This is a genomic window from Sphingomonas hengshuiensis, from assembly GCF_000935025.1.
Taxonomy (GTDB): Bacteria; Pseudomonadota; Alphaproteobacteria; order Sphingomonadales; family Sphingomonadaceae; genus Sphingomonas; species Sphingomonas hengshuiensis.
On record NZ_CP010836.1, the window covers coordinates 1 to 57,671 of the forward strand.

Annotated in this window: 52 protein-coding genes, 3 tRNA genes, 2 rRNA genes, 2 pseudogenes and 1 other annotated feature (1 of these 60 running past the window's edge); of the genes and pseudogenes, 25 read left to right on the forward strand and 34 right to left on the reverse strand. The window is 60.6% G+C overall.

Annotated elements, in window-relative coordinates; translation table 11 throughout:
* Positions 1–591, forward strand: a sequence feature (16S ribosomal RNA rRNA prediction is too short).
* Between the two features lie 265 nt (positions 592–856).
* From TS85_RS00010 to TS85_RS00040, 8 genes are all read left to right on the forward strand, one after another.
* Positions 857–933, forward strand: a tRNA-Ile gene (locus tag TS85_RS00010).
* Positions 934–948: 15 nt separating this feature from the next.
* Positions 949–1,024: transfer RNA gene (locus TS85_RS00015), tRNA-Ala, on the forward strand.
* Positions 1,025–1,441: 417 nt separating this feature from the next.
* Positions 1,442–4,235: ribosomal RNA gene (locus tag TS85_RS00020) — 23S ribosomal RNA — on the forward strand.
* Positions 4,236–4,359: 124 nt separating this feature from the next.
* Positions 4,360–4,474, forward strand: a 5S ribosomal RNA gene (gene rrf / locus TS85_RS00025).
* Positions 4,475–4,608: 134 nt separating this feature from the next.
* Positions 4,609–4,684 (forward strand) — tRNA-Met (locus TS85_RS00030).
* 186 nt (positions 4,685–4,870) lie between these two features.
* Positions 4,871–5,437, forward strand: a complete 567-nt coding sequence (locus TS85_RS25935; protein ID WP_227698603.1) for a tyrosine-type recombinase/integrase — start codon at positions 4,871–4,873, stop codon at positions 5,435–5,437.
* A 22-nt stretch (positions 5,438–5,459) separates the two neighbouring features.
* Positions 5,460–6,056, forward strand: a complete 597-nt coding sequence (locus tag TS85_RS25940) for a tyrosine-type recombinase/integrase (RefSeq protein ID WP_227698604.1) — start codon at positions 5,460–5,462, stop codon at positions 6,054–6,056.
* A gap of 215 nt (positions 6,057–6,271) precedes the next feature.
* Entirely contained in the window at positions 6,272–6,706 is a 435-nt protein-coding gene (locus TS85_RS00040) for a hypothetical protein (protein ID WP_044329646.1), read from the forward strand.
* 289 nt (positions 6,707–6,995) lie between these two features.
* On the opposite strand, the gene TS85_RS00045 is transcribed toward TS85_RS00040, so the two are convergent.
* Positions 6,996–8,021 (reverse strand): IS110 family RNA-guided transposase, encoded by a 1,026-nt coding sequence (locus tag TS85_RS00045; RefSeq protein WP_044329648.1) that lies wholly within the window; start codon positions 8,019–8,021, stop codon positions 6,996–6,998.
* A gap of 109 nt (positions 8,022–8,130) precedes the next feature.
* Here TS85_RS00045 and TS85_RS25070 point away from each other — a divergent pair, with 109 nt between their 5' ends.
* Positions 8,131–8,523 (forward strand): hypothetical protein, encoded by a 393-nt coding sequence (locus TS85_RS25070; protein ID WP_155006240.1) that lies wholly within the window; start codon positions 8,131–8,133, stop codon positions 8,521–8,523.
* A 125-nt stretch (positions 8,524–8,648) separates the two neighbouring features.
* Positions 8,649–9,233, forward strand: a complete 585-nt coding sequence (locus TS85_RS00050) for a hypothetical protein (protein WP_155006241.1) — start codon at positions 8,649–8,651, stop codon at positions 9,231–9,233.
* A 196-nt stretch (positions 9,234–9,429) separates the two neighbouring features.
* Here the strand turns inward: TS85_RS00050 and TS85_RS00055 are convergent, their stop codons facing one another.
* Entirely contained in the window at positions 9,430–10,326 is an 897-nt protein-coding gene (locus TS85_RS00055; RefSeq protein ID WP_155006242.1) for a class I SAM-dependent methyltransferase, read from the reverse strand.
* A gap of 31 nt (positions 10,327–10,357) precedes the next feature.
* Here TS85_RS00055 and TS85_RS00060 point away from each other — a divergent pair, with 31 nt between their 5' ends.
* The 3 genes from TS85_RS00060 (at position 10,358) to TS85_RS00070 (ending at position 12,604) form a co-directional block, all read left to right on the forward strand.
* Positions 10,358–10,768, forward strand: coding sequence for a helix-turn-helix domain-containing protein (locus tag TS85_RS00060; RefSeq protein ID WP_044329651.1), 411 nt, complete (start codon positions 10,358–10,360; stop codon positions 10,766–10,768).
* 454 nt (positions 10,769–11,222) lie between these two features.
* Positions 11,223–11,825 carry a hypothetical protein gene (locus TS85_RS00065; protein WP_044329655.1) on the forward strand — a complete coding sequence of 201 codons (603 nt, stop codon included), beginning with the start codon at positions 11,223–11,225 and terminating at the stop codon, positions 11,823–11,825.
* A 116-nt stretch (positions 11,826–11,941) separates the two neighbouring features.
* Entirely contained in the window at positions 11,942–12,604 is a 663-nt protein-coding gene (locus TS85_RS00070; protein WP_155006243.1) for a hypothetical protein, read from the forward strand.
* Positions 12,605–12,884: 280 nt separating this feature from the next.
* On the opposite strand, the gene TS85_RS00075 is transcribed toward TS85_RS00070, so the two are convergent.
* Positions 12,885–13,100, reverse strand: coding sequence for a helix-turn-helix transcriptional regulator (locus tag TS85_RS00075; RefSeq protein WP_044335557.1), 216 nt, complete (start codon positions 13,098–13,100; stop codon positions 12,885–12,887).
* Between the two features lie 980 nt (positions 13,101–14,080).
* Positions 14,081–15,247, reverse strand: a pseudogene (locus TS85_RS00080) (IS110 family RNA-guided transposase).
* Between the two features lie 365 nt (positions 15,248–15,612).
* Between TS85_RS00080 and TS85_RS00085 the strand changes: the two are divergent.
* From TS85_RS00085 to TS85_RS00095, 3 genes are all read left to right on the forward strand, one after another.
* A complete protein-coding gene (locus TS85_RS00085; RefSeq protein ID WP_044329657.1) occupies positions 15,613–17,355 on the forward strand; it encodes a ParB/RepB/Spo0J family partition protein in 1,743 nt (580 codons plus the stop codon).
* 57 nt (positions 17,356–17,412) lie between these two features.
* Positions 17,413–17,646, forward strand: coding sequence for a sigma factor-like helix-turn-helix DNA-binding protein (locus TS85_RS00090; protein ID WP_044335559.1), 234 nt, complete (start codon positions 17,413–17,415; stop codon positions 17,644–17,646).
* Positions 17,647–17,714: 68 nt separating this feature from the next.
* On the forward strand, positions 17,715–18,473 hold the full coding sequence (locus TS85_RS00095) for a nucleotidyltransferase domain-containing protein (RefSeq protein ID WP_052507643.1): 759 nt from the start codon (positions 17,715–17,717) through the stop codon (positions 18,471–18,473).
* A gap of 159 nt (positions 18,474–18,632) precedes the next feature.
* Here TS85_RS00095 and TS85_RS00100 read toward each other — a convergent pair whose 3' ends face one another.
* Entirely contained in the window at positions 18,633–19,559 is a 927-nt protein-coding gene (locus TS85_RS00100) for a HEPN domain-containing protein (protein WP_044329658.1), read from the reverse strand.
* Between the two features lie 268 nt (positions 19,560–19,827).
* Between TS85_RS00100 and TS85_RS00105 the strand changes: the two genes are divergently transcribed.
* Positions 19,828–19,995, forward strand: a complete 168-nt coding sequence (locus tag TS85_RS00105) for a HEPN domain-containing protein (RefSeq protein ID WP_227698605.1) — start codon at positions 19,828–19,830, stop codon at positions 19,993–19,995.
* Positions 19,996–20,015: 20 nt separating this feature from the next.
* Here TS85_RS00105 and TS85_RS00110 read toward each other — a convergent pair whose 3' ends face one another.
* The 3 genes from TS85_RS00110 to TS85_RS00120 all read right to left on the reverse strand — a co-directional run bounded on the left by TS85_RS00110 (position 20,016) and on the right by TS85_RS00120 (position 21,186).
* Positions 20,016–20,522, reverse strand: a complete 507-nt coding sequence (locus tag TS85_RS00110) for a MucR family transcriptional regulator (protein WP_044329660.1) — start codon at positions 20,520–20,522, stop codon at positions 20,016–20,018.
* Positions 20,523–20,633: 111 nt separating this feature from the next.
* A complete protein-coding gene (locus tag TS85_RS00115; RefSeq protein ID WP_044329661.1) occupies positions 20,634–20,846 on the reverse strand; it encodes a conjugal transfer protein TraD in 213 nt (70 codons plus the stop codon).
* Between the two features lie 19 nt (positions 20,847–20,865).
* Positions 20,866–21,186, reverse strand: a complete 321-nt coding sequence (locus TS85_RS00120) for a conjugal transfer protein TraD (protein ID WP_044329662.1) — start codon at positions 21,184–21,186, stop codon at positions 20,866–20,868.
* A gap of 171 nt (positions 21,187–21,357) precedes the next feature.
* On the opposite strand from TS85_RS00120, the gene traA reads away from it, so the two are divergent.
* Complete coding sequence (traA, locus tag TS85_RS00125) at positions 21,358–24,114, forward strand: Ti-type conjugative transfer relaxase TraA (RefSeq protein ID WP_227698606.1); 2,757 nt, start codon at positions 21,358–21,360, stop codon at positions 24,112–24,114.
* A gap of 5 nt (positions 24,115–24,119) precedes the next feature.
* A complete protein-coding gene (locus TS85_RS25945) occupies positions 24,120–24,278 on the forward strand; it encodes a hypothetical protein (RefSeq protein WP_227698607.1) in 159 nt (52 codons plus the stop codon).
* 365 nt (positions 24,279–24,643) lie between these two features.
* Here the strand turns inward: TS85_RS25945 and TS85_RS00130 are convergent.
* Positions 24,644–25,959: pseudogene (locus TS85_RS00130) on the reverse strand (IS701 family transposase).
* A gap of 87 nt (positions 25,960–26,046) precedes the next feature.
* Positions 26,047–26,813 (reverse strand): IS5 family transposase gene (locus TS85_RS24365; protein WP_155006244.1). Its coding sequence is split into 2 segments (ribosomal slippage): positions 26,047–26,501 and positions 26,501–26,813, totalling 768 coding nucleotides; the frame shifts between segments, so codons are not numbered across the junction.
* 87 nt (positions 26,814–26,900) lie between these two features.
* On the opposite strand from TS85_RS24365, the gene TS85_RS00145 reads away from it, so the two are divergent.
* Both TS85_RS00145 and TS85_RS25735 read left to right on the forward strand, forming a co-directional pair.
* Positions 26,901–27,923: an IS110 family RNA-guided transposase gene (locus tag TS85_RS00145; RefSeq protein WP_044329667.1), complete on the forward strand. Its 1,023-nt coding sequence runs from the start codon at positions 26,901–26,903 to the stop codon at positions 27,921–27,923.
* Between the two features lie 896 nt (positions 27,924–28,819).
* Entirely contained in the window at positions 28,820–28,999 is a 180-nt protein-coding gene (locus TS85_RS25735) for a hypothetical protein (RefSeq protein WP_044329669.1), read from the forward strand.
* An 84-nt stretch (positions 29,000–29,083) separates the two neighbouring features.
* Here the strand turns inward: TS85_RS25735 and TS85_RS00155 are convergent, their stop codons facing one another.
* The gene (locus TS85_RS00155) at positions 29,084–29,377 is read right to left on the reverse strand and encodes a hypothetical protein (RefSeq protein WP_044329671.1); all 294 of its coding nucleotides are present in this window, start codon (positions 29,375–29,377) and stop codon (positions 29,084–29,086) included.
* 1,231 nt (positions 29,378–30,608) lie between these two features.
* Here TS85_RS00155 and TS85_RS24375 point away from each other — a divergent pair.
* The 3 genes from TS85_RS24375 to TS85_RS26220 all read left to right on the forward strand — a co-directional run bounded on the left by TS85_RS24375 (position 30,609) and on the right by TS85_RS26220 (position 34,495).
* Positions 30,609–33,857, forward strand: coding sequence for an RHS repeat domain-containing protein (locus tag TS85_RS24375; protein ID WP_162184672.1), 3,249 nt, complete (start codon positions 30,609–30,611; stop codon positions 33,855–33,857).
* Between the two features lie 244 nt (positions 33,858–34,101).
* Positions 34,102–34,272 (forward strand): RHS repeat-associated core domain-containing protein, encoded by a 171-nt coding sequence (locus tag TS85_RS24380; RefSeq protein ID WP_227698765.1) that lies wholly within the window; start codon positions 34,102–34,104, stop codon positions 34,270–34,272.
* A gap of 88 nt (positions 34,273–34,360) precedes the next feature.
* Positions 34,361–34,495 carry a hypothetical protein gene (locus TS85_RS26220; RefSeq protein WP_265102105.1) on the forward strand — a complete coding sequence of 45 codons (135 nt, stop codon included), beginning with the start codon at positions 34,361–34,363 and terminating at the stop codon, positions 34,493–34,495.
* 72 nt (positions 34,496–34,567) lie between these two features.
* Here the strand turns inward: TS85_RS26220 and TS85_RS00165 are convergent, their stop codons facing one another.
* Positions 34,568–35,134 (reverse strand): transposase, encoded by a 567-nt coding sequence (locus TS85_RS00165; protein ID WP_227698608.1) that lies wholly within the window; start codon positions 35,132–35,134, stop codon positions 34,568–34,570.
* Between TS85_RS00165 and TS85_RS00170 the strand changes: the two genes are divergently transcribed.
* Positions 35,048–36,271: an IS256 family transposase gene (locus tag TS85_RS00170; protein ID WP_044329672.1), complete on the forward strand. Its 1,224-nt coding sequence runs from the start codon at positions 35,048–35,050 to the stop codon at positions 36,269–36,271. The genes TS85_RS00165 and TS85_RS00170 overlap by 87 nt on opposite strands.
* Here TS85_RS00170 and TS85_RS00175 read toward each other — a convergent pair.
* From TS85_RS00175 to TS85_RS00270, 22 genes are all read right to left on the reverse strand, one after another.
* Complete coding sequence (locus tag TS85_RS00175) at positions 36,252–36,833, reverse strand: transposase (RefSeq protein ID WP_227698609.1); 582 nt, start codon at positions 36,831–36,833, stop codon at positions 36,252–36,254. The two genes, TS85_RS00170 and TS85_RS00175, sit on opposite strands and share 20 nt — an antisense overlap.
* A gap of 126 nt (positions 36,834–36,959) precedes the next feature.
* On the reverse strand, positions 36,960–37,118 hold the full coding sequence (locus tag TS85_RS25075) for a hypothetical protein (protein WP_155006245.1): 159 nt from the start codon (positions 37,116–37,118) through the stop codon (positions 36,960–36,962).
* A gap of 529 nt (positions 37,119–37,647) precedes the next feature.
* A complete protein-coding gene (locus tag TS85_RS00190; RefSeq protein WP_155006246.1) occupies positions 37,648–37,953 on the reverse strand; it encodes a hypothetical protein in 306 nt (101 codons plus the stop codon).
* A gap of 127 nt (positions 37,954–38,080) precedes the next feature.
* Positions 38,081–38,437, reverse strand: coding sequence for a hypothetical protein (locus TS85_RS25080; RefSeq protein ID WP_155006247.1), 357 nt, complete (start codon positions 38,435–38,437; stop codon positions 38,081–38,083).
* Between the two features lie 72 nt (positions 38,438–38,509).
* Positions 38,510–38,833, reverse strand: coding sequence for a hypothetical protein (locus TS85_RS25085; protein ID WP_155006248.1), 324 nt, complete (start codon positions 38,831–38,833; stop codon positions 38,510–38,512).
* A 194-nt stretch (positions 38,834–39,027) separates the two neighbouring features.
* The gene (locus tag TS85_RS00195; RefSeq protein WP_044329675.1) at positions 39,028–39,351 is read right to left on the reverse strand and encodes a hypothetical protein; all 324 of its coding nucleotides are present in this window, start codon (positions 39,349–39,351) and stop codon (positions 39,028–39,030) included.
* Between the two features lie 174 nt (positions 39,352–39,525).
* The gene (locus TS85_RS00200; protein ID WP_044329676.1) at positions 39,526–39,813 is read right to left on the reverse strand and encodes an RHS repeat domain-containing protein; all 288 of its coding nucleotides are present in this window, start codon (positions 39,811–39,813) and stop codon (positions 39,526–39,528) included.
* Positions 39,814–39,843: 30 nt separating this feature from the next.
* Positions 39,844–40,245 carry a hypothetical protein gene (locus tag TS85_RS00205; protein ID WP_155006249.1) on the reverse strand — a complete coding sequence of 134 codons (402 nt, stop codon included), beginning with the start codon at positions 40,243–40,245 and terminating at the stop codon, positions 39,844–39,846.
* A gap of 11 nt (positions 40,246–40,256) precedes the next feature.
* The gene (locus TS85_RS23865) at positions 40,257–40,667 is read right to left on the reverse strand and encodes a TrbC/VirB2 family protein (protein WP_077228370.1); all 411 of its coding nucleotides are present in this window, start codon (positions 40,665–40,667) and stop codon (positions 40,257–40,259) included.
* A complete protein-coding gene (gene virB11, locus TS85_RS00215) occupies positions 40,664–41,587 on the reverse strand; it encodes a P-type DNA transfer ATPase VirB11 (RefSeq protein WP_044335573.1) in 924 nt (307 codons plus the stop codon). Before virB11 ends, TS85_RS23865 begins: the two co-directional genes overlap by 4 nt.
* 65 nt (positions 41,588–41,652) lie before the next feature.
* Positions 41,653–42,327, reverse strand: coding sequence for a TrbI/VirB10 family protein (locus tag TS85_RS00220; RefSeq protein ID WP_044335575.1), 675 nt, complete (start codon positions 42,325–42,327; stop codon positions 41,653–41,655).
* Positions 42,328–42,746: 419 nt separating this feature from the next.
* Entirely contained in the window at positions 42,747–43,442 is a 696-nt protein-coding gene (locus tag TS85_RS00225) for a TrbG/VirB9 family P-type conjugative transfer protein (protein WP_044329678.1), read from the reverse strand.
* An 8-nt stretch (positions 43,443–43,450) separates the two neighbouring features.
* Positions 43,451–44,233: a virB8 family protein gene (locus tag TS85_RS00230; RefSeq protein WP_044329679.1), complete on the reverse strand. Its 783-nt coding sequence runs from the start codon at positions 44,231–44,233 to the stop codon at positions 43,451–43,453.
* Positions 44,230–45,474 (reverse strand): type IV secretion system protein, encoded by a 1,245-nt coding sequence (locus TS85_RS00235; protein WP_044329680.1) that lies wholly within the window; start codon positions 45,472–45,474, stop codon positions 44,230–44,232. Before TS85_RS00235 ends, TS85_RS00230 begins: the two co-directional genes overlap by 4 nt.
* Positions 45,471–47,825: a VirB4 family type IV secretion/conjugal transfer ATPase gene (locus TS85_RS00240; RefSeq protein WP_044329682.1), complete on the reverse strand. Its 2,355-nt coding sequence runs from the start codon at positions 47,823–47,825 to the stop codon at positions 45,471–45,473. Before TS85_RS00240 ends, TS85_RS00235 begins: the two co-directional genes overlap by 4 nt.
* Positions 47,804–48,037, reverse strand: a complete 234-nt coding sequence (locus tag TS85_RS00245; protein ID WP_044335577.1) for a type IV secretion system protein VirB3 — start codon at positions 48,035–48,037, stop codon at positions 47,804–47,806. The genes TS85_RS00240 and TS85_RS00245 overlap by 22 nt, the downstream gene beginning before the upstream one ends.
* Positions 48,038–48,089: 52 nt before the next feature.
* The gene (locus TS85_RS00250; RefSeq protein WP_044329683.1) at positions 48,090–48,410 is read right to left on the reverse strand and encodes a TrbC/VirB2 family protein; all 321 of its coding nucleotides are present in this window, start codon (positions 48,408–48,410) and stop codon (positions 48,090–48,092) included.
* 333 nt (positions 48,411–48,743) lie between these two features.
* The gene (locus tag TS85_RS00255; protein WP_077228371.1) at positions 48,744–51,437 is read right to left on the reverse strand and encodes an RHS repeat domain-containing protein; all 2,694 of its coding nucleotides are present in this window, start codon (positions 51,435–51,437) and stop codon (positions 48,744–48,746) included.
* A gap of 181 nt (positions 51,438–51,618) precedes the next feature.
* A complete protein-coding gene (locus TS85_RS24385; protein ID WP_162184673.1) occupies positions 51,619–53,145 on the reverse strand; it encodes an RHS repeat domain-containing protein in 1,527 nt (508 codons plus the stop codon).
* Positions 53,146–55,296: 2,151 nt separating this feature from the next.
* On the reverse strand, positions 55,297–55,830 hold the full coding sequence (locus tag TS85_RS00260) for a response regulator transcription factor (RefSeq protein ID WP_044329684.1): 534 nt from the start codon (positions 55,828–55,830) through the stop codon (positions 55,297–55,299).
* On the reverse strand, positions 55,827–57,164 hold the full coding sequence (locus tag TS85_RS00265; RefSeq protein WP_173426205.1) for an ATP-binding protein: 1,338 nt from the start codon (positions 57,162–57,164) through the stop codon (positions 55,827–55,829). Before TS85_RS00265 ends, TS85_RS00260 begins: the two co-directional genes overlap by 4 nt.
* On the reverse strand, positions 57,125–57,671 hold the 3' portion of the coding sequence (locus TS85_RS00270; RefSeq protein ID WP_052507647.1) for an SURF1 family protein. The gene runs 173 nt beyond the window's last position; the window shows 547 of its 720 coding nt (coding positions 174–720); its start codon lies beyond the right edge, outside the window; its stop codon occupies positions 57,125–57,127. The genes TS85_RS00265 and TS85_RS00270 overlap by 40 nt, the downstream gene beginning before the upstream one ends.

Consider the following 57,671-nt stretch of genomic DNA (forward strand, 5'->3'; position numbering starts at 1 on the left):
TTTAATTCGAAGCAACGCGCAGAACCTTACCAGCGTTTGACATGTCCGGACGACTTCGAGAGATCGATTTCTTCCCTTCGGGGACTGGAACACAGGTGCTGCATGGCTGTCGTCAGCTCGTGTCGTGAGATGTTGGGTTAAGTCCCGCAACGAGCGCAACCCTCGACTTTAGTTACCATCATTTAGTTGGGTACTCTAAAGTAACCGCCGGTGATAAGCCGGAGGAAGGTGGGGATGACGTCAAGTCCTCATGGCCCTTACGCGCTGGGCTACACACGTGCTACAATGGCGACTACAGTGGGCTGCAAACTCGCGAGGGTGAGCTAATCTCCAAAAGTCGTCTCAGTTCGGATTGCACTCTGCAACTCGAGTGCATGAAGGCGGAATCGCTAGTAATCGTGGATCAGCATGCCACGGTGAATACGTTCCCAGGCCTTGTACACACCGCCCGTCACACCATGGGAGTTGGATTCACCCGAAGGCGTTGCGCTAACTCGCAAGAGAGGCAGGCGACCACGGTGGGTTTAGCGACTGGGGTGAAGTCGTAACAAGGTAGCCGTAGGGGAACCTGCGGGCTGGATCACCTCCTTTCTAAGGAACAAGGCGGAAAGCGCCATCGTCCCCATGCTTCGGCATCGCGGCGGTGGAAGAGCTTCCTCCATGTCCTATGAACATTTCGCCGCCGTCCTCATGTCCCTTCATCACTGGATACCAACTTTGGTTGGCCAGATCGCACCGCCGCGCAAGCGCGGCTGTGGTCCAGCTATCAAGATTGGTTAGCCTGAGCTGGCTCACGCCGCCTGCGGCCGCGCTTTTCTCTTTTTTGGAGAATTGGGGCCAGCCGGGCATGGCAAATGGGCCGGTAGCTCAGGTGGTTAGAGCGCACGCCTGATAAGCGTGAGGTCGTAGGTTCAACTCCTACTCGGCCCACCATTTGCGAATTGGTAGGGGGCCTTAGCTCAGCTGGGAGAGCGGTTGCTTTGCAAGCATCAGGTCATCGGTTCGATCCCGATAGGCTCCACCAACCCGCGGTTTGCGAGAGAATTTAGCGACGCTAAATTCCACGCAAACAAGGGCGGACAGCGCTGCAAAGCGCGCCACAAGGCGAGGCCCGTATCAAGTACGGGGCGCGACTGACGGCGCAGCGTGCGCACTCCCTAGCCAAGATATCCAGTTGATGAAGAAACGAGTTCCGTTGCTACGGCAACGGCAAGGCTCGCCCCAAGGGGTGAGCGAGCGGTCTTTGACATTGTGAATGGGTTTTTCAAATCGATGCCGTGAGGGCGTTGGTTTCGGATCTGGTCTTCTGACCGGCAACGAGGCTTTCGCCCGAACAAGTAAAGGCTGAGATTATTATCCACATCATACAGGCAGCGTTTGCCGAGTGGTCGCCGATCTGTTGATCGGTGTTCCCAGCGCTGTCGTTGGTGGTGTGGACTCTCAAGCGTGAGGTAAGGGCAATTCGTGGATGCCTTGGCGCATACAGGCGATGAAGGACGTGGCACGCTGCGATAAGCGTCGGTGAGCTGTGAGCAAGCTTTGACCCGACGATTTCCGAATGGGGAAACCCACCTTCACCAATTAATTCAGGTGCTGCAGCAATGCATCATCCGAGTTAATTGAGGGAGGTATCACTAAGCTGAATAAAATAGGCTTTGGTGAAGCGAACCCGGCGAACTGAAACATCTCAGTAGCTGGAGGAAAAGACATCAACCGAGATTCCGTTAGTAGTGGCGAGCGAACGCGGACCAGGCCAGTGCCTGACATTCAACTAGCAGAACAGTTTGGAAAAGCTGACCATAGGGTGACAGTCCCGTATGCGAAAGTGATGTGTCAGGACTTGAGTAGGGCGGGACACGTGTAATCCTGTCTGAACATAGGGGGACCACCCTCTAAGCCTAAATACTCGTATGCGACCGATAGTGAACTAGTACCGTGAGGGAAAGGTGAAAAGCACCCCGATGAGGGGAGTGAAACAGTACCTGAAACGGATTGCCTACAAGCAGTGGGAGCCTCTTTATGGGGTGACCGCGTACCTCTTGCATAATGGGTCTGTGACTTAATGTTTCAAGCAAGCTTAAGCCGATAGGTGTAGGCGCAGCGAAAGCGAGTCTGAATAGGGCGACTTAGTTTGAAGTATTAGACCCGAAACCCGGCGATCTAGGCATGACCAGGATGAAGGTGCGGTAACACGCACTGGAGGTCCGAACCGATTAACGTTGAAAAGTTACCGGATGAGTTGTGTTTAGGGGTGAAAGGCCAATCAAGCCGGGAAATAGCTGGTTCTCCGCGAAAACTATTGAGGTAGTGCCTCGAGCGAATACCGTAGGGGGTAGAGCACTGGATGGGCTAGGGGGTCGCGAGATCTACCAAACCTAACCAAACTCCGAATACCTATGAGTACTACTCGGGAGACAGACGGCGGGTGCTAAGGTCCGTCGTCAAAAGGGAAACAGCCTGACCTACAGCTAAGGTCCCCAAGTCGTGTCTAAGTGGGAAAGCATGTGGGAATCCCAAAACAACCAGGAGGTTGGCTTAGAAGCAGCCATCCTTTAAAGAAAGCGTAACAGCTCACTGGTCTAATTAAGGGTTCCTGCGGCGAAGATGTAACGGGGCTCAAGACACGCACCGAAGCTTAGGGTGTGATCGTTTACGATCACGCGGTAGCGGAGCGTTCCGTAAGCCTGTGAAGCGGTCTGGTAATGGCCCGTGGAGGTATCGGAAGTGCGAATGCAGACATGAGTAGCGATAAAAAGGTGAGATGCCCTTTCGCCGAAAGACCAAGGGTTCCTGCGCAAGGCTAATCCGCGCAGGGTGAGCCGGCCCCTAAGACGAGCCCGAAGGGGTAGTCGATGGAAACCACGTTAATATTCGTGGGCCTGGTGGTGTGTGACGGATCCGTGTGTGTACGTCCTTATTGGATGGACGTGCTTCAGAAGGGGTCCCAGGAAATAGCCCCACCGTATAGACCGTACCCGAAACCGACACAGGTGGTCAGGTAGAGTATAACCAAGGCGCTTGAGAGAAGTGTCCTGAAGGAACTCGGCAAATTGCCTCCGTACCTTCGGAAGAAGGAGGCCCTCACTGGAGCGCAAGCTTTTTGAGGGGGCACAGGCCAGGGGGTAGCGACTGTTTAGCAAAAACACAGGGCTCTGCTAAGTCGGCTTCAAGACGACGTATAGGGCCTGACGCCTGCCCGGTGCCTGAAGGTTAAGTGGAGGGGTGCAAGCCTCCGAAATGAAGCCCAGGTAAACGGCGGCCGTAACTATAACGGTCCTAAGGTAGCGAAATTCCTTGTCGGTAAGTTCCGACCTGCACGCAATGGCGTAACGACTTCCCCACTGTCTCCAGGACATGCTCAGCGAAATTGAATTCTCCGTGAAGATGCGGAGTACCCGCGGTTAGACGGAAAGACCCCGTGCACCTTTACTGCAGCTCAGAGTGGCATTAGGAAAGAACTGTGTAGAATAGGTGGGAGGCTTTGAAGCATGGGCGCCAGCCCGTGTGGAGCCACAATGTGAAATACCACCCTGTTGTTTTCTGATGTCTAACCACGCACCGTTATCCGGTGCTGGACCCTCTGTGGCGGGTAGTTTTGACTGGGGCGGTCGCCTCCTAAAGAGTAACGGAGGCGCGCGAAGGTTGGCTCAGGCGGTTGGAAACCGGCTGTTAGAGTGCAATGGCATAAGCCAGCCTGACTGCGAGACTGACAAGTCGAGCAGAGACGAAAGTCGGTCATAGTGATCCGGTGGTCCCTCGTGGAAAGGGCCATCGCTCAACGGATAAAAGGTACGCCGGGATAACAGGCTGATAACCCCCAAGAGCTCATATCGACGGGGTTGTTTGGCACCTCGATGTCGGCTCATCACATCCTGGGGCTGGAGCAGGTCCCAAGGGTTTGGCTGTTCGCCAATTAAAGTGGTACGTGAGCTGGGTTCAGAAACGTCGCGAGACAGTTTGGTCCCTATCTGCCGGTGGCGTCGAAATTTGAGAGGAGTTGACCCTAGTACGAGAGGACCGGGTTGAACATACCTCTGGTGTACCTGTCGTTCCGCCAGGAGCGCAGCAGGGTAGCTATGTATGGACGGGATAACCGCTGAAAGCATCTAAGCGGGAAGCCTCCCTCGAGATAAGATTTCATAGGACGGTCGGAGACCACGACCTTGATAGATCGGATGTGGAAGTGCAGTAATGCATGGAGCTAACCGATACTAATTGTCCTATTCGCGCTTGATGAGTCCCACCATCAACGACAGCCCTGGGCTGATCGTTGTGGATGATGATCCTCACCTTCGCTTGTTACACACCGTGCACGGTATCGATTTGAAACCCCCCCTTTGCGCCTCACCCGCTTCATTGCTTGGTGACCATAGCGTCTGTGCCCCACCCGATCCCATCCCGAACTCGGCCGTGAAACCAGTCTGCGCCGATGGTACTATCGCTTAAGCGATGGAAGAGTAGGTCGTCGCCAGGCATTGAAGCCGGTGAAGCGCAAAGCAGGAGGTCCTGGTACCCACCAAGAACCCATTCACAACGCCAAAACCCAACGCTCCCGACGGCGCAACACGCTCCCCGGAAGCACCAAGGCAGGCACAAAACCTGCCGTGTCGCGGGTGGAGCAGCCCGGTAGCTCGTCAGGCTCATAACCTGAAGGTCACAGGTTCAAATCCTGTCCCCGCAACCAACACCAAATATGCCAAACCGCTTCAGGACATCCTGGGGCGGTTTTTTTGTACCTGTTTTCCGTGGTTTACACCCGAGTCGCGTCGTCCCAGATGGCCCCTTTTGGCGCCACTGACCGCCAGGACGTCGATTTGCTTTTGGGGTATTTTCTGGGGTACTCTCCGCAACCCCATCGGAGTACCCCCAGATGCCCCTCAAGGAACTCGAAGCCCGCTACGCCACCAAGCGCGCGCAAGACTATAAGCTCGCCGATGGCGCGGGCCTGTATCTGCTCGTTCGGCCCAATGGCTCCAAACTCTGGAGGATGAAGTACCGGTTCGACGGCAAGGAGAAGCTGCTGTCGCTCGGCCGCTATCCCGATCTCAGCCTTGCAGAGGCGCGGCTCCGCCGCGCCGAGGCCAAGGTCGCGCTTGGCCAGGGAAGGGACCCAGGCGCCAGTAACAAGACGCCCGCCGGCAAGACCTTTGAGGAAGCGGCACGTGCCTGGCATGAAAACCGCCTGTCTAACCTCGACGACGGCCACGCTGCCCGGCTGATGACTCGGCTCGAACGCGATGCGTTTCCGGTGCTCGGCAGTCGCCCTCTTCGCGCCATCACCAGCGCCGATGTGCTCGCGATGGTGCGGACCGTCGAAGCGCGCGGCGCGCTGGATGTCAGCCGGCGGATCAAGCAGCACGTCAGCCAGATCTACCGCTTTGCGATCCCGCAAGGCTGGCCGATCAGGACCCGGCTGCTTACCTCTCAGACCTGCTAAAGCCCAAGCCGCGGTACGGCATATGGCGCGCGTGGGTTTGCAGGAGCTGCCCGCGCTGGTCCGAGCGATAGACAGCTACGATGGTGACGAAAACCCGCGGCGGCGCGCCGTTACCCGTGCCGCGCTGCTCTTTACGCTGCTCACCTGGGCACGGACCAACGAAACGCGCCTTGCCCGATGGGACGAGTTCGAGGGACTCGATGGGTTGGAGCCGCTTTGGCGCGTGCCGGCAGATCGCATGAAGATGGAGCGCGAACACCTCGTGCCGCTCTCTCGCCAGGTCGTTTCGCTGCTCGAAGGCGTCCGCACCTATTCGACAGGCGCGTACGTCTTTGGCGGTGACAAGCTCGGCCAGCCCATTTCCCAGAACACCATGATCTATGGTTGCTACCGCATGGGCTATCGCGGTCGGCAGACTGTCCACGGCTTCCGTGGTCTGGCCTCGACCTGGGCCAACGAAGCCGAGTGCTATCAGGCCGACTGGATCGAGATGGCGCTCGCCCATGTCGATCGCGACGACGTCCGCAGCGCGTATAACAGCGCGCTGTACCTTTCGCCGCGCCGACGCATGCTGCAGGACTGGGCGGATTGTGTTTCGGGCTCTCTTCAAGCGCGATAGGAGGGATGCTCTCGACCAGCTGAAGTCATTCCTGCCACCAGGTAGGAACGGCCGCTCCTGCCGAAAGCAGCCATAGGCGGCTCTAGTCGCTCCATCAGCGGTAGCGCCTGAAATCTATATTCCGTACCGGCAGCTCCCGCCCCACTTGTTGCCGTTCCCGGCGTAGCAACATTCACCCGGTTGCGGACACTCACCGGGCCGTGCCACCATCGGGAATGAACAGCACGTTGGTCTTGGAATATGAGTTCAGCCGCGACGGCGATGATTTTGGGTGGCTGATCGCGAAGGTGCAGACCCCGCATTTCAGTGGGCGTAACGGCATGTGGGTTCAATGGCAGGATGTGGGGGATTTCGCCGCCTCGCTTTCCACCTATCCTATCAACGCTGATAACCCGGTGCTCGGCGAGTGGGGCTTTGGCGAGCAAGGGCAATATACGGAAATCACGAAGGTCGGTATCGGCCCAAAAGGTGCGACCGGAGCACTCGTCGCGAATGTCTCGCTCGCAAATTACTATGAGCCAGAGAACCGATGCAGCACCTGCTTCGAAACAGACTATCCATCTCTCAGCGACTTCCGGGAAGAGATTGAGCGCATGCTGCACGATCGGACCGGGAGCGCTGTTCTAAATGGTTCGGTGGAGATCCGATAACCCACCAGTTCGAGCCGTTTGCTGCCGCCCATGTGTGGACGGCTCTCCGTTGGCAAGGGTTTGCGAGCGGATGCACTTGGTGGTCGGTGCGGCCATGTGTCCGGCCTTTGATGCGGCTGTCGTTGCCGCTGGCCATAATGCCTTCCGCGGACCGGATCCCTGATCAATTGCTCGCACTCGGGGTGCGGGGGCGTAGTAGGGTGGTCTGATCCGGCGGTGTCGACCGGCTTTCGTGCAATAGCTCCTTTGCCCTTTCCAACCTCGCAGCGCAGCCTTCAGCCGCGCAGTCTCATGCGGCGACGGCCATCGGCTCGCGATAGCGTTCTCCGTGCATCATCATGGCCCATGCAATCCGGGCGTTCTTGTTCGCCAGTGCGATAGCAGCAACCTTTGGCTTGCGGCGCTCGATCAGGCGGACGAGCCAGGTCCGGCGCGTGCTCTGCATTGCGCGTCGGATCACGGCCATGGCGCCTGCGAACAGCATCTGCCGCAGATAGCGATTGCCGGCCTTGGTGATGGACCCCAGCCGCTCCTTGCCGCCGGATGAGTTTTGCCGTGGCACCAAGCCCATCCACGCTGCCATGTTGCGGCCGCACCGGAAGACCGACGGGTCGGGCACGCATGCTATCAGTGCTGACGCCACCAGCGGCCCGATGCCGGGTACTTCCATGAGACGACGACCAAGCTCCGTCGAACGGGCCAGGCCGAGGACCTGGCGATCATTCTCGAGGATCTGCTGCTTCACCAGCTTCCATTGGGCAACGAGCATCTGCAGACACTGACGCGCTGCTGCAGGGAGACGCGCATCGGCCGCATCGTCGATGACCTCGAGCAGCCGGTCGACGCCACGGCGCCCAACCGGTGCGACGATCCCGAACTCCGCCATGTGCGCACGAATGGCATTGGTGAGCATCACCAGCTGACGGTTGAGCATCAGGCGCACCTTGTGCAGCATCATCGCGCTTTGCTCCTCGGGCGCTTTCGGCGCAACGAAACGCATGGTGGGGCGAGTCACTGCCTCTGCGATCGCCTCGGCATCGGCCATGTCGTTCTTCTGGCGCTTCACATAGGGCTTCACATATTGGGCAGGCATCAGCCGCACCTCATGGCCAAATTTGGCGATCTCGCGAGCCCAATAATGTGACGTCGCGCAGGCCTCGATCCCGACCAGACAGGGCGGCAGCTTTTCGAAGAACGGCAGCAACCGCGCCCGCGTCAGCCGCTTCTGCAGAATGGTTGTGCCGGCTTCATCCAGCCCATGCAGCTGGAAGACCGACTTCGCGATGTCCAATCCGATCACATGTACGTTCGCCATGGCACTTCTCCTCCATTCGACCGGAGCAGATTAGATCGACTCCGCGGTGATGGAGAGCCGTCCACGGCATCAATTGCGGAAGTTCACATTGTCAGGGACGGTAACGCTCATGACGGCTGCCGACCACGAATGGGAACTATGCAATCCGGGGCCGGACGTGCTTCTCGTTTGGCTTGAGCCGTGGTGTGACGAGTTCGAGGTTCCGGTCCGATCTACCATTACCCTAAAAACGTCAGGCGCTGCGGAGCGCGGACTGGGCGAGATAGAATGGAGCCCGGACAATCTTATCGTTTGGGCAGCTGGGCCGACGGTGACCGTATACATCGATGACATGCTTCAGGAGTCAGGTTCGGCAAATATCCCAATTCCTGACGGCCTGACCAAGGGTATGCTCAACGTGATTTTTGCCGATCAACCCACTGCACGCCTCGGCGGCAGGCTGTCAAATGCAGTAGGTCCAACCTCTTGGCGACAGCGATTAATGGGATTGTTCCGTCGGTGATGCACAATCGGCGGAGGGGTAGATCTGTCTCAGCAGATAGTCGCTATCTCCGTTTCCGACCCATTCCCGGTCGTTCACTGTGCCGAGCGCAGTGCCCGATAGCGGATATGGTGCCAAATTGATATGTGATCGGGATGCTTCCTGCTGGCTACCTTCTAAAGCGCGTTGTGCCACCGGCCGGATGGCTCGTCGAAGCCCCGAACCAAGTCAAAGACGTTTGTAGCGTTGCAAATTGCGTCAACGACAATGTGGTCGATGTGCAGGAAGCGTGGAAACACAACACCTTCGGCGTCGCGAACAGTCCCGCGGTGCTTTGGGCACTGGCGGAGGAAGTGGGCGTCGACTCGAGCGGCGCCCAGCTATTTTATTACGCCGCCTACGAACGTGAACTTGAGTCAGATGGTTGGAAGTTTGACGCGACTTCCTGGCGTCCGAGATCGCCTGTCCGTTCGGCGGGAGTGGAAGATGCTGTCGAATCCCCAGCAGACGAGGGTGCTCTTTCGCTGGTCGGATATGACGTAGTGGTATTCGGAGACTACCTCGAACACTCTCCGCTTTCCTGCAACTCCGCAGCCAGCGAGGCGCAGGTCAACGAGCACTGCCTGTTTCCCAGCCTAGAAAGGGCAGTCGAGGCGATCAACTCTGGCACGTTTGGGGGCGGCTGCGAGGAAGGCGCCTATACTGTCTTTGCGGTGTACATGGTGAACTGATTTCTCGAATGGCAGCAGCGCGTTTGCTTCGCCCAAGAACTGCCGTTCCGCTTCCCACCCAGCATGCGAAATTCGGCACCGATGGCTGCCGACCATAATACGCCGCTGAGCGAGAGGGCACGGAGTGCCGGCGTGTTCCAAAACGCGCCGTTCGCCAGACACATGCTCCTCTCGACAGCAAGGTTTCTTTCAAGGGCTACTCCGATGAGCCGGCCTTTGCCCGGATTATCCAGCACGCAGCGTTAAAAGCCGCCTGGCCTTCAACGATAAAGTCGGCAAACGCCGCATCGAGCTTCGCGATAACGTCTTCACGGAGCGCATCTTCGAGGTCGGGCAGGATCGCGCCAACGCGTCCCGTGCGCCGACTGTAGGTAATGAGATCGCCTTCCGTGAGACTGCATGCCACATCCGTGGGCGTGATATCGACATCGCGCCACCCCGCGGCGGCCAGGATTCGTGAGACGTGGGTGGCATTGGCGAAGGCAAACTGACCAGGTGCTTCGGAGTTGGCCTCGGGCTCATCCTTCCACCCGAGCAGCGGCCCCGCCGCGCGTTCCGCCGCCGTCATGAAGGGGTTTTCCTCCCGGCTCCGCCATACCACGCAGGTCATCGTGCCGCCGGTGCGCATTGCGGCGCCGATATTCGCGAAGGCGGCAATAGGATCATCAAAGAACATGACCCCGAAGCGCGACACCACGGCGTCGAAGGTACCGGGTGAGAACCGATGGCGCTGCGCATCTCCAGCGATAAAGCGCACGTTATGCGCACCTGTCGCAAGGGCTCGCTGGCGTGCGCGGTCCAGCATCGCCTCTGACACATCGACGCCAGTGCAATACGCCGACGGCCCCAGCGTGTCAGCCAGCGAAAGCGTAATGGCTCCGGTGCCGCAGCCGATATCGAGCACCGCCTGTGCAGGCCCGGCCCTTACGTTATCGACCAGCATCCGCGCGAACGGCAGGAACAACCGATCGAGCATCGGCTGAAGGTCCACCCAGACGTTTCCACGCTGCTTGTTCCAGCCAAGCCCGCCGCTGTCCTGATCGTGATCGTGGTTCAATGGCTTATCCTTGATACGGTTGATGATTCGCTGCACGGTGCCATCTCAAGTCAGCTTGAGGTCAAGGATGGGATTGATCGATATTGCCGAGGTCGCGCGCCGTTCCGGCCTCCCGGCCTCGACCTTGCGCTATTACGAACAACGGGGACTGATTGAGTCACTTGGCCGCCGGGGCCTGCGGCGTACGTTCGCAGCCGATGTGATCGACCGGCTTTCGCTGATCGCGTTGGGCCGGTCCGCCGGCTTGTCGCTTAGCGAGATTGGCGGGATGCTGAGCCCCGATGGCGAAATTCGGATCGATCGTGGGCTACTCGCCGCGAAGGCGGATGAGATCGATCGCACTATCAGGAAGTTGGAGACGGTTCGCGACGGTCTTCGAAGTGCAGCGCGTTGCCCAGCGCCGAGCCATGCCGAATGTCCTACCTTTCGCAGCCTGCAAGGAGCCGCCCTGCGTAGCCGCCGCGGTCACAGACAATAGCTCGGCAGGATCAAAGTGGCGCACGCCTTCGCGAACTTCCGCCGGAAGCCGTCATTCGAACACTCTGCCTCTGATGACCACCTCGTCCACGATCCGGCATTAGTCGACCAGAATGCGCCGTTCGTCGGCTGCGCCTCCAGCGGCAACTTTCGCCAGAACCTGCCTCTTCGTCGGTGTGAAACCGCTTGGCAGTTGCGCGCCCAATTTTGTGCTCTCAGCTCAACATCTTAATCGGTCGAAATCTGCCATTCTCATCGGTGCTGCAACCGAAGCCTTGGTAAGGCTGAGGTCGTGCGTTCAATACTCACCGGCAGCACCAGCGTTTCAATGACTTGGCGACATTTCCCCGGCAGGAGGCCGTCCGGGGTAGCACCGGGGCAGCACGCGCGGCGATGTGATGCCCAAGGTCGCCCGGTTAGATAGACGTAGCGATCGTAGCGTCGTAAGATGCGGCATGAGCCCGCAAGACGCTGTGACATGGTGGACCGCATTCGGCGCGATTGCGCAGGCAATTGGCGCGTTCGCGACATTCGCCGCAGTTGCCATGTCTTTATGGGTTGTTATGTCCGAACGGGCGATGAAGGCGCAGGGCAGCGCGGGTATTCGAGTGAGGTTCATCGGCGATGGGACACCCGGCACTTACTTAGTTGGCATCGAAGTTCTGAACATCGGCGTGCGGCCATTCCATGTCGGCAGCGTAGGATGGCGCACCGGATGGATATCGCGCGGCCCGCAGGCTTTTGCATTTCGCTACGCAATCCAGAACACCGCGATCATGCTGAACCCTCAACCGGGGCCGACGATCGTAGAGCCGGGCCGCAACCAAGGCTTCTACACGCCGATCGCAGACATGAAGGCGGCAAACCGTGAAGCCTCACGTGTCGAGATGTTCGGCCGCAAGTTCCCGATCATCGGCAGGGCGCCAATTCGCGCGATGATCCATATCACGGGCCGCAACCCGCTCATGGTGAAGGTGTCAAAAGAATTGGCCGAATTCCTCAGAACCGGCGATCACATATCAACGACAGCGGAATTGCCTCAACAGGACGATGCATGACAGGCCGGTCTATCACCTTGCATACGCTCCAATACTCGAAAGCCGACCTAGACGCGGTTCCCGAAGACGATCGCTACTTCTTCCTAATGAGTACCGGGCTCGCAAACGAGTTGCAGATGCTGAACAAGATGGTCGCTGTCATCATTGATAGCGCCCCCCCTAACGCGCCGCGGATCGTCAATCAGGGCAATTCGGCTTACGCCATGCTCGTTATGCGGATGCTCGCCGGTCGCATGTGCGAGGGGTGGAAGGTGCTATCGGGCTTCTCGAAGAAGCTGAAGGCCGACTATGAGCCCCATATGAGCGAGGACGGGCGCGTCGCTCTTCGCAACCTGCGCGCCTACTTCAATCCGGGCAAAGGGAAGCAATCGCTCATAACTGACGTGCGCAACAATGTCGCATTTCATAGCCTGCGAGAAATCGTCGCAGCCGCCTACGACGCTCTTCCGCCTATGGACGACCTAGGCGACTATCTTCATCGCCATATCGGCAACACGCTCTATTACACGACGGAAATCCTGCAATATGAAGCGCTCAAGCAACTAGCAGGCGTAGGCGACGGGGCCGAAGCTCTCCGGCTTATGCAGCGCGATGCACACGCGCAGACGAATAACTTCAACACCGCGATATATTCCTTCGTCGTCGCATTCTGCGAACGCTATCTAAAGGGCGCACTTGCGACGCTACCGGACGAAACCGAGACGTTTGAAGTCCGATCGTTTGATGACATGCGCCTTAGTTTCTTCAGCGAATTGCCCACGCCGCAGGCGGCGTCCTAGGCAATTCGCCGAAAAGCGAGGAATTTATGCCGGTCTATTTCATATCCCAAGTTGAGCGCGATTGGATTGTCACGAAGATAGGTAAGGCGAAGGATGCCAGCCTGCTCACTGCTCATTTGCGGGCGCACTCCGATGATCGGTCGGGGAAGTGCCGGACGTCGGCTCTTGGCGAGAGCTGCCGTTAGACACGTCACGCGGGAACGGCAGGAAAGTCCCAATGCTCGTCATTCATAGCATCCGGCGCCCCGGCGAGCTCCGGTGGGCCGGAGCAACTCAATCGTCATTTTCGGGAGTGCTCGTCGTCGGAATAGAATAGCCGGTTGTGCAGCCAGGTGTTGACCGCCGCCTCGCGCCAGCCTGCGCATCGCAGGCTGATCCGGACACTCTTGGGGAAACTGCCGTCCTGCATCTTTCGGTATAGCGTCGAGCGGCTGAGTCCGGTGCGTTCGAGCACCGTTTTGATCCGGATGATGCGTTCTTGGGTTTCTGTAGTCATCGGATGTGCCTGCATTTCCTGCGTTGGTTTGTGCTCCCTTGGAGCAGACGAGACCCGCTTGTTATGCTGGGATCAAGGGGGCTGGCGCGCTCTGCTTACTGTGGGCGAGAAATAGAAAGCGTAGCGTAGGCTGAGAATTGGAGAGCCGTTCCCAAGGCGTCTCACGCCTGCAGCGTGACCGCGCTTCTCACGCCGCTGCGCGTCGCCGAGTCGCTCTTCGGCGTCTCGGTCCATTCGGATGATGATCGCATGACGCAGTTTGCCGGACTGTGCCGGTAATCGGAACGCGGTTCAGATGAGCGTGCACTTGCGCCTCTGACGAGGCTGCCAGAGACCGCATGTCCTGGTTCGCGGCGTGGCACGCTCGATCCGACCGGAGGGCGCGGCAGCGGCTGACGCACGGGCGCGCGCGCACGCCGCCGCGACGGCCGGCCGGATTTCGAGAGTGCTTGTCTGATGGGCTCTGGTGGAGCCGCGCAACGCTTTGCGCTGCGAGAGATCTGCGGTCACCGCGCATCGCGCGGCGGCGTTGCGCCTCCGGCGACGATCTGGCGGGTGGGCGTCGCTACCCTATGGTCCCGCCGCGGCGTGCCGCAACCCGGGCGATGCCCGGGTCCTCCATTTCATTTCGGCCCTGCGGGTGCAGCCCGCCTCTGCCGGCGGGACCGTCGGTTCGCTCCTGCCGCCCACCCGCCCACATGGAGAGGGGGTTGTGGTCAAGTCGATATTGCCATGCGTGCTCCTTCTTCGATCAGATCCAGGTTGAGCCCCGTTCTCAGGCCAGACGAGATTCTCGCCAGTCCAGGCTCACATGCGGTCGCTGCGCGGTAGGCAGCTGCACCAAGTCCCCGTATTCGTCGGGCGGGCTCAGGCGGACGAGACCATTCTATTCCACGGCATTTGAGGCCAGGCGGGTGGTGCGGTTCGTCCACCTGGATCTGCCGGGGTTGATCAGCCCCGGCGGACAGGTGTTGCGTTGCTCAGATGCGTTTCATTACCGCTCCTTCGATGACGACGCCGTGGTGGACGAACTTCCACAGGGCGATAAGCAGCTTGCGAGCCATGGCGATGATCGTCGATTTGCTTCGGCCGCCCGCCTTGGTGCGTTCGCGGAACCAGCGCGTCAGCGCCGAGTCAGGCTGGTGCAGTAGTCAGAACCACGAGAGCTGGACCATGATCGTTCGAAGGCGGGGATTCCCCGATTGCGACACGCCTTGCTCTCGACTGACATTGCCGCTTTGCCAGGGTGTCGGGGCCAGGCCGGCATAGGCGGCGAGCTGGCGCCGGTTGTCGAAGTGCCGATAGAGCCCCTCCGACCACAAGATCTGCGCGAAGTCGGGGCCGACGCCCTTCAGCACCATCAGGTTGGCCGCACCCCCAGCCGGTGCGGGCGGACATGGCGCAGCGGCGATCATCGCATCGCGCGTCGCTTCGTTCGCCTTCATCTGCTCGAGAAGCAGTTCGACCCGGTCGAGCATGCGTTCCAGCTCGGCGCTCAGATGGCAAGGCAGCGGCAGATCATCGGCCGTCCGCAAGGCATCGAAGCGCTCGCGCCGATCCTTATGCAGCGGCTGGAAGTCAACGATGCCGTGACAGAACAGCAGCCCCTTGATCCGGTTGACGAGCCGGACCCGCTCTCCGATCAGCACACGCCGCTCGCGACAGTTGCGGCGGCGGTCCTCTTCTTCGGGGCTCGGCGGGCGCACCATCGCGCAGATCCGCGGGTCGCCGCGCTTATAGGCCAGCAGGGTGCGAAGCAGCGTCTCGCCATCGAGCTTGTCGGTCTTCGCACGCCGGCGCCGCCGCGACGTCGTGACCGACGCCGGGTCGACGACATGACTGTCGATGCCTTCGCGCTCGAGCATGCGATGGATCCAGAAGCCGTCGAGCCCGGCCTCCTGGATCGAGACGAACGGGTAGCTTTCGCCGGTTCGCAACCGGGCCTTCTCCTTGATCTGGCCAAGCAGCGCCATCAGACCCGCCATGTCGCCAGCCGGCAGGGCGCGCTTCGACATCTTCTCGCCGCCACCGGGCGACAGCGAGGTGACGAGCCAGCTCGATTTGCTCAGCTCCATCGAGAAGAAGATCGCTGCAAGCGTCGTTTGAACAGGCGCTGCAGGCGCCGCGTCACGATCGTCGATGTTCATGGTCTACCTCCTCACTATGTTCGAAAGGCGCGCTGCCGCGGCGCGACTTTGATTCAATGGGATCGGACAAAGGCCATCGCTGGTCGCGATGGCGTTGTTTTGCCTGACCCAGGTCGAGGGTGAGCGGCGCTCCTTTCTAGGCCCGCTGCGGCATGCCGCAACGCGCGCTGCGCGCACGTCCTGCACTTCGTTACGGCCCTTCGGGTGCGCCCTGCCTCCTTCAGCGCGCCTCTTCACTCGCTCTTCGCCGCCCACCCCCGGCCTGGGTCACGCTGGTGTGATTCAGGTGCGGGGACGGCCCGGTCGGTGCCCTCACCATGGGGTCTATTCCGGCGCCGGTTGCGGTGTTTGAAGGAGTGAGGAAGATGGAACTCAAGCACATCGATTTGGCCAGTCTCTGCATCTCGGCTGCGAACATGCGCGCCAGGGGCAAGCCGGATACTTCGAACATTCTGCCTTCGATCCGGGCGCGCGGTGTTCTCGTGCCGCTGATCGTGCGGCCTGCGGAGGGCGAGGGCCGGTTCGAGATCGTGGCGGGCAAGCGGCGCTACCATGCGGCGCTGACGGTTGCCGATGAGAGCGGTGACCGGGAAGCGTTGCCGTGCGCAGTGATCGCGGCGGGTGACGACGCGGCGGCGCTGGAGGCATCGCTGATCGAGAATGTCGCGCGGCTGGACCCCGACGAGGTCACAAGGTGGGAGAGCTTTACGCGGCTGGTGCGCGAGGGGCGCTCGCCCGAGGATATCGCACTCACCTTCGGGCTTACGAACGTGCAGGTGAAACGAACGCTGGCGCTGGGAAATCTGCTGCCGCGCATCCGGGGACTCTATCGCAAGGGTGAAATCGACGTCGCGACCGTGCGGCACCTGACCCTCGCGTCCAAGGCAAGGCAACGGGATTGGCTGGCGTTGCTGGACGACCCCGAGGTCTATTGCCCGACCGGTTATCAGTTGAAGGCATGGCTGTTCGGCGGCGCATCGATCCCGGTCAGCGCGGCGCTGTTCGAGCTGGCCAGCTACCAAGGCGAGATCGTCTCCGACCTGTTCGGCGAGGAACGCTGGTTCGGTGACACCGCGAGCTTCTGGACTGCGCAGGCCGCTGCCGTCGAGGCCAAGGCCGAGAGCTTCCGCAAGGCAGGATGGCGCGAGGTTGTCGTGCTGCCGACCGGTGAGCCATTCCACGGCTGGGAGCATGAGCGTTGCCCCAAGCGCAAGGGCGGAAAGGTGTTCATCAGCGTCGGCGCTGGCGGCGACGTCGCGGTCCATGAGGGCTATGTTTCGCTCAGGGAAGCACGCGGTGCTCGGAGGGGTGCGCTAGGCGAGGCAGTCGAGAAGCCTGTCCGGCCCGAAGTCAGTTCGCCGATCCATAACTACATCGACCTGCATCGGCACGCCGCCGTGCGAGCGGATATTGCCAACCGTCCTTCGCTGGCGCTGCGGTTGATGGTGGCACATGTCATCGTCGGCTCGTCGCTATGGAATGTGCGAATCGAGGCGCAGCGTGCCGCTAGCGACGCGATTGCCGAGAGCGTCGAGAACAGCGCATCCGAAGCTGCGTTTGACGAGAAGCGGCGGGCGGTGCTGGCGCTGCTAGGGCTCGATCCCGAGACGCCCACGGTGACCTGCGGCTATGACGGCGAGCATGGCGTGGCGGGGCTGTTGGTCCGGCTGATTGAGCTTCCCGATCCGGCGGTGCTCGACGTGGCGGCGATCGTCATGGGCGAGACGCTCGACGCGGGAAGCGCGCTGATCGAAGTACTGGGGACGATGCTCGGCATCGACATGGCCAAGGTGTGGCAGGGCGACGACGCGCTGCTCGACATGATCCGCGACCGTGCAGTGCTGCACCATGTGCTGGCGGACGTGGCGGGCGAAAGCGTCGCCGATGCCAACGAGGGGGCAACCGGCAAGGTAAAGCGCAAGATCGTGCGCGATTGCCTGACCGGCGAGAACGGACGCGATAGGCATGAGGGCTGGTTGCCCAAGTGGATGGCGTTCCCACCGGCCGCCTACACCGAGCGCGGCGGCGTCGCGACCGTCAACCGGGCGGCCATCGTCGCCGAACTGGGAGCCTCGCCCGACCTAGAGCCGCTGCGTCACGCAGCCTGATCCAGTCTGGCGGCCACCGCGCCGCCAGATTTCCCCTCTCCTATGTCGGAGGACATCATGACCGACGAACCTGATCCCGCGACCTTGAAGCGGCTCGATCGCGCGGTGGGCAAGCTGCCCCGGTTGCAGCGCGAAATCTTCCTCGCCGCCCGGCTCGACGACATGGACTATGTCGAGATCGCCGAGCGCACCGGCCTCAGTGTCCGCGAGGTGGAGCGACAGATTGCAAGAGCGCTGCTGAGCATCGTGCGCCGCATGGACAAGCAACCCCGGCGCTGGTGGCGTCGATGACCGCGACCTCGCCGGGCTTTGGCCCGGCGAGGTTTGCGCTTGCCCCGCCAAGGGCTAGGAGTGCGAGGATGAAGACCGACCTCGACCATCTGCCGAGCCAGAAGCAGCGCGAATTGCAGCATGTGGTGCGCGTGTTGTTCGAGGAGTTCGAGCGAGAGATCGGCCTCGCGACCCAGCCGTGGAAGAAGCGCGGGCGCATTCTCAAGGTCATTCTCTACGGCAGCTATGCGCGCGGTGACTGGGTCGATGACGCGGTCGGCGGCTACAAATCCGACTATGACATTCTCGTCGTCGTCAACGACGCCAAACTCACCGATCCGGTCGAATATTGGGGCAAGGCGGACGACCGGTTGATGCGCGATGCGACGATCAACGAGGCACTGAGCGCGCCGGTCAATTTCATCGTCCACGACTTGGCCGATGTGAACGACCAGCTCACGCACGGGCGACCGTTTTTCGTAGATATTGCCGAACAAGGGATCGCCATTTACGAGGCCGAGGGGTTCGAACTGGCGACGCCACGTGTGCTGCCGCCCGAGGAAGCGCTTGCCGAGGCGCAGAAGCATTTCGACTATTGGTTTCCGTTTGCTGTTCATGCTCGGCGGTTGGCGGTTACCAGCTGTGAAGACGGCGTTCTTCGCGATGCAGCTTTCATGCTCCACCAATCAGTTGAACGCTTATATCACTGCGCTTTGCTGGCACTCACGCTTTACAGCCCCTTATGCCGCGCGCGGCATAACGGGCTTTATGCCGAGCGGAGAACTATGCCGATGGCGCTGGATTTTGCTCTGCGGGACGGACGTTTAGGCAGATTCCGCGCGGCATAGTTTCCTGCTTCTCGCGCGCGGGATTTGCCAGGTGGTGCGGCAGTGATTCCGTCGCGGAACGGCGCGCAGGTTGACGGCGCGCGCCGTTGCCAAGCCGTCAATCGGCAGAAGGAAAGTGACGACAAGACTCGCGCTCCGCTTCTCGCGTTCCTCGGCGCTCTACGACGCCGACTTGGCCTGCTCGAGCAGTTCGTCCAGCCACTCGAGCGATACCGCCTCGACTTTGTCGCGAAGCGAGCGAACGGACCGAGTGATCGCCGCGACATCGTCGCTGCCGATTTCATAGTTGGTCGAGTAGCGTGCCTCGACATAGGCACGCTTCGCGAGCTCGAAGCGGCGTCGATCCTGTTTCGTTTCACGTGGCCAGCAGTCGACCAGACGCGGTTCCTTGTCCTCGGCAAGCGAGCGCAGGAACTTGAGGTTGTGGCTGCGCGGAACATACTGGGATCGGACAAGCAGAAAGCAGGCATATGCCGTCTCTGCGGCTTGATGTAGGTTGAACGCCGCGAACTTGCGGGACCCCTCATCTGATGTGGATTGGGCCAGGTGGTATTCGACAGCGCCGAGCCAGCGATCGATGTCCATCTTCCGCGATCTGAAGTAGCGAGCTGACATCTCATACGCATCGGCGACCGTCAGCGGCCTGGGCGTCACGAACTCGGCGCCCGCCAGCTCGTAGAGCGCGATGCCATCGCGCACGATGTCGACCCAGAAATATTCGCCGCGCGTCAGTCCTTGATTCACCTCGTCCAGCGTGTGGACGATGATGTTCACGGGCCGCGCGACCGATGCGTCGTGCTCGATCTTGTCTTCGGCGACGTACCAGTATTCGGCAATGTCGGTGAGGTCCTTGTGGCTCACGATCACGAGGATGTCGTAATCTGACTGGTAGCCGTTCTCAGGCTCATCGACCCAGTCGTCGCGGGCATAGCTGCCGAAGAGCACGACCTTCTGGATCTTGCCATTTTTCTTCCACGGCTGCGTTGCGCGCGAGATCGCGACCGCGAACTCGTCCATCAGCGTCTGACGGACGCGCGCCAGCTCTTCCTGTTGCATCGACGGCAGGTGGTCGGTGTCCGTTCGCATCTCCGGATTCTCGCGGTCTCCGCAGCAAGTAGCAAGCCCCCCGGTGCTCGCCGCGACACAAATCGCCGTCCCAGTCATCGGCAAAACCGCTGGAAACTATGCCGCGCCTATCGCCGCCAAGGCCTTGGGAAGGCGTGCAAAGCCGAACCCAGTCGGCATAGTCCGCCGCGCGGCATAAAGCCCCAAATCGCACCGGTTGAACTTTCTTCGGTCTCACGCCGAGGAGGTGGCGCCGGAGTTGGTCGCTGCTTGGCCACGCGCCGACAAGGTGAGCCGACGCCGTTTCGAACTCTTGCGACAAGCCTATGTGAACGCGCGCTACTCGCCGCATTACGAGATCAACAACGAGGAACTGAACTGGCTCGGCGAGCGCGTAGCCGACCTTCAGGCGCTGGTGAAAACGGTGTGCGAACGGCGGCTCGCGCCGCGCGACTGAGCCGCGCGGCGCTCGCATCTTCAGACCGATTTTGCCGCGCGCGGAGCGCGCTTCGGCTTCTCCGCAGGAGCGGGCGCCGCAGCCGCTTTGGCCTGGCGCCCCTTCGACCCAAGGCCGATCTTGTGCGCCATCTCGCGGCGCGCCGCCGAATAATTCTCAGCGACCATCGGATAGTCGGATTTGAGATTGTAGCGGGCGCGATACTCTTCCGGCGTCAGGCCGTGCGTCGACAGGTGCCGGCGCAGCGTTTTGTACGGCTTGCCGTCGATCAGCGAAATGATGTGATCCTTCGAGGCCAGCGACTTTCGCACGGTAACCGCGGGCGTGAATTCCTGCTGGGGAGCGAGGTCTTGCGCATCGCCGTCGGAAGTTACCGGACCGCTGGCCAATTCCGTGACCGTTGCGTGCATGGTGCGCAGGAAGGCCGGAACGTCTTCGGCGGAGACGCGATTGTTCTGATTACCGAGCCAGGCTATCGTAAGTTCGGTCGCGAGCTCGACCGCGTTCAAAGAGTTTTCATCGGACATCAGGGTTCCTATTCAATTGTGTGGCGACCAGATTGGCGCCCTCGCGAACCGTCTCCCCCGGTTGCATTGCTCCATGTCGAACGCGCGTTTCAAATTCAACTGCCGAGATGCTTAATCGTCGGAAGAGTGTTCAAATGCTCGCCGGCCGCGACGCCGCCATAAGGTTAGTGCTTGCTGGCGATGTTCGCCGCGCAATGTAGCGGCACCTTCGACCATCAGGCCGAAGATCACGGCGCGATCGTCGTCGGTCAGTTCGGGCAGCCCGGCCTTGGCAACAAGCCCGCCAAGCTCGATCAACTGGCGGGTGCGCTCGCGCCGCTTCACGACCCAGTCCCGCGTGTCGTCACGCGCGATCCTGGCTTGCAACCGATGACGTCCTGCCATCGCCCGCCGGATCGCTGCGCGCGTCACCGCGAGCGACGCCGCCAGATTTGTGCGCGCCTTGAAAGAACGCAGCGCCCCGCTTGCGCCAGCCCTCCTTCGCGGCGGCATCGTTGCAGTCGACGGCACTCAACAATGCGCCGGCAAGCAGCTCAATTGGCAGCGCGTCGGCGCCGGTTGCGGCGACAACCTCGCCGAGCTGCTGAACCTTGCGTTCCTTGAGCAGCTTCGCCTTGTCGTTGAGCGCGTGCAGTTCCGAATCGTAATCGCGGGGTTTGCGCATCGTGCCGTCCTCAATTGCTGTTGAAGGACGCTTCAGTTAGTAACTGCATCGATCAGCGTAAATAGCCTGAAACATTGTGGGATGAAACGATCCCGAGAAAGATGAAATATTTCGAGGGCGCGCTTATACGTCGTGCCGACGTCGCTTGTGTAGTGTAGATGGATTGCCGTCATGGCGATCTATCACTTCTCGGCCAAAGTCATCTCGCGCGCTGCTGGTTCGAGCGCGCTTGCGTCGGCTGCGTATCGCTCGGCTTCGCGGCTGCACGACCAGCGGCTCAATCGGCATCATGATTTCTCCAACAAGGCGGGCGTCGTCCACTCCGAGGTGCTGCTGCCGAAGGGTGCACCGGAGAACCTGTCAGACCGCGAGCATTTGTGGAATGAGGTCGAAGCGACCGAGAAGCGGATCGACGCGCAGCTGGCGCGCGAGATCGAGTTCGCGATTCCCCGAGAGATGACGAAAGAACAGGGGATCGCGCTGGCGCGGGACTTCGCGCGCGACGAGTTCGTCGACCGCGGGATGATCGCCGATCTCAATGTCCATTGGGATATCGGCGCCGATGGCGAGGCCAAGCCGCACGCGCATGTAATGCTGACGATGCGCGAGCTGAACGAGGACGGGTTTGGCAAGAAGAACCGCGACTGGAACCGCACCGACCTGCTGGAGAAGTGGCGTGAGCGCTGGAGCGAGCATGTCAACGAGCGGCTCGCCCAGTTGGATATCGATGCGCGGATCGATCACCGCTCTTTGGAAGCGCAAGGGATCGACCTCGAGCCCCAGCACAAGATCGGCCCGGCTGCATCGCGCATGGCGGCACAGGGTCTGGATTCCGAGCGTGCCGCCGAGCATCTCGAGATCGCGCGCTCGAACGGCGAGAAGATCATCGCCAGTCCGGGGCTCGCGCTCGATGCGATCACGCGCACCCAGGCGACCTTCACCACGCGCGACCTCGCCCGGTTTGCGCACCGGCATAGCGACGGCAAGGACCAGTTCGATCAGGTGATGGCGGCGGTGCGGGGGGCGCCTGAGCTGGTCGCGCTCGGCAGTGACGGGCGGGGCGAGGAGCGGTTCACCAGCCGGGAGATGATCGAGGCCGAGCAGCGGCTTGTACGCGAGACGGAAGTGCTCGCCGAGCGCGAACGGCACGGCGTCGGCGACCGCGAACGCGAGCGCGCGCTCGGGGCTGCCGAGCGGCGCGGGATGGTATTGTCGGGAGAGCAACGCGCGGCGTTCGAGCATGTCACCGATGCGAAGGACCTCGGCGTCGTGATCGGCTATGCCGGTACCGGCAAGTCCGCGATGTTCGGCGTGGCGCGCGAAGCATGGGAGAGTGCGGGCTATCAGGTGCAGGGGCTCGCGTTATCGGGTATCGCTGCCGATAATCTCGAGAGCGGCTCGGGTATCGCCTCGCGCACCATCGCCAGCCTCGAGCATCAATGGGGGCAGGGGCGCGAACTGCTGACCGACAAGTCGGTCCTCGTCATCGACGAAGCAGGCATGATCGGCTCGCGTCAGATGGAGCGCGTGATCGGTGAAGCCGAGAAGCGCGGCGCGAAGGTCGTGTTGATCGGCGATCCCGAACAGCTCCAGGCAATCGAGGCGGGTGCGGCGTTCCGCGCCACCGCCGAGCGGCACGGCGGCGTCGAGATCACCGAGGTGCGCCGCCAGCGCGAGGACTGGCAGCGCGATGCAACCCGGCAGCTGGCGACAGGACGCACCGCCGAGGCGCTGGGTGCCTATACCGCGCAGGGGCATGTCCATGCCGCTGTGACGCGCGAGGCTGCACGGGGTGCGCTGATCGAGGGCTGGGACCGCGGTCGCATGGGCACACCCTCTGCCTCCCAGATCATCCTTACCCATACGAGGGACGAAGTAGAGGCACTCAATGTGGCCGCGCGGCAGCGACTGCGCGCCGCCGGACAGCTTGGTCACGAGGTGACCCTCAGCGTTGATCGCGGACAGCGCGCGTTCGCGTCCGGCGACCGCGTGATGTTCCTAAAGAACGAGCGCAGCCTGGGGGTGAAGAACGGGACGCTAGGCGTGCTCCAGGCGGTCACCGCACAGCGCATGGCAGTACTGCTCGATGAAGGTCGTGCGGTCGCGTTCGACCTCAAGGACTATGCGCAGATCGATCATGGGTACGCTGCGACGATCCACAAGGCGCAGGGGATGACGGTCGACCGCGTCCACGTCCTGGCAACACCGGGCATGGACAGCCACGCCGCCTATGTCGCATTGTCCCGGCACCGGGATCAGGTCGCTCTCCATTATGGCCAGGAGGACTTTGTGCGAGCTGGCGCCCCGCTCGACAGTGCGGAGGGCGGACTGGCCCGCGCGCTATCGCGGAACCGTGCGAAAGACATGGCGAGCGACTATGGCCAGACGCCCGAGCGAACTTTCGCAGAGCATCGCGGGCTCACCTTCAAGGAGCGCATCGCAGAACTCGTGCGCTCGGTGCCCGAGCGCGTGCGGGGCAGGTTCGATGGGCTGCGGCTGCGGGTTGCACCTTCACCGGAATCAGGACTTTCGCCCAGACAGGCACTTCTCGACGCGCGTCGGTGCGCGATCGAGCGCCACGCCGGCGCGGTTATCAGTATCTACGAGACATTCGACACGGGCCACGTCGCCGATCCTGACCAGCTGCGCGAGCTGTCGGAGGCGCGTAAAGAGCTGAATGGGATACGTGAGCACGGCGCTCGCGATATCGAGACCGCCTATCGCAGCGACCGAACGCTGGCGAATGAGGCTTCCCGTGGCGAACTCCGCGCGCGGTGGACGCGATGCTTCATGAGGCCAACGTCCGTACTGATCCTGCACTTCGGGCCGACAGCTTCGTCCATGACTGGAACCAGCTCAAGGCGGAATCCAATAGCGCCTATGCGGCAGGCGACTATCTTCGGAAGAATGCCATTCGCGACGAAATGAAGGAAATGGTCCAGCAGCTGAAGCGCGACCCGCAGATCGAGTCGATTCTGGCTACGCGCAAGAAGGAGCTCGGCATTACCCTGGAGACGAACCGTCGGCTCGGCGATGCGCTCGCGTTTCACCATGGGATTGAGCTGGGTAGAGGACGGGGACTGGGGATCTGACAGCGAAGGCCAGCTGGACTGCGCCACGCGAGTTGGGACGCAAACCGTCGTATCGTGGCTGCCTCCGCGGGTCCCAGTGCGGTTGCCTTGACGTCTCGTCTGCCCAAGTTCGAGCAATGAGGCGGGCGGCGGCGCTGATGAATGAATTGCGGCACGACGCACAGCCAACGATCCACGCGCGGGGGCCCGTCACCAGGTCATGTTGCAGCGCGCGAAGGGCGCACGGAAGGCAGAACGGGCCCGTCGCAGAACGCGGGGCGGGCGAAGGCGGACCGGGTTAGCACGATATGCATACTCAGCTACCCAGCCCCAGGGTGAGCGCCTGACCGGTAGGCGGTCCAATGTCGGTTATGGCTACGCTAGCACTACTTTGGCAGAAGTATGTGGTGCGCGGGTGAAAGACTTCTCCCACAATGCGGGCAATTGCGTGGCGGCGGTCGCGACATTCGGTCAATGATGGCCTGGCGGACAGCTGGAAGGCTCGGTTGTGGCGGTGGGCCTGAGACGCTTTTTTTCCGGCCCGTCTGAGCGAGCCTTCTGGTCTGCAGGAAGGCATAGGCGATCATTGTCATGAGTGCATGGCGATGCAGTCCCGTCCATGAGCGTCCCTCGAAATGATCGAGGCCCAACTCTTCCTTGAGTTGCTGATGCGCCTGTTCGCAGATCCAGCGCGCCTTGATGGCACCGGCAACATCCTTGATCGCAGTGTCGGCGGGGAGATTGGAGAGATAGTATTTCCGCTCGCCATTCGAGCGATGCTCGCCCACCCGCCACGCTTCTTCGCCCGGCATATGCTGCGCGCCAGCAGCACCGATGCGCTGTGGCGCGCCATCGGCGATGCGCACGCGCAGAGCGGCGAAACGTGCTGTCAGGCGCCCCTTTGTTCCCTTGCGCCAACTGACCTGCCGCCACTTCACCTCTTCGAGCATGGCATGGGCGGCCCGGGATTTGACATCGGGCACATGCCGAACCCGAGGTCGTCCACGCCCCGCCACCGGGAAGGTCAACTGCACGTCGGCGGGCCGACGGCCCAACACAGGTCTCGCGCGCTGAGCGCCTGCCGGAACGGCGCCGACAGGCCATAGCCGGCGTCGGCCAACACGCATCCAAAGCGCACGCCAGCAGCGATGATGCGGTCGATCTCCTCGATGGCGATGTCGGGCTTGGTTCGATACGTCTGGAAAGGCTCGGGTACGCCTGCCCTTGCCATCCGGAGCGGGTCGCTGGTCCAGCTTTCCGGCAGGAACAGTCGCAGGCCCAGCATGATTGGGACTTCTCCCGAGGCCAGCGTCACCGACACCAAAGTCTGGCAGTTCGCGTTCTTGCCCAGTACCGTGGCATATTGCGGCGCGACACCGACCGAGGCCTTGCCCTTCTTGGGAAGCGCCGTGTCGTCGATGATAAGCCAGGCCTTGTCACCGCCGACCAGGGCATCCGCCTGTCGCCACAACGTCGCCTCCAACGGTGCGCTGTCCCAAAGCCCCGCACCGATGAAATGATGGAGACGATCATAGCTGAGCGCTTTGGCGCGTGCCGCCATCGGCTGGATGCTCTTGCGATCGCCCGGGCCGATCAAACCCGCGATATAGGCCGGGCACATCCGCCGCCGCGTCTTGTTGCCCAGATCCCGCAGATACGGCTCAAGCCAGTGTTCGAGATCGCGCTGCCAATCCTCTTCCATCGCCAGCCTCCATCAAAGCTGGCTCCCTATGAATCACGCATCTTCCCCACAGGGAATCCCAAAAATCACCCTTCTGCCAAAGTAGTGCTAGGCCGTAGACTCATAAGAGCGGAGCCAGAGGCGCATTGAGGCGAGCTGGACCATGGCGAGGAAGTTTTCGGCGAGCTTGTCGTAGCGGGTTGCGATGCGGCGGAAGTGCTTGAGTTTGCTGAAGAAGCGCTCGATCAGGTTGCGTTCGCGGTAGAGCACCTTGATGAAGCAGGGTTTCCATTTGCGGTTGGACTTGGCCGGGATGTTGGGCACCGCGCCTTGCGCCTCGATCAGATTGCGGATGCCATCGGCGTCATAAGCCTTGTCGGCCAGAACGATGGAGCGTGGATCGAGGCGATCAAGCAACCCGAGCGCAGCGGGTCCGTCGTGCGCCTGTCCCGGTGTCAGGCCGAGCCTGACCGGGAGACCTTTGGCATCGACGACCGCGTGGATCTTGGTCGTGAGGCCGCCCCGGGAGCGACCGAGACAATGATCTCGATCCCCCTTTTTGCCGTCGCAGCCTGTTGGTGCGCCCGGATGGAAGTGCTGTCGATCATCTGGATATCGCCGTCGTACGCCGCGGTGATCGCATCCATCAGCCGGTCCCAGACACCGGCTTTGCGCCATCGGATGAAGCGATTGCAGCATGTCGTGCGCGGACCATAGCGCTCAGGCAAATCGCGCCATGGTGCACCCGACCGCAGCACCCAGAAGATACCGTTCAGCACCCGGCGATCGTCGACACGCGGCACGCCTCTGGGCTTGTTGGGCAACAACGGCTCGATCACGCGCCACTCGAAATCGGTCAGGTCGTATCGGCTCATGCCGATCCTGATGATGTGGACGCCCCCGCACCGACCGACAGTTGCTATGCTGCCGGTCGGTCAACCGAGAGGAAGAGGAGCGTTTGCATGACGATCACGACGATTGGGCTCGATCTGGCGAAGAGCGTATTCCAGGCACACGGCATCGACGAGAGCGGTGCCACGGTGCTGGTGAAGAAACTGCACCGCAAGCAGATGCTGCCTTTCTTCTCGAAGCTGCCGCCTTGCCTGATCGCGGTGGAGGCCTGCGGAACCGCGCATCACTGGGCTCGCACGCTTGCAGCGATGGGCCACGAAGTCCGCCTGATACCGCCATCGTACGTCAAGGCTTACGTGAAGCGGGGCAAGAGCGATGCGCTAGACGCCGAAGCGATCTGCGAAGCCGTGCAGCGGCCGACAATGCGGTTCGTACCCGTCAAGACGATCGAGCAGCAGGGCATTCTTATGACCCATCGCGCCCGATCCCTTCTCGTACGGCAACGGACGATGCTCGCCAACGCTCTGCGTGCGCATCTTGCCGAGCTGGGCCACGTTGCCAACCCCGGCATTGGCAACCTCGCCAAGCTGGCCGAGCAGGTGATGGCTGACAGGAATGCCTTGCCATCCTACGCCCGTACGGCATTGGAGATATTGATCCGACAGATCATGGCCGTCAGCGCCGAGATTGCGGAACTGGATCAGCAGCTTGCCGCTTGGCATACCGAGAGCGAGGCCAGTCGCCGACTTGCCGCGATCCCCGGCCTCGGCATCATCACGGCAACAGCAATAGCTGCAACCGTTACGGATGCCGAGCAGTTCTCTTCAGGCAGGCAGTTCGCCGCCTGGCTCGGTCTGACACCGCAACAACACTCAACCGGGGGAAAAACCAGACTTGGCGGCATCTCCAAACAGGGCGACCGATACCTGCGCCGATTGCTCGTCGTCGGAGCCACCGCAGTCATGCGCCACGTCAAGGATAAGCCAACGCCGATGGCGGACTGGATCAGGAAGCTCTCCGAGAAAAAGCCCTTCCGGCTCGTCTCGGTGGCCCTGGCTAACAAACTCGCTCGGATCGCTTGGGTCGTGCTGACCCGCAAGGAGGCCTATCACCCTTACGCCAATTTGACCTGATCAGCCCAGGTCACCCGAAATGGTAATGGCAGTCGATGATGAGTAACGATCGAGCCAATGGTGAGACCAACCCGTCTGATTCAATGCGCTTCAACGCGCGGCAGCCTGTTTAGGGACCTCACCGGCGGATTTCCATCAGGGCCAGCGGCAACACGTATGCCGCACAAACAGGCCGGACATATGAAAGCAACCGATCAAACCCATCCCGACAAAATGCCCTTGCCAAGGGGGCGTCCACATATGAATCAGAAATGCGCGGCCTTGGGAATCCCGTTTATGGGTTCACGACCTAATCCGACATCGAACGTTCAAAGTCGATAATATTCCCTTGAAATAACCCGAATAATAAGGATGATGCGACCGAGCGCACCGCAATGAACGATTCTGTGCGCGCTGATAGTTCCTGCGTTACTACTTGAAAACCCGGCGTCCGCCTTCGTTGGCGATACGCAAGGTTAAACAAGGGCTGGCGTACCGTAACAAATTTGACGCAGTCGAATGGGTAATATGATCAAGGGGAGGGGATAGTGTGGTATAGGTTATTGTCGCTATCCGCGTTAGCCGCGGCATCCCCTGCTTTCGCGCAGGAAACCGCCACCTATGGCTATGATGGGCTCGGTCGGTTGGTCTCGGTGGCAAATACGGGCGGGCCCAACAACGGTACAACCTCAAGCTATACCTACGACGCGGCTGGGAATCGGACGAACGTAACGATTGCGACGCCGCCTAGCGGTGGCGGGAGTTCTCAGAATTGCGCGGTGTCTCCCTCTGGTGGCACTTATTTGCCGTCAGGTTGGGACAATAGTGATTTTCAGGTCGGCTTGTCCCGGTCAGGAAGCTGCGGCGCTGCAACGATGGTTTCCTACACGACAAGGAACGGCAGCGCTACGGCGGGTATGAGCTACGTCGCCAAGTCGGGCACGTTGACGCTCAATTCGGATAGCGGCATCGTCTCGATCACAAAGCTGCCATGGTGGGGATCTTCTGGTCAAGATATATTCTATGTCGACTTCGTTGTTGTCAGCGGGGGCTATTTAACGTCGACTTACGCCGAGCTCAGCAGGGAGAGCCCCTGATGTGATCGGTTGGACAGTCTCTTTCGGCTTCTAGATCGTCTGCGGTGAGATTGCGGCTACAAGAGGGGCGGTATGATTTCGTTATTACTGTTTTTCCAGGACGTAGCGGCGACGGCCGGAGGTGACCTCGGTCCAAATAGCGAGGTCTGCCAAGTGTTGGATATGGGCACTCAGGAGAGCGGCCCACTCCTTCAGGCGCGCTGCGGACAGCACAAAACTATGCTGGGTGCCGCCGACCGATTTCAGGCAGTGCAGAACCGGCGCACGGGTGCAGTGGTCGTGAAGATGGTCCTGCGCGGGGAACAGCGCACTATTCTCGTGTTCACTGATGATGCGGGCTCTCCCGTTATTCAAGATCTGAATAGAGAACCGCTGCAAGTAAGTTCAGACGCCAGACGCTCGGCTCTCGGACCATCCGATGTGGACCTATCTGATTTTGCTGAGAAGGGTGTGTTGAGGTTCGCGGCTCTGGGGCAGTCAGATGGCTCTAGCTCGAGGCTTGTGCAGCTAAGCCTGTCGCAGCTTCGCGCGGCTAGGCTGGTGGGAAGGCCTGCCGCTCCTGGTATAAAGTAAAGCCGATGTACAGCGAGAAGGGGGAGGGGTTATGAGGGCATGGTTCTTGGCGGTGCTGGGCATTCTTGCCCTTGCGTGGTCCGCGCCTGCAATGGCGCAGGCGGGCGTACCTCCCATCCGAAGCGCTGTCGATGAGAACGGTGTCGATATCCTCAGGCGCCAATATATGGCGACTGGCACGGACCTGTCGATAGGGCCGTCTGACCACAGGGGCCTGCGGCACAAACGGCAGTGGATAGGCGGATGGCGGAATTCGCTTGTGCCGCGAATATTGCCGTCTGGTAATACAATTACTGTAACGTTTAACGGTTCTTCTGTGGGATTTAATTATAACTATTCTACAGGACAGTATGAATCGCTAGAATCCAACGGAGCGACACTCAGTAGTAATCGGGCTTCGTTTAAATCGGCTGACGGAACCGTGGTCAACTTTTATTCCGTAGGCGCATTGTTTGATCGAGGATATCCATCTGAGCTGGGGCAGAGTGTCATATATCCAGATGGCACTAAGTGGACATTTGAATACGAGAGCTTCGACTCGTGCTATAATTGCACCTATTATAGCGAAGCGATAAGGCTTTCATCAATAACGTCCAGCGCTGGATACAGATTAAACTACACATATCAGCAAACACCTCTGCATCTCTATGGATATCCGCAGCCTCGGGACGATATCCGTTGGCTGACACTGGTGCGTGTCGACGCGGTGAATCTGGCGTGTGGTGCCAACTGTATCCCCAATTACGTTACATATACGTGGGGTGACACTCAATATGACGTGCCCCAGAAGCTGACGAGCGTTACGGACGCAGCGTCTAATGTCACCACATATGGATACTCAGGTGTGCTGTCTTCTATCAGATTGCCAGGATCCACTACCGATAACCTGTCCATAACCTACGAGCCGTCCAGCACGGTGGTGTCATCCGTCAGTCGCGGGCCTGTCGCATGGACCTACAGCAACACGAGTACGACGGCTTCGGTCACGGACCCAGCGGGCAGCACGCGTACACTGACTTTTGATGCGTCGTACCGCGTGAGCAAAGATGAGAAGCGCGATAGCGCTGCGAATGTGCTTGAAGTCACTAATCTCGAATATTGCACCTCGGGTGAGTCCAGTTGTCCCGCTGGATTGCTTAAGAAGGTATCCTCGGCGGAGGGCAATGGCGCCGTCTTTAAGTATGACGCGCGTGGCAACACAATCGAGACTCGAGTGACCGGTAAAACGGGGACCAACTGGAGCGATATCGTCTCGTCCGCCACGTACCCGGCGGCTTGCGACCAGACTAACGCCAAGACGTGCAACAAGCCCGTTTCGACGACCGATCCTCGACAGGCGGTCACATTGTATGATTGGAACACTGCCAATGGGCAGTTGAATAGTGTCACCTACCCGGCGGTTAATGGAGTTTCACCGCAGATCCGGTACGGCTACTCCAACCAGCAAGCTTATGACGCCGCGGCGCAACCGATCGACCTGCCAATCTCGGTTTTAACGACCGTTTCGGGTTGTCGCACGCTTTCCAGCTGCGCCAATACGGCGGATGAAGCGCGATCTACGATCTCATATGCCTCGCCAGGTACGCCAAACAACGTCCTTCCAGTAAGCGTCATTCGCGCTGGGGGAGATGGCTCTGGGTCTGCCACGAAGTACTTCACCTACGATTCGAACGGTAATGTTGCGTCCGAAGACGGGCCGTTGCCGGGCAGCGTAGATGTCTCGCGCATGGCTTACGACGTTAACCGGAGGCTGATCGCAACCATGGGTGCCGACCCCGATGGCAGCGGACCACGCAAGCCAGTCGCTCAACGGTTCACTTATGCTGGTGATGGCCAGGTTGCGCTCGCGGAGACGGGGAACCTTCCTAGCGAGGCAACGGATTGGTCAAGCTTCAGTTCGCTGCAATCAGTTCAGACCACCTATGATCCCTATCGGCGCAAGATTGGTGATACGGTCATCGCCGGTGGCACTGCCCAATCCGTGACCCAGTACAAATATGACGCCGTCGGCCGGCCTCTTTGCGCGGCGGTGCGCATGGACCCGAACCAATGGGCCGGCCAATCGGATGCTTGTGTGGCCCAGACCAGCGGCGGCAACGGGCCTGATCGCGTGACATTGATCGCGTATGACGGCGCCGGTCGTTTGGTAAGCGCAATATCGGGTTATGGGACCACTGCAGCCGCGACCGAGTCGATGAGTTACACCTCGAACGGGCAGATCGCGACCGTCACGGACGCAAAAGGCAATGTAACGGCCTACTCGTACGACCCCTTCGATCGTCTGAATCGGCAGTGCTTCCAAACCACGTCAAGTGCGGCGTGCGCGGCCTCGACGGCAGACTTCGAAGAGGTCGGCCATGACCCGAACGGGAACGTGACTTGGCGCCGCCTCCGGGATGGGACCACTATCCTGACCGGTTACGATCTCCTGAACCGTCTGATTTCAAAGGACACCCCCAATACAGCACCTTATGAATATGATGTTTCCTATGCGTACGATCTGCAGGGGAATCTCACACAGGCCCTCGACACCAACGGGCACGTCGCAAATTTCACTTACGACGCTCTCGGACGGAAGACCGTGGAATCAAGCAATTGGACGACGCGATCTTGGCAGTATGACGTGGCGGGCCGCCGCTCGCGCCTGACTTGGAACGACGGCTTTTACGTAACCTATGATTACGACAATGCCGGTCTGCTGAGCGCTATTAGGGAGAATGGTGGCACCACGTTAGCCGGTTTCGGTTATAACGACCTGGGACTCAGGAGTTCGCTGACGCGCTCCAACGGAACGAGCACGTCCTATGTCTACGATCCTGCTTCCAGACTGCATTCGCTAACGAACGATCTCTCCGGTAGCAGCTTCGATCAGAGCTATGGGTTTGAATATAATCCAGCAGGGCAGATCACAAGTAGGACCAGTTCGAACCCGGTTTACGCGTTCAACGATTATTTGAACGTGAATCGTGGGTACGCCAGCAATGGCCTCAACCAATACACCAACGCGGGGGCCACTTCTCTCGGCTATGATGCTCGTGGCAACCTGACGCAATCAGGAAGTAGCGCTTTCGGTTACACGAGCGAGAACCATCTCGCGACAGCGCCAGGCGGCTACGTGGTGACTCACGATCCGCTTGGACGCTTTCATTGGGTGTCAAACACGGGCACCGGTTTGCTTACCTGGATGCAGTACGATGGAGATCACATAATCGAAGAACGCAATGGCGCTGGTGTGGTACGGCGATATGTATTCGGACCCGGCGACGATGAGCCGATAGTGTGGTACGAAGGCCCAGGCACCAGCGATCGTCGCTTCCTCTACGCAGACGAGCGTGGATCAATCGTCGCCGTTGCCGACAATAGCGGTAACAAGATCGCCACTAATAGCTACGATGAATTCGGAATCCCGCAAGCCGGAGGCAACACCGGGCGTTTTCAATATACGGGCCAGGTCTGGTTACCGGAACTAGGCATGTACCATTACAAGGCTAGGACTTATTCGCCAACTTTGGGCCGATTCCTTCAAGCTGATCCAATTGGATATGGTGATGGATTAAACAAGTACGCTTATGTCGGGAATGATGCAATTAACCGAATTGATCCGTCTGGAACCTGCTCATTCTTTCAGGCTCTAGTGATCAGGCCGCATTCCACGCAGGACGCTGTAGAAACTTCTGAAGGGATCGTCGTTACCGCCCCCGCATACGACTGTCTCGATATGAATTTTCTGCTTACAAATGCTTTCCGTTCTCTCTTGCAGGGCGGGAGCGGAAGCAATGGTGACCCAAATCACAAGCCAGCTACAGTATGGTTGCCGCAGGCGATTGAGTCTCTTTATTGCCGCGCGACTGGCTTGCTTGGCTCGAATGGTAGGTTGCGTCTAGGGGCTGACTTTGGACTTGGTTGGGAACTATTTGAGAAGGGAGGGGTGGGCCTGTCGATCAGAGGAGACGGTAGCCTAGAATTTGATTCCTACGTGGGGGTTGGTTTCGGATATGGTGCCTACGGCGGCGCAGGTCTATCGTTGGACAACCAGGGGGCCGCCAACGCACCAGGCTGGTCTGGCACAGCTGGCATAGAACTTTCAGGGGCGGTCGCTGTGCCAAGCGGCTTGGCGGGTCTTGGATTGGGAGGATACGGGTCTGTTCCGATTAACCAAAATGGCCCGGGATTCGGCGCCCCTTCAGGAGGGGGAGGCGTAGGAGTTGGTCCTCGTTACGGCGCTTACCTGGCAGAAACGGGAACAGGAACATTGTATCATCGGTCCGAAAGCCCCTGTAAATGAAAAATAAAAATAAATTCGCGATCCTATTGCGCATGCGTATTTATGCTCTTGCGATAGTTATACTTTCAGCTCTTGCGATGATGGGTGTGATCTCTTGGGTGATGCCGGTAATCGCGTATCCGTTCATCGGATTTCTATTTTTCAGTGAGTCATGCTGGAAATGTGGGGCCTCCCTAGCGTTGCAAGAGGGAAATGGATTCTTGCGAGTTAATCCGAAATGCATGAGATGTGGGGCTGATCTGAGCTGAGCAATGTTCTTCATTCTTCGACGCTCGGGCGGTTCATGCAGATTGATCCGATTGGCTACGATGACGGTCTAAACATGTATGCCTACGTTCACAACGATCCGATGAATTCTCGGGACCCGGCTGGGCTGGATGATCCGGCAACGGATATTGTTGTCACCGAACGCTGATCTGCCCCTGACCTGCTGCCCGTTTCCTGGACCGTTTTTAGCTGGAAAATTCCAGTTTAGGATTGAGGGTCAGGCGATGGAGTGAGCGATGAAGAGATTGAAGTTCAGCGAGGCGCAGATCGCGTGCGCGTTGAAGCGGGCCGAGGAGAGATGGCTCGGTTCATTTGAACAGCTCGGCGCGATTGCTAATGAGACCTGTGCGCGGGAGGGTGTAGATCACTGAAAAGCGTTGTTTATTGCCTGTCGGTGGCGATGGAGCGACCTCGCCACGCTCTGGTCAGAGCGGTGGCGCCTTTTATGCCTGGGCCGCGAGAATGTTCATGGTGCGCTTGAGGTTGTAGGCGATGGCGGTGAGGTAAACTTGGACGGCGGCTTTGGCGAGACCTCGCCATCGCATTCGGCGCAGGCCGTAGCACCGCTTCCATGTCCCGAAGATCTTTTCGATCCGGCCGCGTACGCGATGGATTGGTTGGTTCCATGCCTTGAGCTTGCGTAGCGTTTCCTGTTCGTCGCGGCCCCACATGCCGGTGGCGACGATCCGCGGTACGCCGCCTTTGGCCCGCACGGCATCGCGAAAGTGATTGCCGCGATAGGCGCTGTCCGCAAATACCTCGCCGGGATTGTCGGGCAGCGCTTCGGGGCCTGCTCTGCCGTCATTGATATTGGCAGATGTGATCGACACTTGCTCGACCAGCGCCGTATCGGCATCTGCCCGACAGGCAGTGTCAGGAATTTCGTGTGCGGGCGGGCATAGTGGGTAAGAAGGAGACCCGATATGGCCCGACGCAAAGAACCAACGATACCAGATGAAGTGCTGGACCAATTGCTGGCCGGCGGGGATGCGGCAGCGGCGCTGCAACACGGCGGCTTGCTGGATGCGCTGAAGAAGGCGCTGGCCGAGCGCGCGTTGAACGCGGAGATGGATCACCACCTCGCCGGCGAGGACGGTGCCGGCAACACGCGCAACGGCTATGGCCGCAAGACCGTGATAACCGACACCGGCAGCCTTTCGATTGCGGTGCCGCGCGACCGTCAGTCGAGCTTCGATCCGCAGTTGATCGCCAAGTACCAGCGCCGGTTTCCCGGCTTCGATGAGAAGATCGTGTCGATGTATGCGCGGGGCATGAGCACGCGGGAAATCGCCGGCCATCTCCAGGAGTTGTACGGCATCGACGCTTCGCCGGACCTGATCAGCACGGTGACCGACGCGGTGCTCGACGAGGTCGCCAGCTGGCAGCAGCGGCCGCTGGATCCGGTCTATCCGCTTGTCTTTTTCGACGCGATCCGGGTGAAGATCCGCGATGAAGGCATGGTGCGCAACAAGGCGATCCACATCGCGCTGGGCGTCCGCGCCGATGGCGCGAAGGAAGTGCTCGGCCTGTGGCTGGAGCAGAATGAAGGTGCCAAATTCTGGCTGCGGGTGATGAACGAGCTCAGGAACCGCGGCACCGAAGATATCCTGCTGGCCGTGGTCGATGGGCTGAAAGGCTTTCCCGAGGCGATCACCGCCGTATTCCCCGACGCGGTCGTGCAGACGTGCATCGTCCATCTGCTGCGAAACTCGATGGATTTCGTCTCCTGGAAGGACCGCAAGGGCCTGGCGACGGCGCTCAAGGAAATCTACCGCGCCCCCAGCGCCGAGGCCGCCGAACAGGCGCTGACGGCGTTCGAGGCAGGGCCTTGGGGCACCCGCTATCCCGCCATCGGCCAAAGCTGGCGGCGCGCATGGGCCGAGGTGATCCCATTCTTCGCCTTCCCCGACGAGGTCCGCCGGATCGTCTATACGACCAATGCGATCGAGGCCTTGAACTCGAAGCTGAGACGGGCCGTCCGCGCCAGGGGGCACTTCCCCAGCGACGAGGCCGCCACCAAGCTGCTCTACCTGATCTTGAACCGGTCGGAAAAAGAGTGGAAAATGCCACCACGGGAATGGTCCATGGCCAAGGCACAGTTCGCCGTTATCTTCGGTGAGCGGTTCATCAGAGCCATGGCGGCATAATGTTCAATCCGCCCACCCGCACACGAAATTCCTGACACTGCCCCCCGACATGGGCCTTGAACCCGTGAACGGCTCGCTTTCCCTTGTGCTTGACCCAGCGCGCATCTCCATCGCCCTCGCTGGCAGAGGTAATGATGGTCGCATCGACCAGCGTGCCTGCCTTGACCGTTACTGCCTTGGATGTGAGCTGCGCTGTCACAGTCGTGAACAGCAGTCGATCCAGCTTATGGGAGACCAACTCCTTGCGAAAGCGCACGAATGCCGTCCGCTCGGGTGTCGCCTCTGATCCTGAGAATCCACAGAAGCGACGGAAGGAGGCTCGATCATCGAGCGCTTCGGCCAGCTTTACGTCGGACAGGTCGTACCAGATCGAGAGAAGTAGCGCCTTGAGCATCGCCAGCGGCGGCCAGGCCTGCTCGCCTTTGCCAGCCGAATAAAGCGAAGCAAGAACGGCCGATACCGGCTCCCAATCGATCAGCTTGCCAAGCTCGTCAAGCGATGATGTGGACCGTGCGCGCCCAGCAAAACCGAACCCCTCCTGACCAATTGAACGATGCGCCATGTCCGGCTCTCCCCTTCGGAAAACCCATAGAATCAGCGATAAAAGCAGCTGTCTACACCCTCCCGCGCACAGGTCTCATTAGATCCCGAACGATATGAAATGAAATGCGGCAATTATTCGCCAGCACTACTTTGGCAGAATGCCATTCGCGACGAAATGAAGGGAATGGTCCAGCAGCTTGAGCGCGACCCGCAGATCGAATCGATCCTCGCTGCGCGCAGGAAGGAGCTCGGCATGACTCTCGAAACGAGCCGGCCGCTTGGCGACGCGTTCGCGCTTCACCATGGGATCGAGCTGGGCAGGGGGCGGGGGCTTGGGATCTGACGCGAAACGCCACATGAACTGTGCAACGTTAGCTACGGCACAAATGCTTCTAGTTGCTGCTGCAGGTGGTTGCCCCTCAATGCTTTATTAATATAGGGTGATACGATTTATTCTATGATGATATAGTCAACCGTTTCCGTGTCTCCCCACGCCGAGCATGTACCCGTGCCCAAAACCACAATCTTCTTGTTCAACGCATAAGCGCTCAACAACATGGATGCCTGCAATTTACCCCCGTCGGTCGTAGCGTTTATCGCCCAGCGAGTAGCGGTTGCTCCAGTGGCACAGGAAGGAGTCGCAGTTCTGGCTCCATCATGCGTGAATATCATTGCGCCATTCGGCATACCATGAATAAGGCTTATGCTACCAAATTGCGAGTAGGAGGCGCTGGCAGGCGTAAAGGTTGTAAGAATAATGCTCATCGCACTCAAGGTCAGAGTCTTCGTCGAGCGCTCCTAAATATGTTGCGCCATTTATAAGCCGGGAGGGGCTAGGGCCGCTCGAGCCTGATATACTCCACTCGAGGCTCCGAACCACAACCCGTGGTGACCCCGCTAGTGTAAATAAGTCTCACGTTAAATCCAGTTGCGACAGCAGTCAGTGCCACGGCTTCAATGCTGTTATCCGCGCCCGTGTCGGGCACGCGAAAGTAGAGGAGCGACGCACCGCTGTCGGGCTTGATCGCGATTTGGCGGCAGGCGGGATTGATGTGCCCTTCGACGAACATCACTTTCCCATAGGCCTCTTCGCCGTGCGCGAGCGTTGGCGCGACACAGGTGGTGAGATAGGTGACCAAATGCCTAATCTTCATGACCTTCCCCCATCACTATAACGAGTGCCAATTTCGGCAATTCTTCAAATCAGTTTTGATCCCACATTGGCCACGGCCCACGTTTACACGCTTCACCCCCGGGGCAGATATGTCAATCAACAACCTCGATCATGCCAGCCTGCGGAATCGAGGGATACCAATTACTTGGTACACAACCAACAAGCCAAAAATGTACTTCCGACTTGGTTGCAAATGCCGTCAATGCGATGCTCAGCATCCGATCAAGCTCTTCGGGTGACGCCGGCGCAAGGCGGATAACCGACGCATTCGCGCAACCATCAGGGTTTGCTATCGAGTTTGCCCGAAGGAATATATAACCATTCTCGGCGTGCACAGCTGACAAGACGACTGTGCCGCTGGAGCCAGGCCGCGCAAACGCAGTTGGGCACGTAAAGGATAATATCGAGCCCAAAAGAAATAGAAATGTCTTACGTATCGTATTGCTCATAATTCTCTCCTTCGCACGTCAAATCCGAGGCGCTACGTTCGACTAAATGCGGCTCTCCGCACGGGCAATGCGCTATTTCATCCATATACCGATCATGTCATTGCGCAGTGCATTACAACTTACACCATCTGCGGCAAACCGGATCAACACTTCGCGTCCCGTCGAAAGGGCGCTCAGCGCAATGGCGACAGATGCCTGGATGTAGTTAGCGCCTGGGGGGACGAAGCCGCCGCTTCCCGAATCCAGAAATATGAAGAAATTGCCAGGCTCTCCGGAGTAGACGCTTACAACGCGACCTGGACATTCTGTTACTGCAAGAGCAGGAGCGGATAAATTGAGCGCGAAACCCAACGCCGCGATTGCAGGTAAAATTCGTGTCTTCTTTATGGCTCGCATCGGGGGATCCTTTGTCTGAGGGATATTCACACGTTAAGGCATGGTTTCCGCACGTAGGGCGATCGATCCTCAATGTTCCAGCCTATGGCGTTTGCGATGCCTTGACATGCGTTCTGGGCCTATAAATGCTTGAGAACGAGGTCGGAGGGCGGCCCAAAGCTATTAAATGCGCCTCGACTTCTTACGAAAGCTCCTCAGGGGTGGAAAATAAAAGCCTCGGGATTCGAGTACATTGCCACCTGGGCGCATGGCGTGCTCGCGTTCGTCCAGAACATTGTGATTGGCTTGTTCTGCGAAATGGCGGTGATGAGGGTGGAGTAGGCCCTGTCGATCTGCGGTTGTGCCCAGGCGGGGCTGATCGCGCACCAGGCTAGACAGGACTTTTCCGACATAAAGTAAACCGTCCCATCCTGATGCACGATGGCGGCGGTGACCTTCTCGTCACACCAGTATCCAGCGTTGGCGGACTGGGCGCTCAGTAAGCAGAGCGCTCCCGCGATACAGCCCATAAAACGCATAGACATTCCTCCCGCCTGTGAACCTCAATTGAGTGCCACCCGTAAATTCCGCGGCAACTCACCGCTAAAGTTTGCACCGCCAGAGCTGCGATCGCCTCCAACCACAACGTACCGCATTGAACAGCGACGGCGCGTGCGCTTTGCAATCCGGCGGCCGCGCAGGCGCAGATCGGACTAACGCGCCGCCCAGGGGTTACGAATGGGGATAACGGTGAACCCGTTCAGCGGCACAACCACCACTTTCAAGGCGTTCGATGGGGATCCTGTCGCGCCGGTGACTTGATAGTTCGTGCGATTACCCGCATTGTCGAACGCAATCGTCGTTTCGGTGTTGTGGTTTGGTCCATCCTGCGTCTTGCTGGTAACAAGGCGACCGAGTGCATCATAGGTGTAGGTCGTGGTTTCCTGTGCGCACGCTTCCGAAGTTGTCAGGAGAGCGCAAAGGCCAATCAGCATCTTCATAAAAATTCTCCTGCTGGCAGTGCGGCGATCTTATAGGCCAGGATACAAGAAGGTGGAGGGCTGCGAATATACGGGAAGTGCTTCGCAACCGGTTGCACTATCAAAATAGATAGTGACCTTCCTGCAATTGCTTGCGGACGTCAGAAGCATCGAGTACATTCGGTCCTGCTGGGCCTGCGATATGTCTGGATTGATCTGGCACCAATTGAGACAGGATTTGTCCGTCGTGAAGTAAATACCACCTGCGTTGTTGACGATCGCGAGCTTGATCGTTTGCTCGCAATAGGCGCCGGCCTGCGCGCCACTGGTTGTCAGGAGGAGGGCGATGGTAGTCGCGACAAGACCGCGCATTATGGCACCTTCGGTATGGTGTTGGTACGCGGGAGCACAGAAGTTCAGTACTTTCGACAAACAATGAACGACGATTGCCACGGACTCAACCCCTATCGTGGTGGCACCGCAGCACCCGCATAGGGATCGTATCGCGGGGGTTGCATGGGGGGCGGCGGCGGCGCGAGCGCTTCGAGCGGCGGCGGGGGCTCCGCTACGATCCGTTCGGCGATTGATGGCTTCGGCGCGCTCTCGATCTGGAAGCCGGCTAGAATGCCTTGCGCGATGGTGCTGGATCCAAACAGGATGAAGCAGCCGCAAAGGATCGTGACCCCGCGTTTGACGCTCAGGCGGCCCGTCAGCAGCAAGAACCCAAGGCCGGCGACCGCCAGAACCGCAACTGCGGTCGCGAGCGGCCCGAGCAGGGCGCCCTCCACCCAGGCGCTCGCGGCAACGAGAGGGTTTTGGATTGCACTCGCGGAGGCGTACCCGCTCGCTGCATCGACTGGCGGAAGCCGATTCATGCGAGTAGCACCTCGGCCACATGTCGCCGGCCACCGGTCCGTGCAAGTTGGACGAAGACGTCGATGGTATTCCGCACATAGTGGCGGACGTCCTCGCGGCTCAGCTGGGTTCCAGCTTGCAGCACAAGCAACGCGATCTGTTCTATCGCGCGCTCAGGCGAGTCGGCGTGAACCGATGTCATCGAGCCGGGATGCCCGGTGTTGATCGCGCGCAGAAAGGTGTAGGCTTCCTCACCGCGAAGCTCACCCAGGATGATGCGATCGGGGCGCATGCGGAGCGATGCGGCGAGCAAGTCGGTCGCTCCCACCCGTGCCTCGCCCAAGGAGCCTCTCACGGCGAGCAATCCGATGAGATTGTCGTGATGCTGGCGCAGCTCGGGGGTGTCCTCGATCAGGATGAGCCGTTCCTCATCCGATATCTCGCGGATCAGCGCGTTCAGGAAGGTCGTCTTCCCGGTTGAAGTACCGCCCGAGACAAGGATGTTCTTTCGGGTCCGTACTGCTGCCGACAGGAAGCGAGGCAGGTCTCCGGAGTCGAGTAGCGCGCGGAGTTTAGCGTCTTCCTCTCTCGCGCCGGGTTCCCCCCGCCTGGTCTCGCGAAAAGCGCCTGCGGCGTCATAGTCCGTGAGGGTGAGGTCGGACGAGACATGTTTACGAATGGCGATCGCCATCGGCCCACGGGTGGCCGGGGGCGCAATCACCTGGACCCGCGAGCCGTCAGGCAGGCTTGCCGAGAGCAGGGGGTGCTCCCGGCTGATTCCTTGATGGGAGAGCGACGCGATCTGCCGCGCCAGCCGATCGAGGGTCGAGGCGTCGAGGTTCGGCGCCGCATGGCGCTCGACCTTGCCGCCCAGCGTTTCGGCCCAGATCTCGAAGGGTCGGTTCACATAGACATCGGTGACATCTTCGCGGGCCAGCATTGGTGCCAAGGGAGCAAGATACGCCTGAAGGAAGGTCGCACCCGCCGCGTCGGCTGGGGCAGCCGTCACCGGTTCTCGACTCCGCTGAAATCGAGGTCGCGTGCGACGAACACCGAGATGCTGGTGGCGGGATTGACCTTCAACGTCGGACGGACATCGTTCGGCGTCACGGTCTGCCGGATCGCGCCGGTGGTCCCAGGCAAGGCTACAATAACGGGTGAGTTCGACGAACGCGACGCGAAATTGACTCCGATGTCGAGTGCGGACTGCAGGATGGCGCCCGAGAAACGCTCCAGAAAATGGGTGTTCACGCGCGCGCGGATACCGCCGCGCCCCATCGTGTCGGCGGATGGCGAGCCGATCGCGATTGTTGCGCCGTCCGGGCGGATCAGGCGGATCCAGTTGACCAGCATTCGATTCTGGCCATTGTCGGCGTTCGCCGAATATTCGCCGATCAGCCGGCTTCCCCGCGGAATGAGTATCTTGGTTCCGTCGAACCCTCTGATGTCGCTCGATACGACCGCGCGTGCGAGACCCGCCAGGGTGGAGTCCAAGCCGGTTTCCAGCACGGCGGGGATCAGCGTGCCCTGCGGCACCGTCAGGCTGCGACTGGCCAGCATGCCGGCGCCCACCCGGCCGCCTGCGATTTTCCCGCCAGGAGCATCCTCTTCTCGCCGGGCGCTCCCCGCCTGCGTGGCTGCATTGGCGGGGCTACCGGCGGGCGTGCTGGTATCGACCATCAGGGCAGGGCCGCTGGTCACCCGCGCTGGCTGTGTCGGCGCTTGCGGCTGGGGAGCGGGGGCTGGCCGCTGTACCGGCGCCGGCCTCACCACCGCGACCGAAGGCGCAGGTGTTGGGGTCGGCGGCGCCGGAGCAGCGAGGAGGACAGGCTGCAGCGCCGGAGCTATCGGTTGTGGCTCGGGGGGAATGTAGAGCATGGGCGCTGGCGCCATTCCGGCAACGGCATCCACGCTCCGCGCGCGAACCGATGGCGCGATTGTCGCGCGGCGCCTCGCATCGAGGACGATAAACAGGATCAGGCCCAGTCCCGCCGCGACCATGGCCATTGCCCAGACCGGAACGCTAGCGCCCGCCTTGGCGACCACGGGCCGGACCGACGGTGCCTCTTCGGCCAAGGATTGTGGATCGGACGGCGGGGTCATGGCTGCTCCGGAGGCAGTCGCGTCGCGACGGCCTTGCGCCGGTCCACGCGGAAGATCAGCGCGGTTTGCACGCTGTCGATCACGATCCGCCCGTCGCGCATCATGCCGTTGACCAGCGTCTCCCGCCCATGCGGATCGAGTGCGTAGATCGCCGGCAGGGGTACCTCGACCGGCCATTCGACATAGGTCTTGACGCCGTCGTCATGGATACCGGTGGGTCGCAGGCCCCGGTCGCCCCGGATCTTGTACCGCCCGACGGTCGGAAGTTCCGCCCCAGGAGTCGGCAGCGCGCCGGGAAGTGCCGTCAACAGCGCAGGCGGCGGATAGCGGAACCGCACCGTATAGGGGGTGTCGCCTTGTGGCTCGCCAACGGTGGTCAAGTCGAAAAGGTAGATGCGGGTATCGCTGACCACCGTCATGTTGGTATTTGCGGCTGCCTGGAGCGGCTTCAGGAACATGCGGTTGCCAGCATGATTGACGCTCACCTGCCAGGCGGTGCTATCGCCGAGCGCGACATTCTCGACGCGTTCGTCGGGCGCGAGTTCGACCATCAATTGATAGCCGGGTGCGGATTCCAGGACCACGACCTGTCCTGCCGCGAAATCGACCGTCTGGACGTGTGGGTTTGGGCCGTCCGGTCGAGGCCGCACCTGCGCCTGTGCGTTCGATGCGACCAGCGCGAGGGCGAACATTGCGTGTCTCACGGGCGTGCGGCATCCGGTGTCGCCGAGGGCGAAGGGCTCGGCGCGGGCAGGCTTGGCAATGCGCTGGCACTAGGTGGTACCGTGGCCGGGTCCGGCTGCGGGAACGCCTCAGGATTGCGCTGGTAGCCGGTAACCTCAAAGCCCAACGGGTTGAGAAACCGGTCTTCCAGCCGCATCGGCTCTCCCGAGTAGCGGTAGCGGATCACCGCGACCCAGGGCTGTCCTGGATATTGCCGGTTGCCCGCGTCGCGACGGACGGTGTCGAACCGCACCATCGCGCGGTTGCCGCCGAGCGGCGACACGCTCTTCACGCGCGCTTCGATCACCGTGCTGCGGGGCAGGCGCGCAAGTGGGCTGTCAGGGTTGGTCGCCTGGATCGCCCCGACATAGGTGCTGCGGGCTTCCCCTTGCGTCCATAGCGATACCTTGCGGTAGTTCGCTTGCAGCGCGTTGATATCGAAGCCTTCGCGCGCGATCACATATTGCACGAGGAACGACTGGGTCAGCGCGCTGTCCGGCGCGATCTTCTGCGCATTGACCGGCTGCAGGGCTTGTACGAACCCGGTCTGCTTGTCGACGAGCAGCGTATACGGCTCAACCGTCTTGAGCGGAGTCAGCAGCACCAGAGCGAGTGCCTCGGCGACTGCGACCACGCATGCGCCTGTGGCGATGATCCATGCGGTACGCCGGGATTTTTCAAGCCCCGCGCGCTGGTCCTGCGCCCAGCTACCGGCCTCGCGATAATAGGCGTCTAGCGCTTCGCGCGCATCCTTCTTCATGGTTGGTTATCCCGGCGGCCCGCGCTCGCCGATATGCGATTGCGCACTCCACGGCGCTGATGCAGGCCGGAAGCCTGAGGTCCGGAGGAGGCGCGGTCGCGCGGCGCAGTGGCGCCATATCCGCCCGTCGCTTGTGTCTGCATCTCGCGTTCCCTCGCTTCCCGGCGTTCGATTTGCGCAACCGTATCGCCGAGCCGCGCCGCGCGCGACGGCGGCTCCAGGCCTGAGGTTAAGGGCGCGCGGAGCGGCAATGTGACACGTCCGCTTTCGTCCGCCAATGCCGACGCCCAGCGTCCCGGGAGGGCGCGGAGCGTCGCCGGCAGCCGAAACGCCATCGCGAAGCGCGCCGCCATGCCTAAGCCCGCAATCAGCGTCAGGGCGAACGCGAACGCGACCACCAGCAGCTCGGTTGCGGCCCCGCTCAGGAACGGATCGGTGCTGCGTCTGAGGATCAGAGTGGCCAGCCACGGCTCCAGCAGGGCAAGCTCGACTGACAGCAGGAGGGTAACCGCGATAGCGCCAATCGCGGTACCCAGCAGGCCGCGCACCCAGCCTTCGAAGATCGACCTTGTACCTTCGAACAAGAGGAACCCGATGAACAGCGGCCCCAGTGCGAGCAGCAGACCCGCGACAAGGCGAACCGAGGCAAAGGAGGCGATGGTGGCGGTCAGGAACGTCAACCGCGCGGTGCCCAGCGAATAGGGGCTGAAGATGCTGGGCGGATCGCTGACCGGAGGCCGAAGAGCTTGGGGCGCCTGCGCATCGTTGGCTTGCGTCGTCTGAGGCTGCGCCGCTTGCGGCAGCGCGGAGCCAATATTGGGGCGTCCCAGTTCCTGGAGTGCACGATCGACTTGCCCTAGCCGTGCGGGAAGATCGCCGCTCGTTCCAGGTAGCGCGGAAGGAGCGGCAACGTCGGCGACGAGCGATGCCGGTCCTTGCATGACAACGTCATAGACCAGCGGGCGATAGGCCGCCCAGCTCAGCGCGAGGGCAAATACAATCCCGATCTTGACGAACGCGACGATCCCGCTGCGCATGTCGGGCGCCTCGCCGAGGAGCAGCCGGTACCCGAACAGCGCGATGAAGATCGTGAGCATCCCGCTCAACAGCACCGACAGCGAGCCGCCCGGCGCGACCAGCGCCTGATAGCCCTCAGCGCCCAGGCTCTGCGCCTGGCAGTCGATGAACGCCAGCGTGCTTTCCAGAAAGCGACCATCGACGATGCCGGGGCAGGGGGTCATACGCGCTCCAGCAATTGCGGCAGCCACAAAGCGGGATCGTCGCCCACCTCGGCACGGATCTCGTCGAGCAGCCGCACCGTGCGTTCGCGCCCCGACAGCACCGTCAGCACGTCGCGCTCCCCCGACAGGTTGAGCCGCGCGACCACGCTTTCGTTGCCGTGCTTGACGAGGAAGCAGTGCGCCGTGTCTGGCAGGGTGCGCACCAGCGCCAGCTCGTGCTGGGTCAGTCCGAAACCCTCGACATAATCGGCTTCACGCGCCTTGGGATTGACCATGAAGATCTGCGTCGCCGCCTGTTCGATGATCGCGCTGGCGATGCGGCTCTCGAGCGCATCCTGGGCGCTTTGGGTCGCGAACCCCACCACGCCGTTGCGCTTGCGGATGGTTTTTTCCCAGTCCTTGATCCGCCTCACGAAGATATCGTCGTCGAGGGCCTTCCAGCCTTCGTCGACGACGATGATCGCGGGAGTCCCATCGAGCCGCTCTTCTACCCGGTGGAACAGATACATCATTGCCGGTGTGCGCAGCGCCGGATCGTCGAGGATCTGGGTCATGTCGAACCCGACGGTCTCGGCGGACAGATCGGTCTCGTCGAGCGGATTGTCGAACAGCCAGCCGCGCTCGCCGTTGCCCCACCATGCGCGTAGCCGTGCCCACAGATCATTGGCATGCGGCCTGTGTCCACCCCGGAACAGCTCGACCAGATAGCGCAGCCGGCGGCGTTCGGCAGGCTGGCCGAAGCTCGCATCGACTGCATCCTTGATCTGGGCGGTCTCTTCATTGTCGGCGCCGCCTGCGAGGAGCGCGATCCAGTCGATCAGGAACTGGCGGTTGGCCGGGCTATCTTCGATCTGGAGCGGATTAAGCCCCGAGGGCGATCCCGGCCGCAGCACGTCATAACGCCCGCCGATCGCGCGCAGGAACAGCTCAGCGCCGCGATCTTTGTCGAAGAACACGATGCGCGGGCGGAACTTGCGCGCCTGGGCGAGCAGGAAGTTCAGCACGACGGTCTTGCCCGACCCCGAAGGCCCGATGATCGTGAAGTTGCCGAGATCGCCCTGGTGGAAATTGAAGTGGTATGGCCCCGCCGCCGTGGTCTCGAGCAGCGTGACCGCCTGCCCCCAATGGTTGCCCTCCTGCCTGCCCTGGGGCAGATTGTGGTTCGACGCGAAGCTGGCGAAGTTGCTCGTCGAGATCAGACCGCGCCGCGCGATATAGTTGAAGTTGCCCGGAAACTGCGCCCAGAAGGCGGGTTCCAGCGCGATATCCTCGCGCACCGCGATAATGCCCATGTCCGCCATCGCCGCATGGACTTCCGCGATGCCCTCATCGACTTGCGCAAGCGTATCGCCGCGCACCGCGACCGTCATGTGATGCTCACCAAAGCCCGCGCGGCCAGCCGCGACATCGTCCTTCGCGCGCGCCAGCTCGGCGCGCAGGCTTAGCGCCTCGTCCTCGGCCGAGCGCATCCGCCGCAGCGCCAGGTTCATCCGCGACAGCGAAGCCTGGCGCTCGACGAACGCGAAGCTTTGCGAGACGGTGAGCTCGAAGGGCAGCCGCATCAGCTCGTCGAGCATGCCAGCGCTGGTCTGGCCGGGATAATCCTTGATCGACAGGATGCCCAGAAAACTGCGCGGGAGCATGCCCACCGGGGCAAGCTCGATCGCCTGCTCCCCGAAGCTGACGCGGCGATATGGCAGATAGGCGCCGATGTCCTGATGCGGGAGCAGCACCGGGCGGCGCTCGCCATTGTACAGCCATGACAGAAACTCGAGCGGCTCGGAGCACGGGCCATGACCCTGATCGTACACTCCGAGCAGCCGGGGCTCGTAGCTGCCGAGCGCGGCCATCAGCGCCTCGCGCGCCGCGTCGAGTTGGCGTCGCTCCGCGCCTCCGTCCGCACCGCGCGGAGCGCCGCGCAGCCGGTCGAGCATACCCATGCGGCCTTGCAGCGGGCGGCGGATCAGCGTCAGGAACAGGTCATTGACGTAGAGCCGCTTGCGCGCGAGCCGTGCTTGCCACGTGGCGTCGAGTTGCTGCGAGAACGCGTCGGGAAACGCGGCACTGAGCTCGGGCTCGACGCGCCGCCGCACCAGATGATGGTAGAGCGCGAACTGTGACGAGCCGATCGTCTGGAGCATCGCATCGCGCAGGCGCTTGCGATAGTTGATCTCGTCGGTCTCCGCGGTCTCGAACAGCAGCCCGCGCAACTGGATGCATTGCAGGAGAACGCCGTCGCGCGTCTCGATCGTATGATCGTCCACCTGCGCGGCATAAGGGAGGTGGCGACCGGCAGGCGCTTCGCGCGCCACCACCTTCGGGTCGCGGGTCAGGGCCGGTAGGAGTTGCATTGCCAGATCGCATAGTTGCGCACGCGCGGGCAGCGCCCCACCCGCGTCAGCCACAGGTCGAGGAAGCGCGGTTCGCGCAGGCACAGGACAACGCCGAGCAGGTGGATCGCCAGCGCGATGACGAGTGCCCAGACCGATTTGAAGATCAGGAACAACTCGGTCGCCACCACCGCATTGGCGATGAAATAGCTGTAGGTCACCCCGGCAAACATCTGCGGGCGGGTGAGTGCCACGAAAAGCGGATCCTGGTCCACGTCGCTGGCCCTATTGCGCGATCTGGGCCGTCGACTGTATCCCCGCCACGATCGTCGCCGCGCCAAACAGGATGAAGCAGCCTAGGATCACGGTGGCACCATAGCGCCAGTTGATGCGCCCGGTGAGCATCAGGAAGCCCACCATCGCCACCGCGATCACGGCGACGACGGTCGCGACCGTTCCGAGCAAGGTTCCCTGCAGCCAGTTTACTGCCGAGACGATGACGCCCGAGCCCGCCGGATCGGTGAGGCCGCCCTGCGCCAGCGCTGGAGGCGTGCCGAGGAATGCTAGGACAGGAAACGCGATCACCTTGTTGTAAATCGTGCGCATTCTACCCCCAAGCACCTGTCCGCGTTCGACTTTGCCTCGTGCGGGGCGCGAAGCCAAGGGCCAACCGATCGCATAGTCCGATTATCTTCTGCGAAGCAGTAGAGGTCCTTCGCGCGATCCAGCAATCCCTTTTGCGGCTGATCATCTTGCGGCGTTATCGCTTCAGCACCAACATGGAAGTTACCAGAAAAGTCATACACAAAAGGACTAGTGTATCTCGGCTGATCGTAGCTGAAACCGTAGGCACTAAGTACCATGCCGTCGACAGGACCACACTACTGCAAATCAAAATGACACCCAGTAGGTTTCTTATCGAAGTTGTTATGATTTTCATCACTGCCTCTCACACATGCTGAGGTCGGCCTTAGGAACAACGGGTATGCCGAAAGGCTTCCATCCTTGTCCCGTTGTTGTTTGAGCGACTAATCCCGCGAACCATGTATAGAGTCCAACTGCTGCCCCAGCTCGCGCCCCTCGGGCCGCAGTGCCTGCAGCCGATGCAGCAGCTTCGGTTGCTGGAAACCCCAGAGTGTCATTGATTGTGCCAGCAGTAGCCTGCGCCTTGCTCGCACTTGCACAAATATTTATCACGTACTCGGAATCGAGCTCCAACGTACCGTCGTCCTTCCTACGGTATTGACACCGACCATTAGAGCCTCGCTTCGCGCAGTTATCGGCGGGTTTTACACTTTGCGGCCTTTGATAATCGTAAAACGTTACCGATCCGAACGTTCTTTCGTAGGTAACTTGCAACGGGACAAGGGCCTTTTCGTCGTAAGGCTTCCCTCCCTGCCCGCCGCGAGATACAATTTCCGCATCATCAGTACAGTTTTGGATGTCTTCGTTAGTTACACAAGTGACCTGCATCCCCGTCGGGTCCCTGCCATTGACCGGATCGTTTGCGACATACGCGTACAAATTGATCTGGTCATCATACCCGATCGGGTCGGTCTGCAAAAACCGCCCGAGGGTGGGGGAGTATATCCGGGCCTTGTAGTAATACATGCCGAGCTCGGGGATCCAAGCCTGGCCGGTGTACTGGAACCGCCCGGTGTTGCCGCCGCCGGGAACGCCATATTCGTCATAGCTGTTGACTTCGGTTACGTTGCCCGAACCATCCGCAATCGCGACAATCGATCCCTGGTGGTTGGCAAACAGATATTTGCGAGAGCCTGCGGTCGTGCCGGAGCCTTCGAACCAGACCTGCGGATCGTCCTCGCCCGGCCCATGCGCATAGCGCCGGAGCATTGTGCCCACGCCGTCATATTCGGCAACCAACTGGTCGCCGTCATAGAGGAACCGGGTGGTGCCGGTTGTTGGCTTCGAAACCTCATAGAGTCGACCGAGCGGATCATAGACCAGAACGGCGTTGGCAGAAGTCGATATCAGCCGGTTCTCAGCATCATAGCTAAAGCCGAGGTGAAGCTCCGGATCCAGCTGGCCGTTGGCATCGACGACATCGTTGGAGGTCAGGTTGCCGTTGGCATCATAGCCGAAGCGATGCGCGTCGGCGCTCGCATACTGATTGAGCCCGTTGGCTGCATAATTGATATTTGTGTTTCTACGGTTCGAGTAGGCATAGGCATCGTTCGAAAGGGTTTGGCTGACCATCTGGCTCGACGGGTTGTAACCGAACGTCTGTATTACGTTACTGGCGCTGCTCGTGAACGCATGCGTCTGGCTCGCGAGCCGTGAAATCCCGTCATAGCCATAGCTGGTGCTGGGCCCCCAATTGCCCGGCACCGCGCGATATACGGTCGCTGTGCGGCCCGCTGCGTCATATTGCGGGTGGATCAGCCCATCCGCGCCGACGATCTGGTTATAGTGGAGGCGATCGAGCCCGTCGTAGAAGGACTGGATGCCTACACCGTCCGGATAGAGGATCAGCGTCCGGTTGCCGTTTGCATCATATTGATAACTCAGCGTCCGGCTGACCCCGCCCATGCTCGTGGTGCTCGCCGTCTGGCGTCCGAACCCGTCATAGGCGCTGGTTACCGCATCGGCGCCGGTCGAAGAATCGAACCGCGCCGCGGTCTGCAACCCGCGCAGATCATAGCTGTAATAGACGTCGCGCGTCGCATTGTTGCAGGCATAGCTCGGCGCGCAGGCATCGGGCACGATCTTCGCCGACACCCGGTTGAGCGCGTCATAGGTATAGCTGAACGTCCGCCCGTCGCGCTTCCTCAACGACGTGCGGTTGCCGTTCGCGTCATAGCCATATTCCTCGCGGTCGTTGGTATTGACGGCGCCTGCCGTCGCCAGCGCGGTCGCCTGCGTGGCCGGGTTGAACGCGCCCGGGGCGCTCGTCGACGGGAACTGCCACTGCTCGAGCCGGTCGAACCCGTCATATACCATCCGCGCGCGATTGCCGTTGGCATCGACGACATATTCCTGCTTGCCGTTGGGCGTGTAGCTGTAGGTGGCATAGGCCTGTTCGATCGCCGTGCCGACCGCCTTGCGCACCTGGATCAGCTGGCCGGCGGCATCATACACATTCCTGGTGATCCGATCGGGACCCTGCGTCCCCTCGGCGCCTAGCGCGCACGCACTGCTGGGTAGTGCCCCATATGCTGCTGGGTTCATTCGATCCGCCGTGCATTCCAGCCGACCGACCGCGTCGTAGCTGTACTGGGCGAGCCGCCCTATCGGCCCCGCCGTACCCTCGCGCACTTTGTCGACAACCTTGCGATCCATCGCATCGTACGACGTCTCCACCGTCTGGTGGATAGTGAAAATTGTGTAATTCTGCCAATCAGCTGGAGCCACATTGTGCGACTGCCATTCTGCAAGTTCCCCCTTCTCGACCTTCACCAGCCGCCCAGCGGGATCGTAGGTGTTACGCACCGCCAGATGATGCAGCGGCCCCGCGCCATCGGGATCCGGCGCGATCGTCCCCGTTACCCGATGTTCAAGGTCGTACCGCGTGGCGCTCGTGAAATCAGAGGGCAAAGCTTGTGCGCACGCAGGCGCAATTCGAAGCAAGCCTACAATCAAAATCGCAGCCCACCCGAAGAATGGTCGAATCATTGCCCACTCCTGATCGAGTTATAAGAGAATATCGCCCGGATCTTCGTGCAAACAGCAACCACTTTAATCGTTAAATTAACGTCAGAATATTCGGCGCGACTATTTAAACGATCAGACGAGGATCCATTACTAACCGTTACGTGCGCGCCGAACGCAACACCAATTTCGGGAAGCCTGTAATTCACGGGCAAACCGATACTTGGGCGCCCGGCTTAGTTTCGGAGATTTTTCGCCCAAATCTGTCGTACCCATAGCAAGTTGTTAGGGTGGTACCAGCCGACGTTACGGATACGCCACGAAGAGAAAGGTTGTTAGGGCCTGACTGCGGGCCATAATAATAATCTGTGATCACTTCGTCGGAGGCCCCGCCGACGCAGCCGCCTTCAACGGTGGCAGTCCTCTCACAGGTTCGCATTTGGGAAAGCATCCAAATCGGAGGGCCTGCCTGCTGGTACCCTCCGTTTCCGTTGGAGACCCAAGCATACAATTGCGAGTAGCTGAAGCGCTTTACCGCGCTGATCCCCTCGGAATCAGGGGGCGCTGTTTCGGTGAGCACGCTTCCGGAATTCGGGTCCCAACTGTAGGTTGTGACATTCCCACGCGAATCCGTTTTGGAAATCGGACGATTACAAATTTTCCAGTTCTCGCAACTAGTTGGATAAGTATATCTGGTCACGATGTTACCAAGCGGCGAACCTGGATCCGGAACTTCTGTAATGCTGGTAACATTTCCTCTGGCATCGTAGGTGAATGAAGTCCTGTTTCCCTTGGGGTAGGTGATTGAGTTGATGCGACCTTCATTGGGATCGAAAAGAGGCTGGACGTCGATCGTTGTTACGCGGTTCAGCTCATCCCTCACGCTGGTTACTTGCCCAGATGGAAGTGCGGTGACTAAGCGCATTCCGCCCTTCGGATCGGTCCTGGTAGACGTAACGCCAGCTACGTAGTAGTTTCCGGGCGACGCAGGTATCGGAGCAAACGTAAAATCTAAATTGTACGTCCAAGTCGAGGTCCCGTCTTGGATAGAAGTTACTGGTGCATAAGGACATGGGAATGTCCATAGAGCAGTCCAACCTGGAGAACCTGTCGATATTTGTCCTGGCGCCTGTGGGCAGTTCACGATTGTCGGGCCGCTAAGAACCGGAAGAAACTTTGCATAATCGTAGGTGTACGTCGTCACTCGGCCACCAGGACGATTCAGGGCAGCATTCAAAAGGATAGGACCCGTGCTCGGAAAATTCGGTCGTGTAACCAATACCTGCGTCGTATGGTCGGATACGTCTACATAATCCTGCGGAGCAGTATAATAATTTGAAGGGTAGTTCACATTTCCTGAGGCATCGACCATCCGACCGCCCGTGATCATTGGCCAAATATTATTGAAGTTGCAGGAATTTGACCGAGGAGGGCACGATTCTACTGCAAGATTGAGCGCCACAACCGAGTTAGCGCCGGTTTTATAGCCCTCTGGGGAGTTCATTACAAAAGAGCCTGACTGAAATTTTATCATATATCCACGATTCGTGCGAATAGAGGAAAGACGAAAATCCGGTATAGAGCTCACTACAACAGTGTTATAAGCAAAAACGATTTCATCTCCATTCGGCTTCACGATCCTATTAACAGGAAACGATACCGTAGATCCGTTAAACGCACTGGAATTGTAGAAAAATATGTAAACGGTTCCATCTTTATCTTGGAACGTCATTCTCTCGCCTGTATCTAGCTGTGTCTCAACTGCAGCACCGGTGCTGTAAGCTAGCGGGCGACCAAATTGAGGCGAGAGTTCTACTATTCCTGCGGTTCTAGAATTTGCCCAGAATCTCGCCGCACCTTTTTCTGTTCTAACCGTCAGCCATACCTTTCCAACCGGAGCATTCTCCCAGCGGTTGCCACCGCGGAGTAAACTCGGCGCTAAGTTGGTCGACGTGTCCGTGAAGCCATCCGACGTGCAGTTTAACGCAGATTGAGCGCCACAGACCATAATTGGGAGCGCGTCGGGTCCCACGATTGTTGGCTGGATCATGAGTCCTCCATTGTTCGGGTCGCCTATAGCAACGGAGGGTCCAGGAATATTGAGCGTATTTGACGAAAGATTGACGCCCAATTCATCAGTAACGGGATATATTGGATCGGGAATTACGACAGTGCTCGAGTTGACAGCTTGTGCGGCAGAAGCGGTGGGCAAAGCTAAGGCGCTCAGAGAAATTATTAGCGCAGATAATGCTGGTTGCGGTCGATGTGCCAAGGAGAATGACGCAAAGGAGTGATTATAGCTCTTGCTAAATGCCTTTCGTGAGCAGTGGCAATTGGCAGACCCGTGCGTATTATATTTCATACTTCACCCCTAACCATCTTACTGGGCGATTGCTCGATCCCCGTCTCAAGCGATCCGGTACGGCAACTGAAAAGCGCATCGTCTTCCGCGCTACCCTGAATCAAGAGTCTGCCGAGAAGACGAACGGTGCGTTTGCGTGCTTTACCACATCGTTAGCATAACGCTCTCACCGTGCCCGTTTCGACTCCATACTTTGATCGTGCTGGCCCAAGAGGCACCCCAGCTGTCCGCGACGGAACTCGTCCTAATTCTAGCGTTAGGGAGCCGTTTGCAAGCCGCGGTTGCGGACCTCGGATGGACGAGAACGACGACCCGCTTATTAAGACGCGCGCCGCGCTGTCTTGGCTTGTAAGGGATAGGGCGTGGGCGCTTCGACCCAATAGATAGGGGCCGATCTGCGACAACCTGGCGCGCGACATTCGATAGATTGAACAGCATGTTGCAACCCGATTCGGAAGTTTTTAGTTGAGCCCTCTTGGTAGCGTTAGCGCGCCCGCATTAGCTGTTGCTCCCGAACTCCCCCCTATTCTCCGGGCAGTGATACGACGCCATCGTGCCTTGCGCACGGAGCGTCTCCGGTCCGCACAAGCAACGACGAGCGATGAAAATTTCTAGCATGAGCCCCCCAAGCGCCTTATCCGAAACAAGTTGCCTCAAGTCCGGCATTGAGCAAAGCGCAAATTTCGAACGTTGTTCCGATTCCTTGCCATCACCCGCCCCCAATTCCTGATAGCGTTACATCGTTCAGGTATAAGTCCTGCCTATTGGAGTGCGTTCCACTCGGCTTGAGAATGGCGCAATCTGCCGATGAAGCTTATGGGTGGGGTACTATCGGGGGCATTCGTATCGAGCTTCCCGATAAAGGTCATTATAAACAAGAGGTTAACGGATAGATCGTGTGGCCTGCTGCCCGTGGCCTAGTGCTGGAGGATCTTGACCTATGCTATGCCGACTCCAGCTTCACCGGCGACTGTCCCGACAATTTCGGTTCACCCGGGCATGACGCTCAATCGCATGCATATAGGAAGCCGCGGGATTGCAGGCGGCACACGGCTTCAAACGGCCCGGTCGCGCCTGCGTTCAACTTACGACGAGTTCATTCACTGCATCGACACGACGTTCGATGGTTCAGTGGACGGCTGGTGGTCGGGCATTTCACGCGTTGGAAACAACGAGAAGGGACCGATCGAATTTGGCGGCTCGCAGACGTGCCTGTCTGGCAGCAGCTCCGCGAGCACGACTGGATCTAGCCAAATCAAGCTCGGCCACCGCACGCGGACACCTACGCGACGCTACCGTGCCCCGTTTCGACTAGGCTCAATCCGAAGGCGTTCTATCGTGTCTTTGCCTTGGTGGGGGTATAAAGCGGGGTATCGAAAGGGCTAATCACTAAGAAACCATTTAATATCAATTATATAATACCTAGGCGGAGCCGAGAAAGATCCTGTCCCCGCAACCAAACACAACAGCCCCCTCGGTACCACCCGCTGGGGGCTTTTTTGCGTCCGCGCTTACCCAGCCTCACCGCATCGGACGCTTCTCCAGCTTCCGCGCCAGCGTTCGCCGATGCATCCCGAGCCGCCGCGCGGCTTCGGAGATGTTGAAGTCGGTCTCGACCAACGTCTGGTGGATATGCTCCCATTCCAGCGTCTTGATCGACGATTGCCGCCCGTCCAGCGGCGCGTCGGGATTGCCCTCGGCGCGGTGGAATGCCGCTTCGATATCGTCCGTGTTCGACGGCTTGGCGAGGTAATAGCTCGCCCCCAACTTGATTGCCTCGACTGCGGTGGCGATGCTCGCAAAGCCGGTGAGCACGACGATCCGCATCGCCGGCGCGCGCGCATGAAGCAGCGCGACGCAGGCGAGGCCCGAGGCGCCGCCCAGCTTCAGGTCGACGACCGCATAGTCCGGCAGCCCGGTCTCGAGCAGCGCCTCCAGCGCCTCCTGGCTTGGCGCGACGCGCACCGCATAGCCGCGCCGCTCGAACGAGCGCCGCAGCGTGCGGGCAAAGGAATCGTCGTCCTCGACGAGGATCAGGTCGCGGGTCTCGGTCATGGCGTCGCTTCCGATCGGGCGATTGCGGCAAGCGGCAGGTTGATCTGCACCAGCGCGCCGCCACCGGGGCGGTTCGAGGCCGCGGCGCGCCCCCCGAACTTGCGAAGGACGTTGACCAGCAGGAACAGCCCGAGCCCGCCGCCGGGCCGCCCCTTGGTCGAGCGATAGGGCTGGCCGAAGGTCGCCAGCATCTCGGGCGCGAAGCCGGGACCGCGATCGGCGACTTCGATCACCAGCTCGTCGCGCTCGCGGCGGCAGGTGACCCCGACCCAGTCGGGCGATACGTCGGCGGCATTGTCGATCACCGTGCCGATGACCTGGCGCAGCGCGAGGTCGGAGACGATCGGCACATCGGCGCCGAAGCCATCGACATAGTCGAGCGTGCCGGGCAGCCGGCTTGCGCGCCATTCGGCGACGATCGCATCGACGAAGCGCCGGACGGTGGTGAATTCGGGCGCAATCCCGCGCGCTTCGCCGGCGGACAACAGGATACCGCCGACGATCGCCTTGCACCGTGCGACGGCGGCCTGCATCTCGGCAATGTCCTCGGCCAGATCGGGGTCCCGCGCCAGCGCGGGCATACGCTGCCAGTCGCCCAGGATCACCGAAAGCGACGAGAGCGGGGTGCCGAGCTCGTGCGCGGCGCCCGAGGCGAGCAGCCCCATGCGGACGATATGGTCTTCCTCCGCTGCGCGCTGGCGGGCGCTGGCGAGGGCGGCGTCGCGGTCGCTGAGGTTGCGGCTGATCCGCGTGACGAACAGCACCAGCAGGATCGCGATCAGCGCGAAGCAGATCAGGCTGCCGATCAGATAGAGCTTGAACGGATGGTCGAAGCGTGGCGGCAGCGCCAGCGGGACGGGGGCGATCGCGATCAGCGCCAGCGCAACCCCCGCCGCCCCCGCAATTGCCCAGCTCGACCAGGGGCGCAGCAGCATTGCGCCGATCACGATCTGGAGCACGAACAGCGATGCGAACGGATTGGCGATTCCGCCCGAGAAATGGAGCTGCCACGCCAGCGTCGCGACATCGGCGAGCAGCGCGGCGGTCAGTTCGGTGTTGGTGATCGCCGCGCGACGATGGAGCAGGGGGACGCTCGCGAGGTTGAGTGCCGTGAGCAGCAGCGGCGCGAGCAGCAGCGGCGCGAGCGGCAGCCGCACCCCCATCGCGAAATTGACCACGACGATCGTCATCAACTGGCCACCGACGGCGATCCAGCGCAATTGGATCAGCAGCCACATATTGCAGCGCCCGGCATCGGCATCGGCGACGGGCGGCGGCGCGGACATCCCGGGGATCACGCCTCCGCCCCGCGCGACGGTCGCCGCACGCGCCATGCCGCCCATAGCGCAAGCGCGGCCATCGCGAACCAGGTCAGCGCATAGACGAGGTGATTGTCGGCGAAGCGGATGACAGTCAGCCCGCCGACGGGCTGGCCGGGAGCAGCTGCGCTGGCCTCGGCATCGATGAAATAGGGGGCGGTGTTTTGCAGCCCGCGTGCCGCCGCGATTGCCGCGACGTCGCGCGAATACCAGCGGTCGCCCGCGGGGTCATTGGCGCGCAGGAAGCCGCCGCCGGGTTCGGTGATGCGCAGCAGTCCGGTGATCGTGACCTGCCCCATGGGCGCACCGGTGCCCCGTGCGGCGGCGTCGCGCGACTCCGGCGGCACGAAGCCGCGGTTGACCAGAACCGTGAAGCCGCCGGTGTCCAGCGGCGTGACCACCCAATAGCCCGAACCGAGATCGCTCACCGCGCGGACCAACGTCACGCGGTCGTTCAGAAAGCGCCCGGTAGCGTGGATGCGGCGATAGGAATCGGACTGTGCCGTGATCCCGGGCCATGCC

Bases quoted from the DNA above. Each gene is read 5' to 3' on its own strand.
- TS85_RS25935 (WP_227698603.1), top strand. From the start codon at position 4,871: ATGCCCCTCAAGGAACTCGAAGCCCGCTACGCCACCAAGCGCGCGCAA.
- TS85_RS25940 (WP_227698604.1), top strand. From the start codon at position 5,460: ATGGCGCGCGTGGGTTTGCAGGAGCTGCCCGCGCTGGTCCGAGCGATA.
- TS85_RS00040 (WP_044329646.1), top strand. From the start codon at position 6,272: ATGAACAGCACGTTGGTCTTGGAATATGAGTTCAGCCGCGACGGCGAT.
- TS85_RS00045 (WP_044329648.1), bottom strand. From the start codon at position 8,021: ATGGCGAACGTACATGTGATCGGATTGGACATCGCGAAGTCGGTCTTC.
- TS85_RS25070 (WP_155006240.1), top strand. From the start codon at position 8,131: ATGACGGCTGCCGACCACGAATGGGAACTATGCAATCCGGGGCCGGAC.
- TS85_RS00060 (WP_044329651.1), top strand. From the start codon at position 10,358: ATGGGATTGATCGATATTGCCGAGGTCGCGCGCCGTTCCGGCCTCCCG.
- TS85_RS00065 (WP_044329655.1), top strand. From the start codon at position 11,223: ATGAGCCCGCAAGACGCTGTGACATGGTGGACCGCATTCGGCGCGATT.
- TS85_RS00070 (WP_155006243.1), top strand. From the start codon at position 11,942: ATGCTGAACAAGATGGTCGCTGTCATCATTGATAGCGCCCCCCCTAAC.
- TS85_RS00075 (WP_044335557.1), bottom strand. From the start codon at position 13,100: ATGACTACAGAAACCCAAGAACGCATCATCCGGATCAAAACGGTGCTC.
- TS85_RS00085 (WP_044329657.1), top strand. From the start codon at position 15,613: ATGGAACTCAAGCACATCGATTTGGCCAGTCTCTGCATCTCGGCTGCG.
- TS85_RS00090 (WP_044335559.1), top strand. From the start codon at position 17,413: ATGACCGACGAACCTGATCCCGCGACCTTGAAGCGGCTCGATCGCGCG.
- TS85_RS00095 (WP_052507643.1), top strand. From the start codon at position 17,715: ATGAAGACCGACCTCGACCATCTGCCGAGCCAGAAGCAGCGCGAATTG.
- TS85_RS00100 (WP_044329658.1), bottom strand. From the start codon at position 19,559: ATGCGAACGGACACCGACCACCTGCCGTCGATGCAACAGGAAGAGCTG.
- TS85_RS00110 (WP_044329660.1), bottom strand. From the start codon at position 20,522: ATGTCCGATGAAAACTCTTTGAACGCGGTCGAGCTCGCGACCGAACTT.
- TS85_RS00120 (WP_044329662.1), bottom strand. From the start codon at position 21,186: ATGCGCAAACCCCGCGATTACGATTCGGAACTGCACGCGCTCAACGAC.
- traA (WP_227698606.1), top strand. From the start codon at position 21,358: ATGGCGATCTATCACTTCTCGGCCAAAGTCATCTCGCGCGCTGCTGGT.
- TS85_RS25945 (WP_227698607.1), top strand. From the start codon at position 24,120: ATGGTCCAGCAGCTGAAGCGCGACCCGCAGATCGAGTCGATTCTGGCT.
- TS85_RS00145 (WP_044329667.1), top strand. From the start codon at position 26,901: ATGACGATCACGACGATTGGGCTCGATCTGGCGAAGAGCGTATTCCAG.
- TS85_RS25735 (WP_044329669.1), top strand. From the start codon at position 28,820: ATGAGCTACGTCGCCAAGTCGGGCACGTTGACGCTCAATTCGGATAGC.
- TS85_RS26220 (WP_265102105.1), top strand. From the start codon at position 34,361: ATGAAGAGATTGAAGTTCAGCGAGGCGCAGATCGCGTGCGCGTTGAAG.
- TS85_RS00170 (WP_044329672.1), top strand. From the start codon at position 35,048: ATGGCCCGACGCAAAGAACCAACGATACCAGATGAAGTGCTGGACCAA.
- TS85_RS00175 (WP_227698609.1), bottom strand. From the start codon at position 36,833: ATGGCGCATCGTTCAATTGGTCAGGAGGGGTTCGGTTTTGCTGGGCGC.
- TS85_RS25075 (WP_155006245.1), bottom strand. From the start codon at position 37,118: ATGGTGAAGCGCGAACGCGTCGCCAAGCGGCCGGCTCGTTTCGAGAGT.
- TS85_RS25080 (WP_155006247.1), bottom strand. From the start codon at position 38,437: ATGAGCAATACGATACGTAAGACATTTCTATTTCTTTTGGGCTCGATA.
- TS85_RS25085 (WP_155006248.1), bottom strand. From the start codon at position 38,833: ATGCGAGCCATAAAGAAGACACGAATTTTACCTGCAATCGCGGCGTTG.
- TS85_RS00195 (WP_044329675.1), bottom strand. From the start codon at position 39,351: ATGCGTTTTATGGGCTGTATCGCGGGAGCGCTCTGCTTACTGAGCGCC.
- TS85_RS00200 (WP_044329676.1), bottom strand. From the start codon at position 39,813: ATGAAGATGCTGATTGGCCTTTGCGCTCTCCTGACAACTTCGGAAGCG.
- TS85_RS23865 (WP_077228370.1), bottom strand. From the start codon at position 40,667: ATGAATCGGCTTCCGCCAGTCGATGCAGCGAGCGGGTACGCCTCCGCG.
- virB11 (WP_044335573.1), bottom strand. From the start codon at position 41,587: ATGCTGGCCCGCGAAGATGTCACCGATGTCTATGTGAACCGACCCTTC.
- TS85_RS00220 (WP_044335575.1), bottom strand. From the start codon at position 42,327: ATGGTCGATACCAGCACGCCCGCCGGTAGCCCCGCCAATGCAGCCACG.
- TS85_RS00225 (WP_044329678.1), bottom strand. From the start codon at position 43,442: ATGTTCGCCCTCGCGCTGGTCGCATCGAACGCACAGGCGCAGGTGCGG.
- TS85_RS00230 (WP_044329679.1), bottom strand. From the start codon at position 44,233: ATGAAGAAGGATGCGCGCGAAGCGCTAGACGCCTATTATCGCGAGGCC.
- TS85_RS00235 (WP_044329680.1), bottom strand. From the start codon at position 45,474: ATGACCCCCTGCCCCGGCATCGTCGATGGTCGCTTTCTGGAAAGCACG.
- TS85_RS00240 (WP_044329682.1), bottom strand. From the start codon at position 47,825: ATGCAACTCCTACCGGCCCTGACCCGCGACCCGAAGGTGGTGGCGCGC.
- TS85_RS00245 (WP_044335577.1), bottom strand. From the start codon at position 48,037: ATGTTTGCCGGGGTGACCTACAGCTATTTCATCGCCAATGCGGTGGTG.
- TS85_RS00250 (WP_044329683.1), bottom strand. From the start codon at position 48,410: ATGCGCACGATTTACAACAAGGTGATCGCGTTTCCTGTCCTAGCATTC.
- TS85_RS00255 (WP_077228371.1), bottom strand. From the start codon at position 51,437: ATGATTCGACCATTCTTCGGGTGGGCTGCGATTTTGATTGTAGGCTTG.
- TS85_RS24385 (WP_162184673.1), bottom strand. From the start codon at position 53,145: ATGACGTTCCAAGATAAAGATGGAACCGTTTACATATTTTTCTACAAT.
- TS85_RS00260 (WP_044329684.1), bottom strand. From the start codon at position 55,830: ATGACCGAGACCCGCGACCTGATCCTCGTCGAGGACGACGATTCCTTT.
- TS85_RS00265 (WP_173426205.1), bottom strand. From the start codon at position 57,164: ATGGCGCGTGCGGCGACCGTCGCGCGGGGCGGAGGCGTGATCCCCGGG.